This window comes from Azospirillum doebereinerae (genome assembly GCF_003989665.1).
Classification (GTDB): Bacteria; Pseudomonadota; Alphaproteobacteria; order Azospirillales; family Azospirillaceae; genus Azospirillum; species Azospirillum doebereinerae.
This window is the reverse complement of the sequence record NZ_RZIJ01000003.1, coordinates 228,082-284,755: the sequence shown is the minus strand read 5'-3', so window position 1 is coordinate 284,755 and position 56,674 is coordinate 228,082. Positions and strand designations below refer to the sequence as shown.

Annotated in this window: 48 protein-coding genes (2 of these 48 running past the window's edge); 26 read left to right on the top strand and 22 right to left on the bottom strand. The window is 68.8% G+C overall.

The genetic code is table 11. The annotated features are described in order from the left end of the window. The 7 genes from paaE to EJ913_RS06310 form a co-directional block, all read right to left on the bottom strand. On the bottom strand, window positions 1-723 hold the 5' portion of the coding sequence (gene paaE / locus EJ913_RS06340) for a 1,2-phenylacetyl-CoA epoxidase subunit PaaE (RefSeq protein ID WP_126995898.1). It extends 363 nt beyond the left edge of the window; only the first 723 of its 1,086 coding nucleotides appear in the window; it begins with the start codon at window positions 721-723; its stop codon lies beyond the left edge, outside the window. Window positions 724-877: 154 nt separating this feature from the next. After that, window positions 878-1,414 carry a 1,2-phenylacetyl-CoA epoxidase subunit PaaD gene (paaD, locus tag EJ913_RS06335; RefSeq protein WP_126995896.1) on the bottom strand — a complete coding sequence of 179 codons (537 nt, stop codon included), beginning with the start codon at window positions 1,412-1,414 and terminating at the stop codon, window positions 878-880. 7 nt (window positions 1,415-1,421) lie between these two features. Continuing rightward, a complete protein-coding gene (paaC, locus tag EJ913_RS06330; RefSeq protein ID WP_338019027.1) occupies window positions 1,422-2,219 on the bottom strand; it encodes a 1,2-phenylacetyl-CoA epoxidase subunit PaaC in 798 nt (265 codons plus the stop codon). Between the two features lie 16 nt (window positions 2,220-2,235). Then, the gene (paaB, locus tag EJ913_RS06325; RefSeq protein ID WP_126995894.1) at window positions 2,236-2,523 is read right to left on the bottom strand and encodes a 1,2-phenylacetyl-CoA epoxidase subunit PaaB; all 288 of its coding nucleotides are present in this window, start codon (window positions 2,521-2,523) and stop codon (window positions 2,236-2,238) included. 24 nt (window positions 2,524-2,547) lie between these two features. Next, window positions 2,548-3,561 (bottom strand): 1,2-phenylacetyl-CoA epoxidase subunit PaaA, encoded by a 1,014-nt coding sequence (gene paaA, locus EJ913_RS06320; protein WP_126995892.1) that lies wholly within the window; start codon window positions 3,559-3,561, stop codon window positions 2,548-2,550. Between the two features lie 309 nt (window positions 3,562-3,870). Further along, window positions 3,871-5,550, bottom strand: coding sequence for a sensor histidine kinase (locus EJ913_RS06315; RefSeq protein WP_126995890.1), 1,680 nt, complete (start codon window positions 5,548-5,550; stop codon window positions 3,871-3,873). A gap of 79 nt (window positions 5,551-5,629) precedes the next feature. Beyond that, the gene (locus EJ913_RS06310; RefSeq protein WP_126995995.1) at window positions 5,630-6,451 is read right to left on the bottom strand and encodes a Crp/Fnr family transcriptional regulator; all 822 of its coding nucleotides are present in this window, start codon (window positions 6,449-6,451) and stop codon (window positions 5,630-5,632) included. A 236-nt stretch (window positions 6,452-6,687) separates the two neighbouring features. Here EJ913_RS06310 and EJ913_RS06305 point away from each other — a divergent pair, with 236 nt between their 5' ends. Further along, window positions 6,688-6,918 carry a hypothetical protein gene (locus EJ913_RS06305; RefSeq protein WP_126995888.1) on the top strand — a complete coding sequence of 77 codons (231 nt, stop codon included), beginning with the start codon at window positions 6,688-6,690 and terminating at the stop codon, window positions 6,916-6,918. Between the two features lie 28 nt (window positions 6,919-6,946). Here the strand turns inward: EJ913_RS06305 and EJ913_RS06300 are convergent, their stop codons facing one another. From EJ913_RS06300 to EJ913_RS06285, 4 genes are all read right to left on the bottom strand, one after another. Continuing rightward, window positions 6,947-9,280, bottom strand: coding sequence for an ATP-binding protein (locus EJ913_RS06300; protein WP_126995886.1), 2,334 nt, complete (start codon window positions 9,278-9,280; stop codon window positions 6,947-6,949). 13 nt (window positions 9,281-9,293) lie between these two features. Next, window positions 9,294-10,502 (bottom strand): ABC transporter substrate-binding protein, encoded by a 1,209-nt coding sequence (locus EJ913_RS06295; protein WP_238519107.1) that lies wholly within the window; start codon window positions 10,500-10,502, stop codon window positions 9,294-9,296. 104 nt (window positions 10,503-10,606) lie between these two features. After that, window positions 10,607-11,449, bottom strand: a complete 843-nt coding sequence (locus EJ913_RS06290; RefSeq protein WP_126995884.1) for an alpha/beta fold hydrolase — start codon at window positions 11,447-11,449, stop codon at window positions 10,607-10,609. A 114-nt stretch (window positions 11,450-11,563) separates the two neighbouring features. Then, complete coding sequence (locus tag EJ913_RS06285; RefSeq protein WP_126995882.1) at window positions 11,564-11,989, bottom strand: OsmC family protein; 426 nt, start codon at window positions 11,987-11,989, stop codon at window positions 11,564-11,566. Between the two features lie 275 nt (window positions 11,990-12,264). Between EJ913_RS06285 and EJ913_RS06280 the strand changes: the two genes are divergently transcribed. Beyond that, window positions 12,265-12,840 carry an ANTAR domain-containing response regulator gene (locus EJ913_RS06280; protein ID WP_126995880.1) on the top strand — a complete coding sequence of 192 codons (576 nt, stop codon included), beginning with the start codon at window positions 12,265-12,267 and terminating at the stop codon, window positions 12,838-12,840. Between the two features lie 39 nt (window positions 12,841-12,879). On the opposite strand, the gene EJ913_RS06275 is transcribed toward EJ913_RS06280, so the two are convergent. Further along, the gene (locus tag EJ913_RS06275; RefSeq protein ID WP_126995878.1) at window positions 12,880-14,235 is read right to left on the bottom strand and encodes a sigma-54-dependent transcriptional regulator; all 1,356 of its coding nucleotides are present in this window, start codon (window positions 14,233-14,235) and stop codon (window positions 12,880-12,882) included. Then, entirely contained in the window at window positions 14,232-16,061 is a 1,830-nt protein-coding gene (locus EJ913_RS06270) for a sensor histidine kinase (protein ID WP_244939264.1), read from the bottom strand. The genes EJ913_RS06275 and EJ913_RS06270 overlap by 4 nt, the downstream gene beginning before the upstream one ends. 257 nt (window positions 16,062-16,318) lie before the next feature. On the opposite strand from EJ913_RS06270, the gene EJ913_RS06265 reads away from it, so the two are divergent. The 13 genes from EJ913_RS06265 (at window position 16,319) to pseG (ending at window position 36,563) form a co-directional block, all read left to right on the top strand. Next, entirely contained in the window at window positions 16,319-17,635 is a 1,317-nt protein-coding gene (locus tag EJ913_RS06265; RefSeq protein WP_126995875.1) for a dicarboxylate/amino acid:cation symporter, read from the top strand. Window positions 17,636-17,846: 211 nt separating this feature from the next. Then, window positions 17,847-20,159 (top strand): NADP-dependent malic enzyme, encoded by a 2,313-nt coding sequence (locus tag EJ913_RS06260; RefSeq protein WP_126995873.1) that lies wholly within the window; start codon window positions 17,847-17,849, stop codon window positions 20,157-20,159. Between the two features lie 87 nt (window positions 20,160-20,246). Next, entirely contained in the window at window positions 20,247-22,280 is a 2,034-nt protein-coding gene (locus tag EJ913_RS06255) for a tetratricopeptide repeat protein (RefSeq protein WP_126995871.1), read from the top strand. After that, a complete protein-coding gene (locus EJ913_RS32355) occupies window positions 22,277-27,019 on the top strand; it encodes a tetratricopeptide repeat protein (RefSeq protein ID WP_244939263.1) in 4,743 nt (1,580 codons plus the stop codon). Before EJ913_RS06255 ends, EJ913_RS32355 begins: the two co-directional genes overlap by 4 nt. A gap of 101 nt (window positions 27,020-27,120) precedes the next feature. Next, entirely contained in the window at window positions 27,121-27,828 is a 708-nt protein-coding gene (locus tag EJ913_RS06245) for a hypothetical protein (RefSeq protein WP_126995869.1), read from the top strand. A 114-nt stretch (window positions 27,829-27,942) separates the two neighbouring features. Then, complete coding sequence (locus EJ913_RS06240) at window positions 27,943-29,139, top strand: DegT/DnrJ/EryC1/StrS family aminotransferase (protein WP_244939262.1); 1,197 nt, start codon at window positions 27,943-27,945, stop codon at window positions 29,137-29,139. A gap of 19 nt (window positions 29,140-29,158) precedes the next feature. Next, window positions 29,159-30,103 carry an NAD-dependent epimerase/dehydratase family protein gene (locus tag EJ913_RS06235; RefSeq protein WP_126995867.1) on the top strand — a complete coding sequence of 315 codons (945 nt, stop codon included), beginning with the start codon at window positions 29,159-29,161 and terminating at the stop codon, window positions 30,101-30,103. 25 nt (window positions 30,104-30,128) lie between these two features. Then, window positions 30,129-31,682, top strand: coding sequence for a B12-binding domain-containing radical SAM protein (locus EJ913_RS06230; RefSeq protein ID WP_126995865.1), 1,554 nt, complete (start codon window positions 30,129-30,131; stop codon window positions 31,680-31,682). Next, window positions 31,672-32,397, top strand: a complete 726-nt coding sequence (locus EJ913_RS06225) for a nucleotidyltransferase family protein (RefSeq protein WP_126995863.1) — start codon at window positions 31,672-31,674, stop codon at window positions 32,395-32,397. The genes EJ913_RS06230 and EJ913_RS06225 overlap by 11 nt, the downstream gene beginning before the upstream one ends. After that, the gene (locus tag EJ913_RS06220; RefSeq protein ID WP_126995861.1) at window positions 32,394-33,407 is read left to right on the top strand and encodes a GHMP family kinase ATP-binding protein; all 1,014 of its coding nucleotides are present in this window, start codon (window positions 32,394-32,396) and stop codon (window positions 33,405-33,407) included. The genes EJ913_RS06225 and EJ913_RS06220 overlap by 4 nt, the downstream gene beginning before the upstream one ends. 38 nt (window positions 33,408-33,445) lie before the next feature. Then, window positions 33,446-34,378, top strand: a complete 933-nt coding sequence (locus EJ913_RS06215) for a thiamine pyrophosphate-dependent dehydrogenase E1 component subunit alpha (protein WP_126995859.1) — start codon at window positions 33,446-33,448, stop codon at window positions 34,376-34,378. After that, window positions 34,359-35,441, top strand: a complete 1,083-nt coding sequence (locus EJ913_RS06210) for an alpha-ketoacid dehydrogenase subunit beta (RefSeq protein WP_126995857.1) — start codon at window positions 34,359-34,361, stop codon at window positions 35,439-35,441. The genes EJ913_RS06215 and EJ913_RS06210 overlap by 20 nt, the downstream gene beginning before the upstream one ends. A 36-nt stretch (window positions 35,442-35,477) precedes the next feature. Further along, a complete protein-coding gene (gene pseG / locus EJ913_RS06205) occupies window positions 35,478-36,563 on the top strand; it encodes a UDP-2,4-diacetamido-2,4,6-trideoxy-beta-L-altropyranose hydrolase (RefSeq protein ID WP_126995855.1) in 1,086 nt (361 codons plus the stop codon). A 4-nt stretch (window positions 36,564-36,567) separates the two neighbouring features. Here the strand turns inward: pseG and EJ913_RS06200 are convergent, their stop codons facing one another. Then, window positions 36,568-37,077 carry an RT0821/Lpp0805 family surface protein gene (locus EJ913_RS06200; RefSeq protein WP_126995853.1) on the bottom strand — a complete coding sequence of 170 codons (510 nt, stop codon included), beginning with the start codon at window positions 37,075-37,077 and terminating at the stop codon, window positions 36,568-36,570. A 158-nt stretch (window positions 37,078-37,235) separates the two neighbouring features. Here EJ913_RS06200 and EJ913_RS06195 point away from each other — a divergent pair, with 158 nt between their 5' ends. From EJ913_RS06195 to EJ913_RS06185, 3 genes are all read left to right on the top strand, one after another. Beyond that, on the top strand, window positions 37,236-38,870 hold the full coding sequence (locus tag EJ913_RS06195) for an acyl-CoA synthetase (protein WP_126995851.1): 1,635 nt from the start codon (window positions 37,236-37,238) through the stop codon (window positions 38,868-38,870). Further along, on the top strand, window positions 38,867-39,604 hold the full coding sequence (locus EJ913_RS06190; RefSeq protein ID WP_126995849.1) for a sulfite exporter TauE/SafE family protein: 738 nt from the start codon (window positions 38,867-38,869) through the stop codon (window positions 39,602-39,604). Before EJ913_RS06195 ends, EJ913_RS06190 begins: the two co-directional genes overlap by 4 nt. A gap of 73 nt (window positions 39,605-39,677) precedes the next feature. Beyond that, window positions 39,678-40,382 carry an ABC transporter ATP-binding protein gene (locus EJ913_RS06185; protein ID WP_126995847.1) on the top strand — a complete coding sequence of 235 codons (705 nt, stop codon included), beginning with the start codon at window positions 39,678-39,680 and terminating at the stop codon, window positions 40,380-40,382. A gap of 76 nt (window positions 40,383-40,458) precedes the next feature. On the opposite strand, the gene EJ913_RS06180 is transcribed toward EJ913_RS06185, so the two are convergent. Together EJ913_RS06180 and EJ913_RS06175 are read right to left on the bottom strand one after the other, a co-directional pair. Further along, window positions 40,459-40,857, bottom strand: coding sequence for a carboxymuconolactone decarboxylase family protein (locus EJ913_RS06180; RefSeq protein WP_126995845.1), 399 nt, complete (start codon window positions 40,855-40,857; stop codon window positions 40,459-40,461). Window positions 40,858-40,981: 124 nt separating this feature from the next. After that, window positions 40,982-42,778, bottom strand: coding sequence for a glycosyltransferase (locus tag EJ913_RS06175; RefSeq protein WP_126995843.1), 1,797 nt, complete (start codon window positions 42,776-42,778; stop codon window positions 40,982-40,984). A gap of 259 nt (window positions 42,779-43,037) precedes the next feature. Between EJ913_RS06175 and EJ913_RS06170 the strand changes: the two genes are divergently transcribed. The 3 genes from EJ913_RS06170 to EJ913_RS06160 are packed head-to-tail and all read left to right on the top strand — an operon-like array spanning window position 43,038 to window position 45,617. Then, a complete protein-coding gene (locus EJ913_RS06170) occupies window positions 43,038-43,907 on the top strand; it encodes a branched-chain amino acid ABC transporter permease (protein ID WP_126995841.1) in 870 nt (289 codons plus the stop codon). Beyond that, window positions 43,904-44,890: a branched-chain amino acid ABC transporter permease gene (locus tag EJ913_RS06165; protein ID WP_126995839.1), complete on the top strand. Its 987-nt coding sequence runs from the start codon at window positions 43,904-43,906 to the stop codon at window positions 44,888-44,890. The genes EJ913_RS06170 and EJ913_RS06165 overlap by 4 nt, the downstream gene beginning before the upstream one ends. A 1-nt stretch (window position 44,891) precedes the next feature. Further along, window positions 44,892-45,617, top strand: a complete 726-nt coding sequence (locus tag EJ913_RS06160; protein WP_126995837.1) for an ABC transporter ATP-binding protein — start codon at window positions 44,892-44,894, stop codon at window positions 45,615-45,617. Window positions 45,618-45,635: 18 nt separating this feature from the next. On the opposite strand, the gene EJ913_RS06155 is transcribed toward EJ913_RS06160, so the two are convergent. The 4 genes from EJ913_RS06155 to EJ913_RS06140 all read right to left on the bottom strand — a co-directional run bounded on the left by EJ913_RS06155 (window position 45,636) and on the right by EJ913_RS06140 (window position 49,839). Then, window positions 45,636-46,403 (bottom strand): family 16 glycosylhydrolase, encoded by a 768-nt coding sequence (locus EJ913_RS06155; RefSeq protein WP_244939261.1) that lies wholly within the window; start codon window positions 46,401-46,403, stop codon window positions 45,636-45,638. Window positions 46,404-46,546: 143 nt separating this feature from the next. Continuing rightward, window positions 46,547-47,719, bottom strand: coding sequence for a rod shape-determining protein RodA (gene rodA / locus EJ913_RS06150; protein WP_126995833.1), 1,173 nt, complete (start codon window positions 47,717-47,719; stop codon window positions 46,547-46,549). Window positions 47,720-47,869: 150 nt separating this feature from the next. Beyond that, window positions 47,870-49,063, bottom strand: a complete 1,194-nt coding sequence (locus EJ913_RS06145) for a GGDEF domain-containing protein (protein ID WP_126995831.1) — start codon at window positions 49,061-49,063, stop codon at window positions 47,870-47,872. Between the two features lie 143 nt (window positions 49,064-49,206). Continuing rightward, window positions 49,207-49,839 (bottom strand): TetR/AcrR family transcriptional regulator, encoded by a 633-nt coding sequence (locus EJ913_RS06140; protein WP_238519092.1) that lies wholly within the window; start codon window positions 49,837-49,839, stop codon window positions 49,207-49,209. Between the two features lie 227 nt (window positions 49,840-50,066). On the opposite strand from EJ913_RS06140, the gene EJ913_RS06135 reads away from it, so the two are divergent. The 3 genes from EJ913_RS06135 to EJ913_RS06125 all read left to right on the top strand — a co-directional run bounded on the left by EJ913_RS06135 (window position 50,067) and on the right by EJ913_RS06125 (window position 53,527). Beyond that, window positions 50,067-51,176: an HlyD family secretion protein gene (locus EJ913_RS06135; protein WP_126995827.1), complete on the top strand. Its 1,110-nt coding sequence runs from the start codon at window positions 50,067-50,069 to the stop codon at window positions 51,174-51,176. 182 nt (window positions 51,177-51,358) lie between these two features. Then, entirely contained in the window at window positions 51,359-52,921 is a 1,563-nt protein-coding gene (locus tag EJ913_RS06130) for a DHA2 family efflux MFS transporter permease subunit (protein WP_185909696.1), read from the top strand. A 96-nt stretch (window positions 52,922-53,017) separates the two neighbouring features. Next, entirely contained in the window at window positions 53,018-53,527 is a 510-nt protein-coding gene (locus EJ913_RS06125) for a hypothetical protein (protein WP_126995825.1), read from the top strand. 45 nt (window positions 53,528-53,572) lie between these two features. Here EJ913_RS06125 and EJ913_RS06120 read toward each other — a convergent pair whose 3' ends face one another. Then, a complete protein-coding gene (locus EJ913_RS06120; protein WP_126995823.1) occupies window positions 53,573-54,805 on the bottom strand; it encodes an E22 family MetX-like putative esterase in 1,233 nt (410 codons plus the stop codon). 43 nt (window positions 54,806-54,848) lie between these two features. After that, complete coding sequence (locus EJ913_RS06115; protein ID WP_126995822.1) at window positions 54,849-55,169, bottom strand: heavy metal-binding domain-containing protein; 321 nt, start codon at window positions 55,167-55,169, stop codon at window positions 54,849-54,851. A gap of 200 nt (window positions 55,170-55,369) precedes the next feature. Between EJ913_RS06115 and EJ913_RS06110 the strand changes: the two genes are divergently transcribed. Both EJ913_RS06110 and EJ913_RS06105 read left to right on the top strand, forming a co-directional pair. Next, complete coding sequence (locus tag EJ913_RS06110) at window positions 55,370-56,008, top strand: helix-turn-helix domain-containing protein (protein ID WP_126995820.1); 639 nt, start codon at window positions 55,370-55,372, stop codon at window positions 56,006-56,008. A 265-nt stretch (window positions 56,009-56,273) separates the two neighbouring features. Beyond that, window positions 56,274-56,674, top strand: partial view of a YqaJ viral recombinase family protein gene (locus tag EJ913_RS06105; protein WP_126995818.1) — the 5' end (the start) only. 562 nt of this gene lie beyond the right edge of the window; 401 of the gene's 963 nt are visible here — the first part of the coding sequence; it begins with the start codon at window positions 56,274-56,276; its stop codon lies beyond the right edge, outside the window.

Here is a 56,674-nt window from a genome sequence, read left to right as displayed (position 1 = left end):
GATGCGGTCGGGCGGGGTGCCGGAAGACGCCAGCGCGTCGCGCACCTCCTCCACCATCGGCTGGGGGCCGCAGAGGAACACGGCGTCGAGCGTGCCGGGATCGAGGGGGCCGGCGCACAGCTCGCGCACCAGGTCGGCGCCGATCCGGCCGGACAGCAAGCCCGCCTCCTCCGGCTCGCGGCTCAGCACATGATGGATCGACAGACGGTCCATGTAGCGGTTCTTCAGGTCCTCCAGCTCCTCCCGGAAGATGATCAAGGAGACGCTGCGGTTGCCGTAGACCAGCAGGAAACGGCTCTGCGGTTCGCGGGCCAGCACGCTCTTCATGATCGATAGGACCGGCGTGATGCCGCTGCCGGCGGCGAAGGCGGCGTAGGTCTTCGCGGCGGCGGGATCGAGCGGCGTGTGGAACCGTCCCATCGGCGTCATCACGTCGATGACGGCTCCAGGCGCCAGCGATTGGTTGGCGTGGGTGGAGAACAGGCCGCCTTCCACCCGCTTCACCGCGACGCGCAGTTCGCCCTCGTCCACCCCGGAGCAGATGGAGTAGGAGCGGCGAACCTCCTCGCCGTCGATGGCGGTCCGGAGGGTCAGGTGCTGGCCTTGGACGAAGCGGTAGCGGTCGGCGAGGTCGGGCGGAACGTCGAAGAGGATCGACACGGTGTCGGCGGTTTCCCGGCGGCACTCGCGGATGGTCAGCGGGTGGAAGCTGGGGGCGCTCATGGGAGGGGGATCCTTGTGGAGATGACTTGCACCGCAGCCCCCTCCCCATCCCTCCCCCGCCTCGCGGGAGAGGGGGCCGGAGGCTTGCCGACGTTCGGCGGAGTTCCCTGTCCCGCCAAAGGCGGAGGGGGGTTAGGAAGGGGGCTGCGATCGTTCAATGGCATTTGAACACGTCGAACGGTTCGAGGCAGGCGTTGCAGCGGTGCAGCGCCTTGCAGGCGGTCGAACCGAAGCGGCTGATCTGCGACGTGTCGGCCGATCCGCAAAGCGGGCAGGCGACCGCCTCGTCGGGCGCCGTCAGGGCGCGCTTGCCGGAGCGGGGCGGCGGGACGATCCCGACCTCCGCCAGCCTCGCGCGGCCGCTGTCGCTGATCCAGTCGGTCGTCCAGGGCGGCGCGATCACCGCCGACACCCGCGCGTCGAGACCGGCGCGCGCGAGCGCCGTTTCCACCTCCAGCAGAATCACGCCCGTGGCCGGACAGCCGGAATAGGTCGGCGTCACCATCACCTCCAGCCGTCCCGAAGCCGCGCGCGCGACCGAGCGGACGATGCCCAGCTCGACCACGCTCAGCACCGGGATTTCCGGATCCATCACTCCGTCCAGCGCCGTCCAGGCGGCCTTCACCGTCGCGTCGGCCCCCGGTTCCGGTCCCCAGCACCCGACAACATCGGAAATGGCGGCATCCGGCATGGCGGCCTCACCACACCGCGTCGGGGTAGGCGCGCGGCAGGAACTGCATCTCCGCCAGCAGATAGCCCAGATGTTCGCTGTGCTCGCCGCGCCGGCCGCCCTTCTGCATCCAGCCGTCGGCCGGGCGTTCCAGCGTCGCCTCCGCCAGCACCGCCGCGACGCGGGCGTTCCAGGCGGCGCGCAGCTCGGCCGGGTCCGGCGCGATGCCGGCGGCGACCAAGCGGTCTTCGGCGGAGTCGCGCTCGAACATCTCGCCGGTGCAGGGCCACAGCCGCTCCAGCGCGTCGCGCATCCTGGTGTGGCTCACGTCGGTGCCGTCGCCGAGCCGGATCAGCCAGTCGCCGCTGTGGCGGACGTGGTAGCGCACTTCCTTCACCGCCTTGGCGGCGATCCCGGCAAGCCCCGCGTCGGTCGAGCCGGCAAGCCGGTCGTACAGCTCGACCGCCCAGGCATCGTGGAGGAACTGGCGGACGATGGTGTGGCCGAAATCGCGGTTGGGCTGTTCGGCCAGCAGATGGTTGCGGTAGTCGAGCACGTCGCGCCGGTAGGCGAGCCGGTCCTCGTCGCGCCCCTCGCCCTCCACCTCTCCGGCGTAGGCCAGCAGCAGGCGCGCGTGGCCGACGAGGTCGAGCGCCACGTTGGTCAGCGCGATGTCCTCCTCCAGTTCCGGCGCGTGGCCGCACCATTCCGACAGGCGGTGGCCCAGCACCAAGCTGGTGTCCCCCAGCCGCAGGGCGTAGCCGAACAGGGCCTGTCGGGTCTCCGGGTCCATCATCGGGTGGTCCTCCATCGGGCGTTGTTCCATCGGTAGGGCCTTCTGGCTAGATGTTTTTGACCTCGGGGGGGATGTCGTAGAAGGTCGGGTGGCGGTAGACCTTGTCGTCGGCCGGCTCGAACAGGCTGGCCTTGTCCGACGGGTCGGAGGCGGCGATGCTGGCCGCCGGGACCGCCCAGACACTGACGCCCTCGCCGCGCCGGGTGTAGACGTCGCGGGCGTTGTCCAGCGCCATGCGGGCGTCGGCGGCGTGCAGGCTGCCGACATGCTTGTGGCTGAGCCCGTTCTTCGGCCGGATGAAGATCTCGAACAGCGGCCAGTCCTTGCGGTCCATGCTCTCCTCCCCAATCTCTCGGTTTCAGCCGGCCTTCTTCAGGGCGCGCCGGCTGCGCTTGGCGGCGTGGGCGGCGGCGGCCTCGCGGACCCAGGCGCCGTCGTCCCAAGCCTTGCGGCGCGCCTCGATGCGCTCGCGGTTGCAGGGGCCGTTGCCCTTCAGGATTTCATTGAACTCGGTCCAGTCGATGGCGCCGAACGCGTAATGGCCGGTTTGGTCGTCGAAGCGCAGTTCCGGATCGGGGATGGTCAGGCCGAGGAACTCCGCCTGCGGGACGGTGGCGTCGACGAAGCGCTGGCGCAGCTCGTCGTTGGAGAAGCGCTTGATCTTCCACGCCATGTTCTGCGCCGAATGGGCCGACTGGTCGTCGGACGGCCCGAACATCATCAGGGACGGCCACCACCAGCGGTCCAGCGCGGCTTGCGCCATGCGCTTCTGTTCCGCCGTGCCGGTGGCGAGCGCCAGCATCAGCTCGTAGCCCTGGCGCTGGTGGAAGCTCTCCTCCCGGCACACCCGCACCATGGCGCGGGCATAGGGACCGTAGGAGCAGCGGCACAGCGGCACCTGGTTCATGATCGCCGCGCCGTCCACCAGCCAGCCGATGGCGCCGATGTCGGCCCAGCTCGGGGTCGGATAATTGAAGATGCTGGAGTATTTGGCCTTGCCCGACAGCAGTTGCCCGACCAGCTCGTCGCGCGACACGCCGAGCGTCTCGGCGGCGCTGTAGAGGTAGAGGCCGTGCCCGCCCTCGTCCTGCACCTTGGCGAGCAGGGCCACCTTGCGGCGCAGGCTGGGCGCGCGGGTGATCCAGTTGCCCTCCGGCAGCATGCCGACGATTTCCGAATGGGCGTGCTGGGAAATCTGGCGGACCAGCGTGCGGCGGTAGCCGTCCGGCATCCAGTCGCGCGGCTCGATCTTCTCCTCGGCGTCGATGCGCTCCTGGAAGTGGAGATCCTCGGCCGACACCAGCCGGGGCGAAGCCCCGGGAGAGGATTGAACGCCTCGCTCGGCCTTGCCGTCCAAGCCTTGCGTGTACATCGGCATCCTCCGAAATGGATTGTACGCACAACAAACCGTACGCTTAGAAATATGATACAGAACTTTCCTTGTAAAGAATGATTTTGTGTCATGTCGGAATCGCGCCGATCACCGGATCGATTGAGCACGCGTCGACGGACCGACCGGCCTTCGGCCGTCGGTTTCACGCCTCTCCCCAGGGGAGGAGAGGGGCAAGGTGGCGGCCATGCGCTTTCGCGGGAATGACCGTCGATAAGGGGAAAGGCCGTTTTTGAAGGATCCCGCGGGACGCCGGCTCCGCTTACGGACCCCTTGCCTGTCCGGCTCCGGTCAGGCCACGTCCTGGGGGCGGAAGGTCACGACGATGCGCGCGCCGGGGGCGGCGTTCTCGACGGCCAGGCTGGCGTTCAATTGGCGGGTCAACCCGTTCAACAGCTTCATGCCCAGACTGCCGTCCTTGCGCGGCAGCGCCCCGCCGGGCAGACCGGGGCCATGGTCGCGCACGCTCAGGCGGAGTTGTCCGCCTCCCTGCCCATCGTCGATCCGGACGAGGCCGACCTCCACCGTCCAGGCGTTGCCGTCCGAGGCGGTCGGCTGGCCGTGCTTGAGCGCGTTGGTGACCAACTCGTTGACCATCAACCCGACCGGCACGGCCTGATCGGTGGGCAACTCCACGCTTTCGTCGGCGGCGACGATGATCCGCCAGAAGCGCTGGCTCGCCAGCGCCGATTGCTCCAGGTCGGCGCAGAGCGAGTGCAGGTAGGTGGCGGCGGCCACGCGCCGCACGTCCTCGGTCTGGTAAAGCTGGTCGTGAACGCGGGCGATGGCCTGCAGGCGCGCCACCGTGTCGGCCAACTGCTGCCGCGCCTCCGGCCCGGTGACCGACTGCCCCTGCATCTGCACCAGCGCGCAGGCCAGTTGCAGACTGTTCTTCAGGCGGTGGTTAACCTCCTTCAGCAGCAGGTCGCGCTGGGCGACCATGTCGGACAGGGCCTTGGTCCGTTCATCGACGCGCTCCTCCAGGTCGGCGTTGGAGCGGCGCAGCCTGGTGGCGAGGGTGGCCAGGGTGCTGCGGTAGACGTCTTCCGTCGAAGCCCAGCGCAGCAGCATCCACGCGCTGGCCCCGAAGCCGAACAGCACCACCAGCCCCAGCGCCAGATAGGGATACACCCGCGCCAGCCAGCGCTCGCGGACTGCGTTCTCCGGCATCCGCGTTTCGACGAGGAGCGGGTAGGAGCCGACCCTGCTTTGGGCGGCGATGCCCACCGTGCCCGGCAACGGCCCTTCGGCCGCCAGCGGTTGCTGGTCATCCCGCATCCAGCGGATCGACAGCGGCTCGTTCCGGTGCGGTCTCAGCGGGTGGCGCACAAGCTCGATCGGGTTGAAGGACAGCGTCACGATGCCGGCGAAGCTCCCGTCGGGCCGGTTCAGCCGCCGGCTCAAAACGAGGATCGTCGAGCCGTCGAGTTTCGAAGTCATCGGTTCGCTGATCGCCAACCCGCGCGATTCACCGTCCGGCCCCGTCGCGTGGGCGATGAAATATGGACGGTCGGCGATGGAGAAGCCGGCCGGCAGTTCGTCCTCGGTGGAGGTCAACCGTTTTCCCTCGCCGTCCCACACCCCCAGCCGGATGGCGGCCGGCATGAAGCCGCGCAGCCGGCGCAGCTCCGCCGCCAGACGGACGGACTGGGCTGGGTCGTTCCACTCCGTCTGCTCGCCCAGCTGGCGAAGCCGATCGAGCATCAGGTCGGCCGCCTCGATGAAGCGGGCGGTGTGGTCGGCCGCCATGTCGGTCAGCGTTTCCGTTTCCGACAGGATCTCGCTCTCCGCGTCCCGGTGGGCGCGGTAGCCGGCGGCGAGCAGCAGAACGGCGACGGAGACGGCGATCAGGGTGGCGCCGACGCCCAGCCGCCGGGCCGTCCGGCGGATCCGCGCCGGGGGAGCGGCGGATTGGTCGCCTCGTGGCTGGTCGTCGTGTCGGCTGGGGGCCTGATCGGGCGAAGGGGGCAAGGCGGTCGTCTTTGCGGATCGGATGGAACGGGTTCGGGATGGAGCGGTGGCGGTCGGCCTCGGCACGCGGCCGGCACCGTCACATCTTCCGCCCTTCCACCTTGTCGTCGCCGGACCTAGCGCGCCGGTCGCCGGAGAAGGCCCGTTCCAGACGTTTCGGTGCCCGGATGAGATGCAGGTACAGTTCGTCGAACTGCCCGACCGAGGCGAGTTGGCGGACGTCGTTGACCGTGATGCGCTGGCCGTTCAGCTCGATCAGCCCGCTGTCCCGCAACCGCCGCAGGGTGCGGTTGATGTGGACGATGCTGAGACCCAGTGCGTCGGCCAGGATCTCCTGCGTCACCGGCAGGGTGAAATGCCCGTTCTCCACCAGATTGACGGTGCTGAGCCGGCGCAGAAGCTCCACGATCAGATGGGCCGTGCGTTCCAGCGCCGTCCGCCGCCCCAGGCTGAGCAGCCGTTCGGCGACGATGGCCTCCTCCCGCGCGCCCGACCAGGCCAGCGCCGCCGCCAGACGGGGAAAGGATTGGAACAGCTCGACGATCCGTTCCGGCGGAAAGCAGGCGACCTCGACCGCCGTAAGCGTCGTGACGCTGTGGTCGGCCGATTCGAACAACGTCGAATACATCCCGATGATGTCACCGGGAAGCACGAAGTTGACGACCTGTCGTCGCCCATCGGGGAGGGCCTTGTGACGGATGGCCCACCCTTCCCGCATTACGCGCACATCCCGGTACTTCTCTCCCTGCTGGAGAAGGTCGGTGCGCGCGGTCTGCCGGACGATATTCTTCTCTAAATCGGAAAGATAATCCTTCTCCTCATCCTTAAGGATAAGATAACTGCTAAGTTTGAGCCACAATGGAGTGACTTCCGGCACGTTTCTCGCCGAGGCGCGAGTCATGATCGTCTCTTTGCTTTCTTGGCCATAATATTTGTCGCTCAAACATCGGTCGCGCCTCTACCCGGTTTAAGGGCAGATATGCACGATTCAGCCTTTCCGCCTGTGGGGCTACAACATAGGTTAAAGGGCATAAGATTTTTCCCCGAACGGCTGGGACGCGTCTCATTTTTGTCTGTTGTTCAACAGGTTCGGGGCGAGGAGAGGCGTGTGCCGCGACGAAGCGACGGGGGCGAAGCATGACAGCGCAGGTGGAGGCGGCCGGGATAGCCGCACTCTCGATTTGTGAGTCGCTGATGATTACGCTGGTGGAGAAGGGAGTGCTTACCGCCCAGGAGGCGCGGGAAACACTGGAGGACGCCGCCGCGGCCCATCCCGACAGCGGGGTGGCCGGGCAGATCATCGAACAACTGATGGTTCAGGTGAACGCAGTGAGCCGCAACGGGGACAACCGGCCCGACAGCGGTTGACGGGCGGCGGCTGATGGGAACGGGCGGCTCAGCCGCCGATCAGAATCGGGCCGCGGCTGCGGTGCGCCGGTCGTTGGGCCGGCTCCGGTGTCGCGGCGGACGCCTCGCCCAGCAGAAGGGCGACGTCCTTGGCGGCGATGGGCTTGTGCAGGATGCGGTAACCGCTGGCTTCGGCGTCGACGATGCGTTCCGGGGCGGTGTCCCCGGTCAGCACGACGGAGAGCGGAAGGCGGTGTCCCGACGCCGCCATCGCCGTTTCCACCGCCCGGATCGCCTCCAGCCCGGTGGCGCCGGCCTCCAGCCGGTAATCGGCGATCACCAGATCGGGCGGATGGCCCGACTCGGCCAGAACCCGCAGGGCGGCGGGCGTGCCGTCGGCGGCGAGCACGCGCCAGCCGAAATTCTCGATCAGCAGCGTCAGGCCCTCGCGCACCAAGGGATCGTCGTCGACCACCAGCGCGGTTCCGATGGTGGGATCGGCGCTCTCCGGCGGCACGGAGTCCGCCACCGCTTCCGCCGGCAGCGGCAGGACGGTATCGCCGATCTCCAGTGTGAAGCAGGAGCCCTTGCCGGGCCAGGACGCGACATGCACCCGGTAGCCGAGCAGCCGGGCCAGCCGATCCACGATGGCCAGCCCCAGCCCCAACCCCTTGCCGCGATCCCGCGCGTGGTTGGAGACTTGGTAGAACTCGTGGAAGATGCGTTCCAGATGTTCCGCCGGGATGCCGATGCCGGTGTCGTAGACTTGGATGCGCACACCCTCCGGCCCGCGCCGGCAGCCCAGCAGGATGCGGCCGCTGTCGGTGTAGCGCAGCGCGTTCTCCACGAGGTTGCGGATGATCCGCTCCAGCAGGGCGGGGTCGGCGCACAGCGTCAGGCTGTTCGGCACGCTGCGGAAGCCGATGCCCTTCTCGGCGGCGCGCAGCCGGTATTCGGCGTCCAGCCGCTCGAAGATGGCGCCCAGCGACACGGCCTGCACGTTGGGCGACACGGTGCCGGCGTCGAGCTTCGACACGTCCAGGATGGCGTCCAGCAGGCGGCAGAGCGCGTCCATCGAGGTTTCGATGCTGCCGACCAGGGAGGCGGCCGGGTGGTCGCCCAGCTTGATCGCCAGCGCCGAGGTCAGCAGCACCAGCGACTGGACCGGCTGGCGCAGGTCGTGGCTCGCCGCCGCCAGGAAATGGGTCTTCGCCGCGTTGGCGCGTTCGGCCACCATCAGCGCCATGACGGCCTCCTGGCGGGCGCGCTCCGCCTCGTTGGTGGCGATCTCGGCCTGGTTGCGGGCGTGCTCGGCCCGTTCGGCCAGCGTGCGCTGGATGGTGATCTCCTCCGCCGCCCGCGTCTCCTTCTCATGCTGGATCGCCGCGACGTGGTCCAGCATGGCGTTGAAGCTGCGGGCCAGACCGCTGACCTCATCGTCGCCGCGCACGCGCGCGCGCTGCCCGGTGAAGCCGTCGCTGGCGATGGTGCCGGCGAGCCGCTCCAGCTCGCGCAGCGAGCGGGTCATATGGGTGCCCACCGCGCGACTGCCGAGATAGAGCGCCAGCAGCGAGGCCAGCGCGATGGCCCCGTAGGCCGGCAGCACCCAGGACTGGAAGGCGGCCGTCGGCGCCGCCGGCGCCTCCAGCCGCAGGGTCAGGCCGAGCGATCCCAGAAGCGCCGGCACGGCCAGGGGCACGTCCACCGTCATGCAGCCGTCATGGGGGGGATGCCCGGCCTCCCCGGCTGTGTGCAGTTCGGCCTCGGGATGCAGCACCAGCGCGTTCAGCGGAACCTTGTAGAACAGCGCCCCCTCCGGCGAGGCGGTGCGCGAGTAGATCAGCATCTGCGCGGCCAGCAGATACGCCGTGCCGTTCTCCCGCACCACGGTGGCGTCCGGCCGGCCGGCGGCGATGGTCCGGCCGAGCCACGCCATGTCGGCGGGCGTCACGCGGGCCAACTCCTCCCGCTGCCCGTTGTCGGCGATGGGGGTGCCTTCGAAGTCGGTGAAGATCAGGGAGACGGGCACGCTGGCGATGCGGCTGAAGCTGCGCAGGAAGGGCAGCAGATAGGTTTCCTTGCCGGCGGAATCGACCAGCGCGGTCGCCAGCACGTTGTTGTCCGCCAACTCCCGCACCGTTTCGACCAGGGTGGCGATCAACCCCTCGGTCTGGCGGGCGACCAGCGCGGCGTTGGCCTCGACGTTGCCGTGATGCTGGCGGATCAGGTGGCGGCTCGACACCAGATAGAGGCTGGCGCCGATCAGGACCGCCAGCAGAACCCCCAACATCAGCGACACGGCCGCGAAGCGGCGCGCCAGCCGGCCGGCGGTGAGGTGTCTCTGCAGGGAACGGAGGACGGAGACGCTGCCGGTCTGGGTCATCGGGCGCGCCCCATCACTCGATGGGGACGAGAACACCGTCTCGCGTGAAGCGGGCCATCAGAAGCTCCTTCTCGGACAGCGCCTCGTGGCGTTCCGGCGTGAAGGGGCGGGCGTAGGTCTTGACGAGACCGGGGTAGTTCTCGACCCGCTCCAGCGCGTCGCGCACGGCGACGCGGTCGGTGGTCCCGGCCAGATCGATGGCGCGGGCCAGGATGTGGGTCAGGTCGTAGGCGTGGACGAAGCCGACCGGCGCCTCGATCTCCTCGATGCGGGACAGGCCGAACAGGCGCTTGGTGGTCTCGAGCACAGGCGCGAGGCGGTCGGCGGGCGCGTTGAACAGGCTGACGGTCTGGATGACGCTGAAATCGACCTCGTGCAGGGCCGGGCCGGCCTGTCCGGTGAAATCGCCACCGGTGACGCCCCAATGGCTGAGGATCGGCAGGCGCTTCTCGGCAGGAAGGGCGGCGACCTCGCGGACCAGGACGGCGGCCTCGTCGTCGTTGGCGACCAGGACGATGGCCTGCGCGCCGGCCTTCGCCAGCGCCTGGTACTTGTCGATCAGCGTGCGGTCCCGCCAGTTGTACCACGCGGTCGCCACCGAGACCGGCGTCGGGTTGTCGGCGAAATAGCGGTTGGCCGCGTCCAGGTTGGAGCGGCCCCAGGCGGTGTTGGTCAGCAGCAGCCCGACGCGGGACAGTTCCCGGCTGCGGGCGTGTCCCAACAGGAAGGGCATCGCGAGACTGTCGCGCAGCGACAATCGGAAAATGTAGTTCGGCTGCATCCCGTTGTCGATGATGGCGTCGGCCGACGACCAGGGGGCGAGGAACAGGGTACGGGTCTCTTCCAGCACCGGCAGTTGCTCGATCACCACCGGGCTGAAGCGCCCGCCGAACACGGCGACCAGATCGGGGATCGTCGCCAGTTCCCGGATGTTCTTGATGCCGCGCGCCGAGATGGAGCGATGCTCGCGCGTCACCAGATCCAGCGCACGCCCACCCAGCACGCCGCCGGCCCGGTTGATTTCGTCGATGGCGGTGCGGATCCCGCGCTCGATGGACTCGGCCGAGGTGCTGTTGGTCAGCCCGAACTCACCGTCCAAACCGAGAACCACCGGCGGGCGAGCGATGGGCTCCCCGGCCGCGAAAGCCCCCCGCAGGGGAAGGACGAGGACCGCGAGAACCAGGGAGTACCGGGCGAACCGGGCGAAAATGGGCAACGGCATCGCTCAACGTCTGGTGGAGGCGGCGGGAAACATGCCTTTGGCGCAAGGCTGTTGCACTATGGGTGGACGGCGCGTGCAGGGTCAATCGGCCCTTTGGCAGAGGGTTAATCCAGATGGAGGGTATGGCGGGAGTGTGCTTCGCAGGGCAGGACGGCGGTGGCGATGGCGGCGGCCACCGCCTCGGCGATCGCGGCGAGCACACGGTCGGCTTGGTCGCGGTGAGGCGTGTGGCCGCAATCGTCGAGCACCAGCACGGAGACTGGTCCGCCGCTGCGCGCGGCGATGGAATCGTACTGCTCCGCCGTGGCGTATTCGTCGCCCACGCCCTGGATGACCAGCAGCGGGACGCGGATGTCCGGCAGCCGGTCCTCAATGTTCCAGAACCGGAAGGCCGGGGTCAGCCACGCGTCGCTCCAGCCCCAAAAGGCGTTGTCCACGTTGTCGCCGTGCAGGCGTTTCAGACGTTCCCGCAAAGGGCCGGTCCGGTAGAGGTCGGTGACGGCCTCGATCCCGGCGACGGTGACGTCCTCGACCAGAACGTGCGGGGCCTCGGCGACGGCCAATCGGATGCGTGGCGCCAGCGGGCCGGCGGCGGCCAGCAGGGCGATGGAGGCGCCATCGCTGTGCCCCACCAGCACCACGTCGGCCAGGCCGAAGGCGTCCAGCACCGCCGGCAGCACCCTCTCGGCCTCGTATTGCAGATAGGTGATGGGGCGGGGCAGGGGAGCCGGCGACGAGTTGCCGTAGCCGCGCCGGGAATAGACCAGCGCGGCGCAGCCGGTGGCCGCCGCGAGGCGGTCGGGCACGTCCTTCCAGATGGCGACGCAGCCAAGCCCCTCGTGCAGGAAGACCAGCGTCGGACGGTCCGGCTGGGTGGCCGGGATGCGGCGGTACTCCAACCGGGCGCCGTCGATGTCGATGAAGCCTTCGCTCTGGTCCGTCGCCATGCCGCGCCTCCCCTGCGCTGTCTTTTTGGCGCGACAGCGAGCGACGGGGCGCGCCGCCCGGTCGCGAGCGGCGCGCACTGTAGCATTCCCCAACGGGTCCGCCGCAAGAGGGCGTCAGAGCAGCTTGGCGGTCAGGCTGATCTCGGTGCCGGCCAGGGCCTTGGACACCGGGCAATTGGCCTTGGCCCCGTCGGCCTGCTGGGCGAAGGCGGCGGCGTCGATGCCGGGCACCTCGGCCTCGCAGTCCAACTCGATGCGGGAGATGGCGAAGCCGGCGCCGGCCTTCTCCAGATGGACCTTGGCGGTGGTGTGGACGCGGGTCGGCGGGTGGCCGGCCTGCGACAGCGCGGCCGACAGCGCCATGGAGAAGCAGCCGGCGTGGGCGGCGGCGATCAGTTCCTCCGGGTTGGTGCCGGTGCCGTTCTCGAAGCGGGAGGGGAAGGAGTAGGCGCCCTCGAACGCGCCGCTGCCGAGCCGCATCGTGCCGCTGCCCGATTTCAGGTCGCCACGCCACTCGGCGTCGGATTGCCGCATCGCCATGATCGTCGTCTCCTTGTTCTATTGTGGGCGGTTTTGAACCGGACGTTAGCTGGGGTGTTTTTTCCATCCTGCAAAGGCATAGTCCGTCCGGCGAGGCGGGCCGCCGCTTTTCGAAGCAGATTGCCCGGCAGGAAGACCTCTGCCAAAAACATGGGCAGATGCTGGGGATGGTGTTGGGCGGACGGCGTCACCGTCGCGACGGGGCCGATCCGGATGGTCCTGGCTCGCATCTTGCTTGAACGGGACGATGGCGGCGGTCGGAAGGGACGGCGACGGTGCGGGTTCTGGTGGTCGACGACGACGGCGAACGCGCCGCGGTGGTTGAGGCGAGCCTGCGCGAGGCCGGGGCGGAGATCGCCGCCGTCCTTGGCATCGACGCCGACCTGCGCGCCGCCATCCAGGCGCACCGCCCGGACGTGATCATCGTCGATCTGGCGTCGCCCTACCGGGATTACCTGGAGGATCTGATGTCGATCAACCAGGAGACCCCACGCCCCATCGCCCTGCTGGTGGGGGAGGAGGACCGTCCGCTGATGGCCCGCGCCGTCAAGGCCGGTGTCAGCATCTACGCGGTGGACGGGCTGAGCGCCAAGCTGGTGCGGTCGATCATGGAGACCGTCTCGGGCCATTTCCACCGCTTCCAGAAGGTCAACGAGGAGCTTGAGAAGTCCAGGGCGGCCTTGAACGACCGCAAGACGATCGAGCGGGCCAAGGGGCTGCTGATGGCCCACCGCGACCTCAGCGAGGAGCAGGCCTACAAAACCCTGCGCAAGATGGCGATGGATCAGAACAAGCGGCTGGTCGAGGTCGCCGAGGCGGTGCTGAGCTTTGCGGAATTGCTGAAACGCTAAACGGGGACGTCCGGCCACGCTCGCCCCGCCCAATCCTTCTCAATCGATGAAGTCCTCGCGGCTCAGCCCGTAGCGCTTGAGCTTGTCGTAGAAGGTCTTGCGCGGGATGTTCAGCGCCTCGATGGCGGCCTTCACGCTGCCCTTGTGGCGGGCCAGCTCGCTCTGGATCAGTCCTTTTTCGAACAGATCCACCTGCTCGGCCAACGACAACGCGGAGGACGGCTTCTGCGTCTCCGGCGGGGCGGCGGCCTCCTCCAGCCCCAGCACGAAGCGGTCGGCGGCGTTGCGCAGCTCGCGCACGTTGCCGGGCCAGTCCTGGCCGACCAGACGCTGCATCTGAGCGGGCGAGGGGACGCGGGGGTCCCGATTGTAGCGCGAGGCGGCCTGGACAATGAAGTGCTGGAACAGCAGAGGCACGTCGTCGCGCCGCTCACGCAGGGGAGGAATGGTCACCACGACCACGTTCAGTCGATAATAGAGATCCTCCCGGAACTTGCCGGCGGCGGCGGCCTGCTTCAGATCCACCTTGGTCGCGGCCACCACGCGGAGGTCGACCGGGATCAGCTCGTTCGAGCCCAGCGGCTCGACCATCCGCTCCTGGATGACGCGCAGCAGCTTGACCTGGAGCGACAACGGCATGCTCTCGATCTCGTCGAGGAACAGGGTGCCGCCGCTGGCGTGCTCGATCCGACCGACGCGGCGCTTGGCGGCGCCGGTGAAGGCTCCGGCCTCGTGACCGAACAGCTCGCTCTCGAAGATCGCCTCGGGCATGGCGCCGCAGTTCAGCGCGACGAAGGGGTGCTTGCGCCGGGCGCTGGCGGCGTGGAGCGCGCGGGCCACCATCTCCTTGCCGGTTCCGGTCTCGCCGAAGACCAGCACGTCGGCGTTGGTGTCGGCCACCGACGCGATGGTCGCGCGCAGCCGCTCGATGCCGGGCGTGCGGCCGACGATGCCCGGCGCGGCCTCGCCGCCGGACAGCGCCGCGCGCAGGCGGCGGTTCTCCAGCACCAGCCGGCGCTTCTCCACGGCGCGCCGCGCGACCTCGGTCAGCCGGTCGGAGGGAAAGGGCTTTTCCAGGAAGTCGTAGGCGCCGTCGCGCATCGCCTGCACCGCCATCGGCACGTCGCCATGCCCGGTGATCAGGATGACCGGCAGGTCGGGGTCGATGGCCCGCACCCGCGCCATCAGCGCCAGCCCGTCCATCTGCGGCATCCGCACGTCGGTCACGAGGCAGCCCGGCCAGTCGCGCCCGACATGGCGCAGCGCGCGCTCCGCCCCATCGCAGGCCACCACGTCGAAGCCGGCGAGCTCCAGCGCCTGCTGCCCGGCCAGCCGGACGGCGCGCTCGTCGTCCACGAACAGGACGCTGCCGGTGCTGGTCTCGTTGATGCTCATGACGGCTGTTCCGTGGTCTTGAGGCGCAAGGTGAAGACGGCGCCGCTGGCCGGGGGGGTGTCCGACCCGTCCGGGGCGTCGGGCTGGCGGTTGGCGGCGGTCAGGTTGCCGCCGAAATCCTCGACGATGCCGTGGCTGATCGATAGCCCCAGCCCCAGCCCCTCGCCCGCCTCCTTGGTGGTGAAGAAGGGCACGAACAGGCGGGGCAGGTCGCTTTCTCGGATGCCGGTTCCGCTGTCGGCGATGCTGAGCAGCGCGGCGCCGTCCGCCGCCGTCAGGACGATGCGCAGCCGGCGCACCGGCGCGTCGCGCATGGCGTCGGCGGCGTTGCCGATCAGGTTGACCAGCACCTGCTGGAGCCGCACGTCCTCGCCCACCACCCAGACGGCCGGCTCGGGCAGATCGGTCTCGACCGCCACCTCGTCCCGCCGCAGCCGGGCCTCCAGCAGCGACAGCGCCTGGGCGACGGCGCCATTGGCCGACACCGGCCCCAGCGTGCCCGAGGCGCGCCGGGCGAAGCCCTTCAACTGGCGGGTGATCGCGGCCATGCGGTCGGTCAGCTCGGCGATCTCGCCGAGGTTGGTGCGGACCGACTCCATCCGCCCGCGCTCCAGCAGCACCACCGCGTTGTCGGCGTAGCTGCGCATGGCGGCCAGCGGCTGGTTGATTTCGTGCGCGATGCCCGCCGACATCTGGCCCAGCGCCGCCAGCTTGGCCGCCTGGGTCAGCTCGTTCTCGGTCTCGCGCAGTTCCGCCGTCGCCTCGGCGACGCGGCGCTCCAACTCGGCCCGCGCCTCGTCCTGGAGCGCCAGCCGCTCGGTCATCGCGACCCGGCGCAGCGCCAGCGCGTAGGCGGCGACGGCACCCAGCGCCACGGCGGCGGCGGCCAGCAGCCCGGCGATCTGGGCACGCGCCGTCACCGGCTCCAGCCCGGTCAGGCTGTGCAGCGTCCAGTCGCCGCCGGGCACGGCGACCGAGGACAGCAGATAGCGCCGCTCCGTCCCGTTCCCCGCGACGGCGATGCGGTCGGAGGCGCCACCGAAGGCCCAGGGCAGCACGTCCAGCCCCTCGTCCGGCACGGGCGGCGGGGTGAGCGGCAGGCGGCGGGGCAGGGCGCGGTAGCGCCACTCCTCGACGTTGGTGACGAACACCATGCCGTCGCGGTCGGTCACCAGCAGCTTCTCCTGGCCGGGCGCCCAGGCGCGTTCCAGCCGCTCGAACCCGACCTTCAGGACCACCGCCCCCAGTGTGCGGTTTTCCGCCATCACCCGGTGGGCCGTGTAGTAGCCCGGAATGAAGGAGGTGGTGCCGAGCGCGAAATGGTGCCCCTCGCCCCGCTCGATCGCCATGCGGAAGTAGGGACGGTAGGCGAAGTTCTGCCCCACGAAGGTGGCCGGCGCGTTCCAGTTGCTGGCGGTCAGCGTCAGCCCGCTGGAGTCCATGATGTAGAAGGCCGAGGCGCCAAGCGCCTGCGCGATGCCTTCCAGCTTGCGGTTCATGCGGTCGACGCGCTCGGGCGTCGGGTCGGAGAGCAGGGCGGCGACCTCGGCATCCTGCGCCAGCGCCAGCGGGATGGCGGCGTGGCGTTCCAGCTCGGCCCGCAGGTTGGCGTCGTAGAGGGCGAGCTGGGCGTGGGCGCGGGCGCGCAGATCGGTCTCCGCGTCCGCTGCGGCCCAGCCGGCGGCCAGCGCCGCCGCCAGCGGCACGCCGATCAGCAGAACCGCCAGCAGCAGCCGGCGCGGCTTTTCCAGCGCGCGCGCCGCCAGCCGTTCGGCCAATCCCTTGGCCGGTCCCCCGGTCGAATCTGTCTCCGCCGCGCCGGACATCCTAATCAAGTCCAACAAACACCATGCTGCGCCGCAACATTGCTGCGGCTTCTTCGGGAGTGTGTGGATTTTCGCACATCGCAACCTGGCTTGTCGTGCGGATTCTCGCCCTCCCCGATCCGTCAAATCCTTGATGTTGCTGGATTCAGCAATTGGCCCACCGCTTGCTTTCAGGAGCAACCAGATTTAGGGGCCGTCCGCACAGTCGGTTCAAAGAACGGATGCCCCGCCAAGGAACGCCACGAGGAGAACCGAGAATGAGCGCGACCACCGCCACCGCCCATCACGGGCCGGTCAAGAAGCCCTTCTACACCAACCTGACCTTCCAGGTTCTGACCGCCATCACCCTGGGCATCCTGCTCGGCCACTTCTACCCGCAGCTCGCTGTGGAGATGAAGCCGCTGGGCGACGTCTTCATCAAGATGGTCAAGATGGTCATCGGGCCGATCGTCTTCCTGACGGTCGTCACCGGCATCTCCTCGATCGGCAACCTGAAGAAGGTCGGCAAGGTCGGCGGCAAGGCCCTGCTGTACTTCGAGATCGTTACGACCTTCGCGCTCGGCATCGGGCTGCTGGTCGTCAACCTGGTGCGTCCGGGCGCCGGCATGAACATCGTGCCCGGCCAGTTGAAGGCCGATTCCGTGCAGAAATACGCCACCACGGCGAAGGAGCACGGCTTCATGGACTTCGTCGTCGGCATCGTGCCCGACAACGTCGTCGGCGCCTTCGTCCAGGGCGACATGCTGCAGATCCTGTTCTTCGCCGTGGTCTTCGGCGTGGCGCTGTCGGCGATGGGCCAGAAGGGCAAGCTGGTCGAGGACATCTTCGACAAGGTCGGCCACGCGCTGTTCGGCGTCATCGGCATCCTGATGCGCGTCGCCCCGGTCGGCGCCTTCGGCGCCATGTCCTTCACCATCGGCAAATACGGCATCTCGTCGCTGACCGCGCTGGGCCAGCTGATGGCGTCGGTCTACATCACCATGGCCATCTTCGTCTTCGTCGTGCTGGGCAGCATCGCCAAGGCCTACGGCTTCAGCATCTGGAGCTTCATCCGCTACATCCGTCAGGAACTCCTGATCGTGCTCGGCACCTCCTCGTCGGAGTCGGTGCTGCCGCGCATGATGGAGAAGATGCAGAAGTTCGGCTGTTCCAAGCACGTCGTCGGTCTGGTCATCCCGACCGGCTACTCGTTCAACCTCGACGGCACCTCGATCTACCTGTCGATGGCGGCGATCTTCATCGCCCAGGCCTTCAACGTCGACCTGACGATCTGGCAGCAGCTCTACATCCTGGTCATCCTGATGCTGACCTCGAAGGGTGCGGCGGCGGTGACCGGCGGCGGCTTCGTGACGCTGGCCGCCACCCTGTCGGCCACCGGCGTGCTGCCCATCGAGGGGCTGGCGCTGCTGCTCGGCGTCGACCGCTTCATGTCGGAAGCCCGCGCCCTGACCAATCTGGTCGGCAACGGCGTCGCCACCGTCGTCGTCGCCAAGATGGAAGGCGAGTTCGACGAGAGCAAGGCGGTCGCCGAGTACCAGCAGCATTTCAAGGAGCCGGCGCTGGCCCGCATCTGACGCCAACGCGGCAACCGCCCGGATTTGGAAAAACCAAAAGTGATCCGGGCGGGCCTCATCGTGTTCCGGTAAGATAAGGGGGACGGTTCGAACAGGTTCGAATCGTCCCCTTTCCCTTTGGAACAGGGTATGTCTTCGGCTATAACCAACCACCCGTTCAAAGCCGGTTCAGTCAATTAACCGGGATCACGTTAATCGGAGGAAGAGGCCCATGTCCGGCGATTTCGACGCGATGGCGCTTGAGTATCACCGCAACCCCCGCCCCGGTAAGCTGGCGGTCGTCGCGACCAAGCCCATGGCCAACCAGCGCGATCTCGCGCTCGCCTATTCGCCGGGCGTGGCCGTCGCCAGCACCGCCATCGCCAACGACCCCGCCCTGGCGGCGGAGCTGACGGCGCGCGCCAACCTCGTCGCCGTGGTCACCAACGGCACCGCCGTGCTGGGGCTGGGCAACATCGGCCCGCTCGCCGCCAAGCCGGTGATGGAGGGCAAGGCCGTCCTCTTCAAGAAGTTCGCCGGCATCGACTGTTTCGACATCGAGCTGAACGAGCTGGACGTGGACGCGCTGGTCGACACCATCGTCCGGCTGGAGCCGACCTTCGGCGCCATCAACCTGGAGGACATCGCCGCCCCCGCCTGCTTCGAGATCGAACGGCGCTGCCGCGAGCGGATGAAGATCCCGGTCTTCCATGACGACCAGCACGGCACCGCCATCGTGGTGGGCGCCGCCGTGCTGAACGGTCTGGCCCAGGTCGGCAAGGACATTTCCAAGGTCAAGGTGGTCTCCACCGGCGGCGGGGCGGCGGGCATCGCCTGCCTGGATCTGATGGTCAGCCTCGGCATCCGCCGCGAGAACGTCTGGCTGGTCGACATCGCCGGCGTGGTCCACAAGGGCCGCAACGAGCAGATGAACGAATACAAGGACGCCTACGCGCAAGAGACCGACGCCCGCACGCTGTCCGACGTGATCGGCGGCGCCGACATCTTCCTCGGCCTGTCCGGCGCCAAGGTGCTGAAGCCGGAGCTGCTGGCCAAGATGGCCGACAAGCCGCTGATCCTGGCGCTCGCCAACCCCGAGCCGGAGATCATGCCCGATCTCGCCCGCGAAGCGCGCCCCGACGCCATCATCGCCACCGGCCGGTCGGATTTCCCGAACCAGGTCAACAATGTGCTGTGCTTCCCCTTCATCTTCCGCGGCGCGCTGGACGTCGGCGCGACGACGGTGAACGAGGCGATGAAGATCGCCGCGACCCACGCGGTCGCCGACCTCGCCCGCGCCGAACCGTCGGACGTGGTGGCGGCGGCCTATGTCGGCGAGACGCTGCGTTTCGGCCCGGAATACATCCTGCCCAAGCCCTTCGACCCGCGCCTGATCGTCGAGGTGTCGTCGGCGGTGGCCAAGGCGGCGATGGAGTCGGGCGTCGCCACCCGACCGATCGCCGATTTCCGCGCCTACCGCGATCAGTTGAACCAGTACGTCATCCGCTCCGGCCTGTTCATGAAGCCGGTCATCACCAAGGCCAAGACCGCGCCCAAGCGCGTCGTCTACGCCGAGGGCGAGGACGCGCGCGTCGTCCGTTGCGCCCAGGTGGTGGTGGACGACGGCATCGCCCAGCCGATCCTGCTCGGCCGCCGCGAGGTGATCGAGCGCGTCATCGCCGAGATGGGCCTGCGCCTGAAGATCGGTCGCGACGTGGAGGTCATCGAGACCGCGCGGGACCTGCGCACCCACAACTACGCCGAGGCTTACCGCAAGCTGATGGGCCGGCGCGGCGTGGCGCCCAGCCACGCGGCCAACGTCGTGCGCACCCAGCCGACCGTGTTCGGCGCGCTGATGGTCCGCCGGGGCGAGGCCGACGCGATGGTCTGCGGCACGTCGGGCCGCTTCAACGAGCATTTCGGCCACATCGCCGGGCTGATCGGCCTGCGCGAGGGCGTGACGGTCGCGGCGACGATGAACGCGCTGATCTCGCAGAAGGGCGTCCACTTCATCACCGACACTTACGTCAACCCCGACCCGACCGCCGAGCAGGTGGCCGAGATCGCCCGGCTGGCGGCCGACGAGGTCAAGCGCTTCGGCATCGAACCGAAGGTGGCGTTGCTCTCGCACTCCAACTTCGGCAGCGCCGACACGCCGTCGGCCCGCAAGATGCGTCGCGCCTACGAACTGGTCTCGGCCCAGATGCCCGAGTTGGAGATCGACGGCGAGATGCACGCCGACGCCGCGCTGGCCGAGGCCATCCGCAAGGAGGTCCTGCCCGACAGCCGCTTGAAGGGCGAGGCCAACATGCTGGTCATGCCGACGCTGGACGCCGCGAACATCGCCTTCAACATGATGAAGATCCTGGGCGAGGCGCAGAACGTCGGCCCGATCCTGCTGGGGGTGGAGCGCCCGGTCCACATCGTGACGCCGTCGGTGACCACGCGCGGTCTGGTGAACATGACCGCCGTGGCGGTGGTGGACGCCCAGCTCGCCGATCCGGTCAACGCCGCCCCGCGCCCGCCGGTCGCCGACGAGGCGTAAGCAGCGGGCGTCGCCGTCCCCGGCGCTGTTCCCGGTCCTGAATCGTGCTATTCCCTGAAGCCGGAACGGGCAGAGGGGACGGCCGGCATGAACCGGAACCAGCGCAGGGGTGGCAGCGCCAAGGGCAGCGCCGCCACCGCCGTTGCCGCCGATGCGGTGGCGGTCGGCCTGCTGGGGCAGGCCGTGCCGTTGCATCAGGCTGGGCGCTTGGCCGAGGCGGAAGCGATCTACCGGCAGGCGTTGGCCGCCCGGCCGCGCCAGCCCGACGCGCTGCACCTGCTGGGCATGATCGCCTGCCAGACCGGGCGCTTCGCCCAGGCCGCCGATCTGATCGGGCAGGCGGTCGGCGTCAACCGGACCGTGCCCGACTACCACGCCAATCTGGCCTTCGCGCTCCAGGCGCTCGGGCGCTCGGTGGAGGCCGAACGCTCGGCCCGGACCGCGCTGCGCCTGCGCGCCGCCTTTCCCGAGGCCGCGAACACGCTGGGCAACGCGCTGAACGCGCAGGGGAAGTTCGCCGAGGCGGCCGACGCCTATCGCGACGCCCTGCGGGCGCGCCCCGATTACGCGGAGGCGCAGGGCAACCTTGGTGCCGTCCTGCGCAGCCTGGGCCGGTCGGCAGAGGCCGAACCTCTGCTGCGCCAAGCCCTGGCCCGCAACCCGCATCTCGTCGAAGCCCGCGTGGCGCTCGGCCTCGCTTTGCTCGATCTGGAGCGTGCGGAGGAGGGGGAGGCGACCCTGCGGGCGGCGCTGCACCAGCGCCCGGACCACGCCGGTGCCTTGCTGATCCTGGCCGGCGCGGTCCAGCGCCGGGGCGCCGATGCCGTGCCCGTCTACAGGCGTTCCCTTGCCGTCGAGCCGGCCGACGCGGAAGCTTGGAACGGCCAAGGGCTTGCTCTTCAGAAGGCCGACCGGATCGACGGGGCCGCCGAGGCCTACGCCCGTACGGTCCGGCTTTCCCCGTCGATGACCGAGGCGTTGACCAACCTCGGCAACATCCGCCGCCTGCAAGGCCGTAGCGCCGAGGCGGCGGCGCTGCAACGGCAAGCGCTCGGCCAGCGGCCCGATTACGCGGCGGCGCACGCCAATCTCGGGCAGGCGTTGCAGGATTTGGGCGACGACCGGGGGGCCGAGGACAGCTTCACCCGCGCGTTGGAATTCGATCCCACGGAGTCCGTCGCGCGCTTCAACCGCGCCATTCTGCGGCTGCGCCAAGGGCGGCTGGCGGAGGGATGGGCCGACTACGCCGACCGTTTCGCCTCCGGTCGGCTGGGGCGCCCGCGCCGCCTGCCGATTCCGGAATGGACGGGCGAAGACCTCGCAAACCGGCGCATCCTGCTGTGGGCCGAACAAGGGCTGGGCGACGAGCTGATGTTCGGATCGGTCCTGCCCGATGTGATCGCGCGGGCCGGGGAGGTGGTCGTGGAATGCGACGCCCGGCTGGTTCCACTGTTTCAGCGGTCCTTCCCATCGGCGCTTGTCCGCCCGCCGACGCGGGAGCCGGGCGACGCGGATTGCCACGCGCCGTTCGGGTCGCTGCCCCGGTTGCTGCGGGACCACCTTGGCGATTTCCCGACACGGTCCGGCTGGCTGCGTCCCGATCCGGCCAAGGCCCTGCTGTGGCGGGAGCGTTTGGCGGCGCTTGGCCCCGGCCTCACCGTTGGCATCGCCTGGACGAGCCGGCGGATCACCACCGAGCGGAAGGCCGCCTACACCACGCTCGATCAATGGATGCCCATTTTGCGCCTGCCCGGCCTGCGGCTGGTCAGCCTGCAATACGACGGGCGTCTTGAGGAGATCGCCGCCACCGAGAAGCGGTTCGGCGTGCGCATCCACCGTTGGGACGATCTGGACCAGACCAACGATCTGGAATCCACCGCCGCGCTGGTGACCGGTCTCGATCTGGCGGTTACGGTGGCGTCCTCGGCTGGCGAGCTGGCTGGCGCGCTCGGCGTCCCGGTCTGGCGAATCGGGTGGCCCGGCTGGTCGCATCTCGGCGTGGCGACCCGCCCCTGGTTTCCCAGCATGACCTGCGTTCATCCTCCGGACGGTGGCACACTTGACGATGCCATTCATCAAATATATCTAAGGTTTATCAGGTTGAGCGGAGGTGTTTTGTGAGCGCTGGGGCGTGGTTTGCCGAGGCGCTTGGCCGCCACCAGTCCGGCGACTTGAACGCGGCCGAACCGCTCTACCGCCGGGTTCTCGGCGTCGTCCCGGACCACGCCGACGCCCTGCACCTGTTGGGCGTGCTCCAGCACCAGCAAGGGAGGAACGACGAGGCCCTGGACCTGATCGAGCGCTCCATCGGGATCGACGCCTCCGTCGCCGATGTCCACGGCAATCTGGGCCTCGTGTTGCAAGCGCTTGGCCGGCTGGACGAGGCGGTCGCCGCGCAGGAGCGGGCCATCGCCCTCAACCCCGGCCATGCGGGCGCGCATTTCAATCTCGGGCTGGCGCTGGTCGCCCTTGGACGACGGGAGCCTGCAGCGGTTCATTACGCCGAGGCCGCCCGGCTGTCTCCGGCGTTGGCCGACGCGCATCTCAACCTCGGCGCCGTTCTCCAGGATCTTGGACGGGCGGAGGACGCTTTGGCGGCGCATGGTCGGGCGGCGGCCCTGCTGCCGGACGACCCACGCCCCTGGACCAACCTCGCGGTCACCCTCCGCCATCTCGGACGCTTCGAGGAGGCGGCCGAAGCGGTCGGCCAAGCGATGGGGCGTGGCGGCAACAAGGATGCGGAAGCGGCCACGCTGGCGGCTCTCGCGTCCAACCTTCACACCGCCGGACGGTTGGAGGAGGCCGCCGACCTCTATGCGGACGCCGTAGGCATCGACGCCAAGAATCCTATTGTCCTCAATAATTTCGGACTCGTTCTTAAAGCGTTGTCTCGGTTGAATGACGCTGCCTCCTGTTTCGACGCGGCCATCGCCCTGCGACCCGGCTTCGCGGAAGCCCTCGACAACCTCGGTACGTTGCGCGCCGAGCAGGGGCGCGTCGCAGAGGCCGAAACCCTCCATCGCAGCGCGTTGCGCCACCGTCCCGATCTTGCCGGCGCCTGGAACAATCTGGGCAACGCGCGCAAATCCCTGGTGCGGACTAGGGCTGCCTTGCCGGCGTGGCGCATCGCCCTCGCCCTCGATCCGGGCCGGGCCGAGGTCTACTCGAACCTTGGCAACGGCCTTCGCGAAGGCGAAGACTTCGTCGCGTCGGAGATCTGCCACGGCCGCGCCGTCCGTCTGACTCCGGACGAAGCCATATCGCGCAACAACCACGGCCACGACCTGCAGGGTCGCCAGGATTTTGCCGGGGCGGCTGCGCGCTTTCACAGGGCGCTGGCGCTGGAGCCGGCCTATGCGGAGGCGTGGAGCAACCTCGGGCTGGCCCGGCAGCGGCTGGGCGACCCATCGGCCGAACGCTGCTACGACCGTGCGCTGCGGCTGCGGCCCGACCTGCCGCTGGCCCATTTCAACAAGGGGCTTCTGCGGCTCGAAGCGGGCGATACGGCGGCAGGCTGGCCCGGCTACGCGTGGCGCTTCGCGGCAGGGCAGGTCGGCGCCGGACGGCAGCCCCGCGCCCCGGCGTGGCGCGGCGAGGAATTGACCGGACGCCGTCTGATGGTTTGGGGGGAGCAGGGAGTCGGGGACACCATCCTGTTTTCCTCTCTGTGCGCGGAGATCGCGGTCCGGACCCGCTCCACCGTGATGGAGGTCGACCGGCGTCTGGTGCCGCTGTTCGCCCGCTCCTTTCCCGGCCTGACCGTGCGCGCCGAGGCTATCGACGCGCAGGGGCGGGAGTTGATGGCGATCCCCGATTATGACCGCCACGTGCCCATGGGGTCGCTGCCCCGAATCCTGCGCGGCAGCCTGCCGGCGTTCCCGGAGCGGCGCTTCTGGCTTGTGCCCGATCCCGCACAGGTTGCCGGCTGGCGTGAACGGCTGGCTTCCCTGGGGCCGGGCTTGACGGTTGGAATCGGCTGGCGCAGTCAAGTCCTGACGGTGGAGCGCAGCACCGCCTATGTTGGCTTGAACCAGTGGGGACCGCTGTTCGCGGTGCCCGGCGTGACCTGGGTGGTTCTCCAATACGGCGATTGCGAAAGCGAGATCGCCGAGGCGGAGCGGCGCTTCGGCGTGCGTCTGCACCGCTGGGACGATCTGGACCGCAAGGACGACTTCGACGGTGTCGCGGCGTTGATCGCGAACCTCGACCTCGTGATCTCGCCGGCCATGTCGGTGGGGGAATTGGCCGGCGCACTCGGCACGCCGGTCTGGCGTTTCGGGACGCGGGACTGGACCCAGCTCGGCAGCGGGGTGCGTCCATGGTTCCCGGCGATGCGCCTGTTCCAGCCCCATCCGGGCGAGGCTTTGCCGGACACGCTGGGCCGGATGGCCGCAGGGTTGCGCGCGCTCGGTCCGGCCGTTGCGCCTCTCGCTCCGCCACCCGTCGCCCCCCCCGATCGACAGGCTCTTGCGGTGCTTTTCGGCGAGGGCTTGCGGCATCACCAGAATGGCCGGCTCGACGAGGCGGAACTGGCGTACCGTCGCATCCTCGCCGCCGACGCCGATCACGCCGACGCCTTGCACCTGCTGGGCGTCGCCGCCCACCAGCGTGACCGCAACGAGGAGGCGGCGGCGTCGATCGGACGGGCCATCGCCCGGCGGGGCGATGTCGCCGAGTATCACGGCAACCATGGCTCCGTTCTCCAGGCTCTCGGCCGGTTGCCGGAAGCGGTGGCCGCCTACGAAACCGCCCTGCGGCTGCGACCGGTCCATCCCGACGCGCTGAACAATCTGGGAAGCGCCTTCCAGGCGCTGGGCCGTCTGCCGGAGGCCGAGGCGCGCTACCGCGCGGCCCTGGCCCAACGGCCGGGGTTTGGACCGGCGCTGGCCAATCTCGGCACCGTCCTGCACGCGATGGGACGGCGGGCCGAGGCGCACGCCTGTCTTGCCGAGGCGGTCGCCCGCGACGGCCTTGCGCTGGATGCGCGGCTTGGACTGGGGGCGTTGCTGAACGACCTGGGCCGCGCGGCCGAGGCGGAGGAGCAGTACCGCGCCGCCCTGGCCCTGGACGCCGCCGACCCCGACGCGCAGGCCGGTCTGGGCGCCGCCCTGTTCCAGCGTGGACGCCACGCGGAGGCCGCCGAGTGGCTGGAACGCGCAGCGGCCGCCGGCGTCCGCCGGGCCGCGACGCTGGACCTGCTGGGAGCCTCCCACCGCCTGACCGGCCGTCCGGAATCGGCGGAGCGCTGGCACGGCCAAGCGCTTGCGGCCGATCCGCTGCGGGCGGCGACGCGCACCAATTTCGGCTTGGCGCTCGGCGCGCAGGCCCGCTGGACGGAGGCCGCCGCCCGGCATCGCCAAGCCCTTGCCCTGTCGCCGGCCTTTCCCGAGGCGCTGAACAACCTGGGCGTCGTGCTGCAAGGACTGGACGGGGAGCGCGCCGTGCTCTGCCACCGCCGCGCCGTCCGGCTGCGGCCGGCATCGGCGGAAAGCTGGGGCAATCTGGCGGCGGCGTTGCTGACCCTGAAGCGTCATGCCGAGGCAGCGGCCGCTTCAACCAAGGCGTTGACCCTGGCCCCCGCTTTGGCAGGCGCGCTGACCACCGAGGGTGCCGCGCTCAAAGGGCTGGGACGCTTCGCCGAGGCCGTCCGCGACCACCGGCGGGCCCTGCGGGTGACGCCGTTACACGCCAAGGCGTGGTCGAATCTTGGCACGGCGTTCGCCGGGCTTTCGCGTTGGGACGAGGGGCTGGCGGCGCAGCGCCGCGCGCTGGCCCTCGCCCCGGCCTTGGCCGAGGCGCATCTCAACCTGGGCCATGCGGAGCAGGTGCTCGGCCGCTTCGACGCCGCGCGGCGTCACGCCGAACGGACGCTCCGCCTGGCGCCCGGCCGCTCCGACGCGCGGATGAACCGGGCGTTGCTGCGGCTGGCGGCCGGCGATCTCACCGGCGGCTGGCGGGACTACGCCGCCCGCTTCGCGTCGGGCGAGTCGGTGGCGCGGCGCTTCCCGGTGCTGGAATGGCACGGGGAGGACCTGTCGCGCGAGACCATCCTGGTCTGGGGTGAGCAGGGGCTGGGCGACGAACTCCTGTTCGGCACCGCGCTGCCCGATCTGGTCGCCCGCGCCGGCCGCGTGATCGTCGAATGCGACGCCCGGCTGGTCCGCCTTTTCGCTCGCGCCCTGCCCGGCGCCGTGGTGCGGCCCCCGACCGGCGACCCGCGCGATTGCGACCGGCACGCCGCGATGGGAAGCGTCGCGGCCCTCCTGCGTCCAGGCTTGGACGCCTTTCCGCCCCGCGTCGCCTTCCTCGCTCCCGACCCGGCGGAGGCGATGCGCTGGCGCGACAGGCTGGGCGCTCTGGGGGCGGGGTTGAAGGTGGGTATCTGCTGGCGGAGCAGCCGGATCACGGCGGACCGGGCGGGGGCCTACACCCGACTCGATCAGTGGGAACCGCTGTTCGCTCTGCCCGGACTCCGGTTCGTGAACCTGCAATACGACGAGTGCGCCGCCGAAATCGAAGACGCCCATGCCCGTTTCGGCATCGTCCTCCACACATGGCCGGATCTGGATCTGAGGAACGACCTCGATGCGGTGGCGGCGTTGATGGCGGGGCTGGACCTCGTCGTCACGGCGCCGACCTCGGTCGGGGAACTGGCCGCGGCGGTCGGCACGCCGGTTTGGCGCCTGAGCGGGGCGGGCGACTGGTCGCGGCTGGGGACCGGTGCGCGCCCCTGGTTTCCGGCCATGGCCACGCTGGCGCGTGCGGGAGGCGACCATGGCGAGACGCTGGCGCTCGCCGCGCGCCGGCTACGCGCGATGATGACGCCTCCTGCGCCGGAATCGGCCGGACCGCAAAATTAATTGTCAATTAAGGATGCAGGCCGTACCGTGAAGCTCGAATGGTACCGGAACGCGATGATCGGTGCCCGGTGCTTTTGACGGGACGAGGGGAGGGGGCGGCCATGTCGGACGGTTTATCTGGCGTCGGTCAGATGGTGTCGGACCTCAACAAGTCCCTCAACGCCGCCATCGCCAACGTCAAGGCCCAGCAGGAAGCCGCAACGGCGTCCGCGTCCTCCGACGTCAAGAGCTATGAGAAGACGGTCCGGAAATCCTCGGCCGACAGCCGCATGTTCGCCACCGACATCGGGGTTCTGTCCAAGAACGTGTCGCGGCTGAACGTGGTCAGCACCCTGAACGCCAACGATCCCGTCGATTTCTACAAGTTCCGCGTCACCACCAAGGGTGAGGCGACGATGGGGCAGGTCGGCGACGAGGGGGTCCAGCTTCAGGTCATGAGCAAGACCGGGCAGGTCGTGGCCGACAGCAACAAGAGCGCCGGCAAGGCTTACGATTCCTTCCGCAGCCTTCAGCGCGGCGAGTTGACGCTCGACCGGGGCGATTACACCCTGCGCGTCAGCCGCGAAAAGGGTGAGTCGGCCAAGGATCCGAAGAACTACGCGGTCCAGTTCAGCATGGGCAACACCTACTCCCAGGATTACGACACCATTGCCAAGGCTCCGAAGAAGGGCGACAGCCCCTTCCAGATGACGGAGGCTCAGCAGCAAATGTTGGACGGGCTGAACCAAGCGATCAGCAGCATGAACTCCATTCCGACCGGCCAGACCGGCACGCAGAAACTGATGGGCAGTTTCAGCCTGTTCGTCTGACCCGTTCTTTCGGGCGGTTGCGCGTCTTTCCCGTCGCCGTTAAATCCTTGTTAAGCGGATTCGTTCCAAATCGGGAATGATCGTTTCCGTGCGCGCCATGACGGCCGGCGGTCGATGGCAGAGGCAACCGAGGTCTTGCGGATGTTCTACGAGCTGGCGGCATCCACCTGGGGGCCTGAGGAGATCGCGGCGATCGAGCGTGTGGTGGCGTCGGGCCGCTTCACGATGGGCGAGCAGGTGGCAGCGTTCGAACGGGAGTTCGCCGATTACTTCGGCGTCCGCCACGGGATCATGGTCAATTCTGGCTCGTCGGCCAACCTCGTCGCGGTCGCCGCCCTGGCCTACAAGGCGGAGCGCCCGCTCCAGCGCGGCGACGAGGTGATCGTTCCGGCGATCTCCTGGGCCACGACCTACCATCCGCTCCAGCAATACGGCCTGAAGCTGCGCTTCGTCGACGTCGAGCTGGACACGCTGAACATCGACACCGCCAAGCTGGAGCAGGCGCTGACGCCACGCACGCGGGCCATCGTTCCGGTGTCGATCCTCGGCAACCCGGCGGCGCTCGACGTAATCCGCGCCTTCGCCGACGCCCATAGCCTCTACGTGCTGGAGGACAACTGCGAGTCGATGGACGCCGAGCTGAACGGCAAGAAGGCCGGCACCTTCGGCGACCTCAACACCTTCAGCTTCTTCTTCTCGCACCACATCTCGACCATGGAAGGCGGGATGGTGCTGACCGACGATCTGGAACTGGCCCATCTCTGCCGGGCCATGCGCGCCCATGGCTGGACCCGCGACCTGCCCGCCGACACGCCGCTGTACCGGCGCGGTTCCTCCGACCATTTCGAGGCCTACCGCTTCATCCTGCCCGGCTACAACGTCCGCCCGCTGGAGCTGGAAGGCGCCATCGGCCGCGAGCAGTTGAAGAAGCTGCCGGCCCTGACCGCCGCCCGCCGCAAGAACATGGCGCTGTTCCAGGAGCTGTTCGCCGGGGACGAGCGCTTCATCATCCAGCGCGAGAACGGCGCCTCGTCCTGCTTCAGCTTCACCATCGTCCTCAACCCGGTCCGCAACCCCGACCGGGAGAAGGTCTTCGCCGCGCTGAAGGAGGCCGACATCGGCTTCCGCATCATCACCGGCGGCTGCTTCCTGCGCCACGACGTGCTGAAATACTACGATTACGACACGGTCGGCGAGATCAAGAACGCCTACACGGCGCATGACCTCGGCTTCTTCGTCGGCAACCACCCCTTCGACCTGACCCCGCAGATCGAGCGGCTGCGCGCCGTGCTCGACCGCGTGTGTTCCTGACCCGATCCCGAGAAGACCCATGGCCGACAGCAAGACCATCCTCGTCACCGGCGGCGCCGGCTATCTCGGGTCCATCCTGGTCCCGGCCCTGCTTGACGCCGGGCACACGGTCACGGTGCTGGACAGCTTCCTGTTCCGGCAGGCGCCGCTGGCCCATGTCTGCGCCCACCCGAACTTCGACATCGTGCGCGGCGACGCCCGCAGCGAAGAGATGCTGCGGCCGCTGATCAAAAACGCCGACGTGGTGATCCCGCTGGCCGCCCTGGTCGGCGCGCCGCTGTGCGACGCCGACACGCTGGCGGCGGCCAGCACCAACCGGGACGCCGTGCTGACGCTGGTGCGGCTGCTGTCGAAGGACCAGCGGATCATGATGCCGGTCACCAACTCCGGCTACGGCATCGGCGAGAAGGGCAAGTTCTGCACGGAGGACACGCCGCTCCGTCCGATCTCCCTCTACGGGCGGACCAAGGTGGAGGCCGAGGCGGCGGTGCTGGAGCGCGGCAACGCCATCTCCTTCCGGCTGGCGACGGTGTTTGGCATGGCGCCGCGCATGCGGATCGACCTGCTGGTCAACGACTTCGTCCACCGCGCCGTCCACGACCGCGCCATCGTGCTGTTCGAGCCGCATTTCAAGCGCAACTACATCCACATCCGCGACGTCGCCCGCGCCTTCCTGCACGGTCTGGACCGCTTCGAGACGATGCGGGACCGGCCCTACAACGTCGGCCTGTCGGACGCCAACCTGTCGAAGTGGGAGCTGTGCGAGGTCATCGTCCGGCATCTTCCCAAATTCGTCTTCATGGAAGCGCCGATCGGCGAGGATCCGGACAAGCGCGACTACATCGTGTCGAACGAACGGATCGAGGCCACCGGCTACGCGCCGGCCTTCTCGCTCGACGACGGCATCCGGGAGCTGATCAAGGGCTACCGCATGCTGCGCAACGGCCGCTACGGCAATGTCTGAATTGGGAAAGGAACCTTCCATTTCCATGACCGCTCCCGCCGCCGGCCGCGTCGACCTCGTGCTCGTTCATCCGGGCGGGCGCAAACTGGTGTACCAGACCCTGGCCGACGACCTGACGGCGGTGGAGCCGCCGCTGTGGTGCCGGTTGCTTGCCGCTTATTGCCGCGCGCGGGGGCATAGCGTCGTCGTCATCGACAGCGAGGCCGACGAGCTTGATCCGCCTGCCGTGGCAGCGCGGGTGGCGGCGTTCGATCCCCGGCTGGTGGCGCTGGTGGTCTACGGCCATCAGCCCTCGGCCTCGACGCAGTCGATGCCGGCAGCGGGCGCCATTGCCCGGACCGTCAAGACACTTTCGCCCGATTGCCCGATCATTTTGATCGGCGGTCATGTCGCGGCCTTGCCCGAACGCACCCTGCGGGAAGAGGCGGTCGATTTCGCCGCGACCGGCGAGGGGCCGGTGACGCTGGATGCGCTGCTGCAAACGCTGAAATCCGACCGGCCGTTCGATGCGGCCGAGGTGCCGGGCATCGCCCATTGGCACGCTGCCGAGGATGGTTCGCAGGAAATCCGGCGCAGTTTTCCGGCGCCGCTGGTCGAGGATCTCGATCTCGACCTGGGCGGCGACGCCTGGGATCTGTTGCCGATGGAGAAGTACCGCGCGCACAACTGGCAGTGCTTCGGGGCGATGGACACGCGCATGCCCTACGCGTCGATCTACACGACGCTGGGCTGCCCGTACAAATGCAGCTTCTGCTGCATCAACGCGCCCTTCGGCAAGAACGGCTACCGGTTCCGCAGCCCGGAAGCCGTGCTGGCCGAGATCGACCTGCTGATCGGGCGCTACGGCGTGCGCACCTTCAAGATCGTCGACGAGATGTTCGTCCTGAACGAGCGCCACGTCACCGCGATCTGCGAGGGGCTGATCCCGCGCAACGCGGCGCTGGGAGGCACGTTGAACATCTGGGCCTACGCGCGGGTGGACACGGTCAAGCCGGGGATGCTGGAGATGCTGCGCCGCGCCGGGATCCGCTGGCTGGCGCTGGGCATCGAATCGGGCAGCAAGCATGTCCGTGACGGGGCGAAGAAGGCGCTGCGCTCGGAGGATATCGTCGGCATCGTCCGCGCGATCCAGCAGGCCGGGATCAACGTCATCGGCAACTACATCTTCGGCCTGCCGGACGACGATCTCGACTCCATGCGCGAGACGCTGGACCTCGCCAAGGAGTTGAACTGCGAATTCGCCAACTTCTATTCGGCGATGGCCTATCCCGGCTCGCCGTTCTACGATCAGGCGGTGGAGAAGGGGTGGGACCTGCCGGACGGGTGGAGCGGCTATTCCCAGCACAGCCACGATTGCAAGCCGCTGGCGACGCAGAAACTCTCGGCCGCCGAGGTTCTGGATTTCCGGGATCGCGCGTTCATCGAATATTTCACCAACCCGCGCTACCTCAAGCTGGTCGATCAGCGGTTCGGCGGCGAGACGAGCCGGCACATTCGCGCGATGACCCGGCACACGCTTCGTCGTAAGCTGCTGGAGACGGACGGGGGCTTGCAGGAAAGGACGGTCGGTGCGGTCTGAGGACACTCTTGCCAACATAGACGTCGCGGTTCTGGCCGGCGGACTGGGCACCCGGATCCGGGGGGTCCTGGGCGACACGCCGAAGGTTCTGGCACCCGTCGCGGGACGGGCCTTTCTGGGGCATCTGCTGGATTATCTGTCCAACCATGGCTCGCGGCGGGTCGTGCTGTGCCTGGGGCATCTGGCCGACCGGGTGACCGCGTGGCTGGCGCGCGGCGATTCAGCCGGGGCCATGGACGTCGTCTGCCAGATCGAGCCGGAGCCGCTCGGCACCGCCGGGGCGCTGGGCTACGTCCGCAAGGAACTGCGGTCCGGCACCATCCTGGTGATGAACGGCGACACCTTCCTGGACGCGGATCTGCGCGCTTTCGTGGCCTCGCACCGCCTGTCGGGGGCGGAGGCGTCGGTGCTGTGCGTCACGGTGGAGGACGCCGCCCGCTATGGCCGGGTGGAGGTCGGGGCGGACAGCCGCATCCACCGCTTCGTCGAGAAGGCTCCGGGCACCGGCACCATCAACGCTGGCGTCTATCTGTTCTCCGCCGCCTTCCTCGACCGGGTGATCGCGCAGGGCGCGGTCTCGTTGGAGCGCGACGTGCTGGAAAAGGCGCCGCCGGGAACGCTGCACGCTCATGTGGCCAAGGCCCGCTTCATCGACATCGGCACGCCGGAAAGCCTGGCCGCCGCCGGGGGCGTGATCGGCGGGAGAGACGCGTGATCATCAGCCGCACCCCTTTCCGCGTCTCGCTGTTCGGGGGCGGCACCGATCTTCCGAAATGGTACCGGCGTCATGGCGGTTCGGTGATCGGCGGGGCCATCGACAAATACTGCTACATCAGCCTGCGCACCCTGCCGCCCTTCTTCGAGCACAAGCACCGCATCGTCTACTCCCACATCGAGCATGTGCGCGAGATCGCGGAGATCCGCCACCCTTCCGTCCGCGCCTGCCTCGCCGAGATGAACATCGAGAGCGGGCTGGAGATCCATCACGACGGCGATCTGCCGGCGCGGTCCGGGCTGGGGTCCAGTTCCTCCTTCACGGTCGGGCTGCTGAACGCGCTGCACGCCTATCGCGGCCGCATGGCGAGCAAGCAGGATCTGGCCGAGGAGGCCATCCGCATCGAGCAGGAGGTGATCGGCGAGAATGTCGGGTCGCAGGACCAGATGTGGGCGGCCTTCGGTGGGCTGAACCGCATCGATTTCCAGCCCGACGGCAGCGTCGACGTCATCCCGCTGATCGTCGAGCGCGAACGGCGCGACGCCTTGCAGAATCATTTCGTGCTGTATTTCACCGGCCTCTCGCGGTTCGCCTCGGACATCGAGGGCGAAAAGATCGCCAACCTCGACAAGCGCGAGGAGCAGTTGCACGGCCTGCGCGCGATGGTGGAGGAGGCGGCCTCCCTGCTGGGCAACCCACGCGGCGATCTGGCCGATCTGGGCCGAATGCTGCACGAGGGTTGGATGCTGAAGCGCGAATTGTCGCCGAACGTCTCGAACCCCACCATCGACGCGCTGTACCGGACGGCGCTGGAGGCCGGCGCGCTCGGCGGAAAGCTGCTGGGGGCGGGGGGCGGCGGCTTCCTGCTGCTGTTCGTTCCGCCGGAACGGCAGGCCACGGTGCGCGAGCGGCTGAAGGGCCTGACCGCCGTGGCCTTCCGTTTCGACACCGGCGGCAGCAAGATCGTCGTCTACGAACCCAACGATTTCGAACGCCGCCGCCGCGCCTGAGAGGGAAAGCCTTGCCCGAAACGCCTGAACATTCCGCCGTGGCCGAGCGCCTGTACCGCACCCTGCGCCTGATCCGCGTTGTCGAGGAGGAGGTGGCGCGCGTCTACCCGACCGACGTGATCAAGAGCCCGGTCCACCTGTCCATCGGGCAGGAGTTCATCGCGGCCGGCGTCTGCGACGCGCTGGAACCGCGCGACCATGTGTCGATCACCTATCGCGGGCACGCCGCCTACATCGCCAAGGGCGGCGACCTGAACGCCATGATCGCCGAGATGTACGGCAAGAAGGCCGGCTGCTGCCAGGGGCGCGGCGGGTCGATGCATCTGGTGGATTCGCGGGCCGGGGTCATCGGCGCCTCGGCGGTGGTCGGCACCTCGATCCCGGTGGCGACCGGCTTCGCCTTGGCCGCCAAGCGGCAAAGGACCGGCGGGGTGGTCGTTTGTTTCATCGGCGACGGCGCGACCGAGGAGGGCTGCTTCGCCGAAAGCCTGAACTTCGCCGCCCTGCACAAGCTGCCGATCCTGTTCGTCTGCGAGAACAACGGCTACGCCATCCACGAGCCGCTGGCCAAGCGCTGGGCGACCGACCGGCTGTGCGACCGGGTGGCGACCTACGGCATCCCGACCCGGCGGATCGAGGACGGCGACACCGTCACCGTGCGCGACGCGGCGCTGGAGGCGGTGGCGGCGATGCGCGACGGCGGCGGCCCTGCCTTCCTGGAAATTCTCTGCTACCGCTGGCGCGAGCATGTCGGTCCGAACGAGGATTTCGACCAGGGCTACCGTTCCGCCGACGAGAAGACCCCATGGGCCGCGCGTGACGAGGTCGCCCGTCTGGCGGCGCTGCTGCCGCCGGACCACGTCGCCGCCATCGAGTCCGAGATCGCGGCGACGGTTGCCGCCGCCTTTGCGTTCGCCGAAGCCAGCCCCTTCCCGGTGCCCGAGGATCTTTATGACCACGTCTACGCCTGAGTCCGCGTCCGGAAGCCGGCTGCTGCGCTACGTCGACGCCCTGCGCGAGGCCTTCGCGCAGGAGATGGAGCGCGACGAGAGCGTCTTCGTGTTCGGGCTGGACGTGGACGACCACAAATCCATCCAGGGCTCGACGGCCGGGCTGTTGAAGCAATTCGGACCGGAGCGGGTGTTCACGACGCCGCTGTCCGAAGACGCGATGACCGGCGTCGCCATCGGGGCGGCGATGGCCGGGATGCGGCCGGTCCATGTCCACATCCGCATGGATTTCCTGCTGCTCTGCATGAACCAGCTGGTCAACATCGCGGCCAAGGCGCGCTACATGTACGGCGGGACGGTCAAGGTGCCGCTGGTCGTGCGCTCGATGGTCGGCAAGTCCTGGGGGCAGGGCGCCCAGCATTCCCAGGGGCTGCACTCGATGTTCATGCACGTGCCGGGGCTGAAGGTGGTGGCGCCCAGCAACGCGCACGACGCCAAGGGCTGTATGATCGCCGCCATCCGCGACGACAACCCGGTGATCGTCATGGAACACCGGCTGCTCTATCCGACCGAGGCCTACGTCCCGGAAACCCCCTACGCGGTGTTGCCGGGCAAGGCGCGCGTGGTGGCGCCGGGCGGGGACGTGACGCTGGTCGGCATCTCCAACATGGTGGTGGAGTGCCTGCGCGCGCGCGAGTTGCTGAGCGAAATCGGGATTTCGGCCGAGGTGATCGACCCGATCTGGCTGTCGCCGCTGGACATCGACACCATCGTGGAGTCGGCGCGGCGGACGCGGCGGCTGGTGGTCGCCGACAACGGCTGGACCGCCTGCGGCGCCGGGGCGGAGATCGTCGCGGCGGTGCTGGAGCGCCTCGGGCCGGAGGGCGGGATCGCGGTCAAGCGCATCGGCTTCGCGCCCACCACCTGCCCGCCCTCGCCGACGTTGGAGGCGGCCTTCTACCCCAACCCCGGCACGGTGGCCGCCGCCGTCCACGCGCTGGTCCGGCCGAGGGACGTGGCCTGGACTCCCGATCCGGAACGGACCAAACTCGCGCATCAGGTGCAGTTCCGCGGTCCTTTCTGACGCGGTCCCGGCGGCCCTTCCGGACTTGAAAACCCCATGGCCATCATCCTCGCCCGCGCCGACGCATCACCCGCCATCGGGACCGGGCACGTCATGCGTTGCCTCGCGGTGGCCGAGGCGTTGCGCGACGACGGGCACGAGGTCGTGTTCGCGGCGGTGGAATCGACCCCGGCCATCGACCGGCGGCTGGACTCCGAGGGCTTCCGGCGCATCGCCATCGCCGGGCCGGTGGGCGAGGCGGCGGATCTCGCGGCCACACGCTCCGCCCTGCGGCGCGAGCATTGCGCGGCGGTGATGCTGGACGGCTACCGCTTTGGCGAGGCCTACCGGGCCGGCGTGCAGGCGGCGGGGCTGCGGGTGCTGGCCTGGGACGATCTGGGGGACGGGACCCCGCTGCACGCCGACGCCGTCGTCAACGCCGCCCCCCAGGCGCACCGGCTGCCCTACGACCGGATGGCGCCGGGGGCGCTGTTGCTGCTCGGCCCCGGCTACGCGCCGCTGCGGCGGGAGGTGCGGCTGGCGGCGCGTGCGGGCCGCGCCGGGATCGCGGAGCGTCCGGTCCTGCTGCTGACCTTCGGCGGCTCGGATCCGCTGGGGTTGACCGGGCCGGTGCTGGCGGCGCTGGAGGCGGTCCGGCCGGAGGGGTGCCGCTTGGTCGCGGTGGTCGGCGGCAGCAACCCGCGCGCGGCGGAACTCGCCGCCCTGGGCGACACGTTCGGGTCCGGCGTCGCGGTGCATGTGGATTGCCCGCGCATGGGGGCTGTGATGGCGGAGGCGGGGCTGGCGGTGTCGGCCGGCGGCGGCACCATGGGCGAACTGGCGGCCCTGGCCGTGCCGACGCTTCTGGTGGTCACCGCCGACAACCAAGCCGCCGCCAGCGCCGAGGCGGCGACGCTCGGCTGGTGCGAGGCGGTGGACGCGCGGGCGGGCGACGCGGTTCCCGCCATCGTCACGGCGGCCCTGGCCTTGTGGAAGGACGGGAAGCGGCGGGAGCGGATGGCGGGCGCGGCGGCGGCGCTGCCGCTGGACGGGGAGGGCGCCGGCCGCATCGCCCGCGCCTTGATGACCGCCCGTCTCCATCACGCCCACCCGCAAGCCTATCGGCAAGCGCCGCAGGGCTGAACGGTCAGCTCGCCATGCGCCACGTTCCGTCGCGCTGCTGGCAGGCGGTGCCGAAGCCCTGCTGGGTGCGTCCCTGGACCACGATGGTGGTCTGGTACTCGCGGCACAGCTCGCCGGACGGGCTGGTGCCGTCGCGGACCGGGGTGTAGCTGCCGTAATTGCCGCTTTCCGGGTTGTTCCAGCGGATCGTGCTGCCGGTCGGCGCCGCGTAGGCGTTGTTGGCCGCCTGCAAGGCGTAGGTCTGGTCGGCGCGGTCGAGCGAGGCGCCCGCCGCGTTGCCCAGCGCCGCGCCCAGCAGCGTGCCGATGCCGACCGCGACCAGCTTGCCGCTGCCGCCGCCGAAGCGCGAGCCGGCCAGACCGCCGGCCACGCCGCCCAGCACGGTGCCGGCGGTCTGCTTGTTGGCGCTGATGCCGCCGTAGGAATCGCCGTAGCCCGGCTGGGCGCAGCCGGCGAGCGGGGCCGCGAGCAGGCTGGCGGACAGGGCGGCGGCGAGGAAGGGGCTGGCTTTCATGGTCGGTTCCTGATTGGTTCGGCAGGTCGGTTCCAAAACCATCAACATGGCAGCCCCGCGAAGTATTCCATCCCCGTGACGCGATCCCTCCGTTGCCCCTATGATTGGCGGAACGGACCGGCAAGCCGGCGGACAAGAATATGCGGGAGGAAAGCGGCATGCTGCCCAAGGCGGACAGTTACGAGGCGGTGCGCGACCAGTTCGTCTGGCGCGTGCCGGAGCGCTACAACATCGGCGTCAATGTCTGCGACAAATGGGCCGAATCGGACCCGGAGCGTCTGGCTCTGATCCACAAGCGGCGCGACGGCGGGGTGGAGGAATACCGCTTCGCCGACATCCGCACCCTGTCCAACCGCTTCGCCAACGTGCTGGCCGCCCACGGCGTGGCGCGTGGCGACCGGGTCGGCATCCTACTGCCACAGGCGCCGGAAACCGCCGTCTCGCACGTCGCCGTCTACAAGATGGGAGGCATCGCCGTGCCGCTCTTCTCCCTGTTCGGGGTGGAGGCGCTGGAGTACCGGCTCGCCAACTGCGGCGCGCGGGCGGTGGTCACCGACGCGGTGGGCGCCGCCAAGCTGGCGCAAATCCGCGACCGGCTGCCCGAGCTGCGCGCGGTCTTCCGCATTGATGGAATTGGCGGTGCGGAAGGCGGCGCCTGCCTGGACTGGCACGCGTTGACCGACGCGGCTTCGGACGCCTTCACGCCGGTGGACACGGCGGCGGACGACCCGGCGGTGATCATCTACACCTCCGGCACCACCGGCCAGCCGAAGGGCGCGCTCCATGCGCACCGCGTGCTGCTGGGCCATCTGCCGGGGGTGGAAATCTCGCACGACCTGTTCCCGCAACCGGGCGACCGCATCTGGACCCCGGCGGACTGGGCATGGATCGGCGGGCTGCTCGACGTGCTGCTGCCGGCGTGGCACCACGGCGTGACGGTGGTCTCGCACCGCTTCGAGAAGTTCGACCCCGAACAGGCCTTCCGCCTGCTGGCCGATTTCCAGGTGCGCAACGCCTTCCTGCCGCCGACCGCGCTGAAGATGATGCGGGCGGTCGCCGATCCGCGCGCGCGCCACGCCTATGCGATGCGTTCGGTCGCCAGCGGCGGCGAGACGCTGGGCACCGAGCTGCTGGACTGGGGGCGCCAGACCTTCGGCGTCACCATCAACGAGTTCTACGGCCAGACCGAATGCAACATGATCGTGTCGTCGGCGGCGACGCTGATGCCGCCCAAGCCCGGCATCATGGGCCGCCCGGCGCCCGGCCATGACGTGGCGGTGATCGACGGCGCCGGCAACCGGCTGCCGCCCGGCGAACTTGGGCTGATCGCGGTGCGCCGGCCCGATCCGGTGATGTTCCTGGGCTATTGGAACAACCCGGCGGCGACGGCGGGCAAGTTCATTGGGGAGTGGCTCGTCACCGGCGACCAGGGGGAGTTGGACGCCGACGGCTACATCCGCTTCGTCGGGCGCGACGACGACGTCATCACCTCGGCCGGCTACCGCATCGGCCCCGGCGAGATCGAGGATTGCCTGATCGGGCATCCCGCCGTGCGGATGGCCGCCGTGGTCGGCGTGCCCGATCCCCTGCGCACCGAGATCGTCAAGGCCTTCGTCGTGCTTCAGGACGGGGTGACGGCCGACGACGCGCTGGTCGCCGCGATCCAGGAGCATGTGAAGACCCGGCTGGCCGCGCATGAATACCCGCGCGCCATCGAGTTCCTCGACCAGCTTCCCATGACCACCACCGGCAAGATCATCCGCCGCGAACTGCGTGACCGTTCCCCGTCATGACCGAGCTGTTGCTGCTGGCCGCCGCCTTCCTCGCCGGGGCCATGAACGCCGTGGCCGGCGGGGGGAGCTTCCTCACCCTGCCGGCGCTGATCTACGCCGGGGTTCCGCCGGTCGCCGCCAACGCGACGGGCACCGTGGCCCTGTTGCCCGGCTACGCCAGCGGGGTCTACGGCTACCGCCAGGATCTGGCGCCGGTCGGCGATCTCGGCCTGCCGCTGCTGGCCTCGGTCAGCCTCGTCGGTGGGCTGGCGGGAGCAGGGCTGCTGCTGGTGACGCCCGACGCGGTGTTCCGCGACATCGTGCCGTGGCTGCTGCTGGCGGCGACCGGGCTGTTCGCCTTCGGCGGGGTTCTGGCCGCGCGGCTGCGCGCGGTCGGCCTGCACGGTCGGGGCGCCCTGTTGGCCACGCTGTTCGTGGTGTCGGTCTATGGCGGCTATTTCAACGGGGGCCTGGGCATCCTGCTGCTGGCTCAGTTGAGCCTGTTCGGGATGACCGACCTCAACGCGATGAACGGGCTGAAGAACCTGTTCTCCGCCGTGCTGACCGCCATCGCGGTGGCGGCCTACGCGGCGGGTGGGGCGGTGGATTGGCCGAAGGCGCTGCTGATGGTGCTGGCGGCGGTGGCCGGCGGCTATGCCGGGGCGCGGGTCGGACGGAAAATTCCGTCGCCGGTCCTGCGCGGCGGCATCATCGCCGTCGGCCTGACCATGAGCGCACTGTTTTTCCTGAAATGAAACTCTTGAAGCGGAACGGGGGGACCGCGCTATAGAGTGCGCTGCCCTTCCAACCGACCCCGTGCGCCCCGCCATGCTGATCGTTTCCGACCTCGACCTGTTCTACGGCGACGCCCAGGCGCTCGACGGCGTCTCGCTGGCGGTGGCGGAGGGCGCCACCACGGCCATCGTCGGCGCCAACGGGGCTGGCAAGACCTCGCTGATCCGCACCATCGCCGGCATCCAGAAGCCGGCGCGCGGCACCATCCGCTTCAAGGGTCGCGAGATCGCCGGCCTGCCCAGCCACGTGGTTTGCGACCTCGGCGTCGGGCAGGTGGCGGAAGGGCGCCAGATCTTCCCGACTCTCAGCATCCGCGAGAACCTGGAGATGGGCGCCGTCATTCCACGCGCGCGCGCCACCGCCAAGCAGACCTTCGAGCGGGTGTTGGACATGTTCCCCCGCCTGCGTGAACGGCTGGACCAAGCGGCCGGCACGCTGTCGGGCGGCGAGCAGCAGATGCTGGCCATCGGCCGCTGCCTGATGGGCAAGCCCGACCTGATCATGTTCGACGAGCCGTCGCTCGGCCTGTCGCCGGCCCTGGTGCAGGAGCTGTTCCGCATCATCCGGGCTCTGGCGGCGGACGGGATGACCATCATCCTGGTCGAGCAGAACGTCGCGGCCTCGCTGAAGATCGCCCAGCGCGCCTATGTGTTGGAGAACGGCCGCGTCGTGCTGTCGGGGACCGGCGAGGCGCTGCTCGCCGATCCGGCGGTGAAGCAGGCGTATCTGGGGCTCTGATTCCCTCCGGAACGGCGGGAGCGGCGACACCGGCAAGGGAAAGCCGCCTTCCGGCGGCTTTCCGGGAGGGGGGTGTTCACGCCGCCCGCTTGTGCTCCTGGGCGCGCACGAAATCGCAGGCCTGTTCGACCTCCTGCTTGAACGTGTCGTAATCGATGGCGAGGCCGTTCAGATAGGCGCTCCACCCGGCCGAGGATTTCGCGTAATGGACCGCCGCCTCGATTTCGGCGTCAGTGGCGCCGAACAGCTTGGCGATGGCGGTGTGGTAGAACACGCAGTAGCGGCATCGGGTGACGGCGGCGATCCCAAGGCCGATCAGCTCTCGGTACTTCACCGGCACCGGTCCTTCGTCCAGTTGGACGGCCCGGAACAGGCGCCATTCCGCCTCCACCGTGTTGTCGGGCAGCTCCTTGAAGAAGCTGGGGACCAGACCGAAGATCCCTTCGATCTCCTGATAAACCTGTTGGCGATCCATATGCCCCTCCCGCGCGGAAAGGCATGACCCCGCCGCGATGCGGCTGGGTCATGTCGGAACCGTCAGTATGCGCCCACCGTCAAAACGCAGGGCTGCGCAGAAGCACAGTGATCGTTTTCGCCCCTCATACCCGCTGCTGCGCTTCCAGCGCGTAGGCCAGCAGCCGTTCGGCTGAACGCGCACGGTCGCCCGTTTGGGCGAAGCGGGCCTTGGCTTCGTCGGACTGCCGCGCACGGAAGGCGGCGTCCCCCGCAAGCGTCGCCGCCCGCTCGATGAAGGCGGCCTCGTCGGCGACGGTGAAGGCCGCTCCCGCCACCCCGGCCACGTCGCCGCCGCCGAAGGTCACCACCGGCAGGCCCTCGGCCAGCGCGAAGGCGGCGCTGCCGCCGCCGCCCTGACGTTGCGGGTTCAGATAGGCGGTCACCACCCGGTAGAAGGCGCGGATGTCGTCGACATGACCGAGCGAGTCGACTCGCCCGGCGTTGCGCAGGGCCTTGAGCCGTTCCGGCAGCGTCTCCGTCGCGCCCGCGAAGGCGACGTGGGCCGAGGGCAGGCGGTCGAGCAGCGCGTCGATCCGTGCCAGGAACTCCGGCCCGGCCTCCTGATCCAGCCGGTTGCCGACCACGGCGAAGACCGGCCCTTCGTCGTCCAGCCCGAAATCGCCGCGCAGCAGCGGTGCGCCGCCCTCCGGCAGGGTCCAGCCGAAGGAGAAGGGGCGGAAACGCTCCCGCGCGTCGTCGGGCCAGCCGGCGGCGCTGTCCTCCGGGCCGTAGCCGAGCAGCAGGCGCGCCAGCGACGGCGGCAGGCCCGACGAGGTCGGCAGGCAGACGACCGGCCGCGTCCGCGCGAACAGGTCGGCGACGACGTTGGAGGCGCCGAAGGACAGGATCACGTCGGGGTCGAAGCCCTCGACCGCGTCGACGATGGCGTGCAGCTTCTCCTCGTCGAAATGCTTCTGCGGGAAGGACAGCATGCGCACCCGCGCGCCGAAGGCGCCGATGGTCTGTTCGCCGTCGTACTCCTCGGTGACGTTGTAGCTGTATTCGGGGACGAAGCCGTTCTCACCCGCGATCGCCATGGCGTTCGGGTTGACGATGACGACCTCGCAGCCGTGGTCGTTCTGAAGGCGGCGGGCGTAGTCGAAGGCGTCCACTGTCGGCTGGTGCCCTTGCCCCAGCATCTGGTTGGTGACGAGCGCGACTTTCCTGACGGCATCGCGTGGCTGGGCGCGGCGCAGGCGCACCGCGATCCCGTAGCGGCGCGACGTCTCCTCCACCAGCAGCCGGTAGAAGCGGCGGTACTCCCCGCCCGTGAAACCGCCGATGTCGCCGGAGCGCGCCTCGCCCTGGAACAGGCGCATCGCCATGCCCCAATAGGCGTAGTGCAGCGACGGCACCGAGAAGCGCAGCGGCTCGTCCAGAACCGCCTGCACCAGCCGCCGGTAATGCGCGATGTCGCCGTCCAGCAGGAACAGCAGGGAGTGGCGGCGCATCACGTCGCCCATGCTGTAATGGGCGTCGACCTCGGCCGCCGCCGCCTTGCGGGTGTCGTCGTCGTAGCGGCGGATCAGGTTCGCCAGCGCGCCGACGTTGCCCCAGCTTTCGCCCTGGTTGGTCAGAAGGGTCAGCGCACGGGCGAAGCTCAGCGCGGCCTCGCGCGTCCGGCCGCAGGCGTGCAGGGCGTGGCCCAGATTGGCCTGGAACAGGGCCGAGCCGCCGTCGCCCGCCACCGCTTGGCCGATCATCTCCGCCGCGTCCTGCGACCGGCCGGATTGCAGCGCGATCACGCCCAGCAGATGCAGGGCGTCGGGATGGCCGGGGGAGGCGTTCAGCACGTCGCGGTACAGGCGCTCCGCCTCGTCGGTGCGGCCGGCGCGGTGATGCTCGGTCGCGACGGCCAACGTCTGTTCGATCATGTCCATGGTAAGCGTTCCTGCTGCCGGGTCGGCGGACCCTTGGTGATTCGGACCCTGTGATTTTCGCGTGTGTGTGGTTCAATGTTTACCCTGTTTCACGCGGCGTGCGGACTGTTTTCCGCAAGAGCGCCGTTTCGGCCCTGCGCGGAAGCCCGCTTTTGCGAAACGGCCCGGTTTGATCTGGGTTGCGGTCGATCTTCTCTTGCCTGCCATCGGCTGGGCTGGTAACCCGCTGGGCTTCACTCTTTCGGGTTGCCGCCGCTCCATGCCCATCGACTATTACCTCAACATCGCCGCCTCCGGCCTGTTGACCGGCCTCGTATACGGGCTGGCGGCGCTGGGGCTGTCGGTCATTTTCGGCGTGGTCCGCGTCGTCAACTTCGCCCATGGCGAGATGATGGTTGCCGGCATGTACGGCGCCGTCCTGCTTGCCGGTTTTCTGGGACTCGATCCGCTGCTGTCGGCGCCCATCGTCGCGGCGGTGCTGTTCGTCTGCGGCTGGCTGCTGCAGCGGGGCGTCGTCAACAAGTTCGTCGAGCGGCCCGAGCACATGCAGTTCATCCTGCTGCTGGGCATCGCGAGCATCCTGGTCAACGGCATGCTGATGCTGTTCGGGCCGGACGCGCGCAACGTCTCCGTCCCCTACAGCTTCGACACGGTGGAGATCGGGCCGATGCTGCTGGACGCGGTGCGGCTGCGCGCCGGGGCGGCGGCCATCGTCGTCGCGGCGGCGCTGTTCGCCTTCTTCCGGTTCAGCCGCACCGGCAAGGCGATCCGCGCCTGCGCCGACAACCCGCTGGGCGCCCGCGTCGTCGGCCTGAACATCGACGGGCTCTACGCGCTGACCTTCGGCATCGGCGCCGCCGTGGTCGGGGTGGCCGGCGCGCTGATGAGCCTGCTGGTCGACGCCCGGCCGCAGTTGGCCCCGGAATACACGCTGCTCAGCTTCATCATCGTCATCATCGGGGGGCTGGGCAGCCTGCCCGGCGCGCTGCTCGGCGGCATGCTGATCGGCGTGTCGGAGGCGCTGGCCGGCTTCCTTCTGATGCCCTCGCTCAAGTCCCTGTTCAGTTACGGGGTGCTGATCGTGGTGTTGCTGCTGCGCCCGCAAGGGCTGTTGGGGAAGCGGTCATGACCGGTCGGGGAATCGTTCTTCTGGTGCTGGCCGGGCTGCTGCTGGCCGTGGCGCCTCTGGTCGGCGACCGCTACGTCGTGTCGGTGCTGACCACCGTGCTGTGGTTCGCCTATGTCGGGCAGGCCTGGAACGTGATGATGGGCTTTTCCGGCCTGCTGTCGCTGGGCCACGCGCTGTATGTGGGGCTGGGCGCCTATGTCAGCGCCGCGCTGTTCGTGCATTACGGGATCGGGCCGTGGGCCGGGATGCTGCTGGCCATGCTGGTGTCCGTGGCCGTCGGCACCTTCATCGGCTTTCTGGGCTTCCGCTTCGGCGTGAAGGGGGTGCATTTCTCCCTGCTGACCATCGCGTTTGCCGAGGTGGCGCGGATCGGCTTCGACCACATCCAGTGGCTGGGCGGCTCGGGCGGCCTGTTCCTGCCGGTCGAGGCCGGGGTGAGCGACCCGCTGAACCTGCGCGGCTCGCCGACGCTGTTCTATTACGTGATCCTGGCGCTGGTGCTGGGCGCGCTTGCCCTGTCGCGGGTGCTGCTGCACAGCCGGCTCGGCTACCAGTGGCTGGCCGTGCGCGAGGACCCGGAGGCGGCCGAGGCGGTCGGCGTCGACCTGTTCCGCGCCCGCATGACCGCCGTGGCGGTGTCCTCGGCGCTGACCGCGTTGGGCGGGGTGTTCCAGGCCTTCTACTTCAACAACCTGTTCCCGGAGCAGGTGTTCTCCATGGGCCGCTCCATCGAGATCATCCTGCCGGCCATCGTCGGCGGCATCGGCACGCTGATCGGCCCGATCCTGGGCGCCTTCATCCTGACTCCGCTGGGCGAGGGGCTGACCTTCCTGATCGAGGCCGGCGGGCTGGATCTGCCGGGCCTGAAGCAGCTGTTCTACGGTGTGGCCCTGGTGACGATCGTGGTGTTCCGGCCGGAAGGCGTCTGGCCTTGGCTGGCGCGCCGCCTGCGCCTGGTCCGCCAGCCGGGGGAGGAGGCCTGAGATGACCGCGCTTCTCACCGTCTCCGGCTTGTCCAAGCGCTTTCGCGGCTTGAAGGCGGTCTCCAACGTCTCCTTCTCGGTGCCGGAAGGGCGCATCCTGGCGCTGATCGGCCCCAACGGCGCCGGCAAGACCACCACCTTCAACCTGATCGCCGGGGTCTTCCCGGCGGACGAAGGGACGGTCACACTCAAGGGAACCCGCCTGGGTGGGCTGAAGCCCAACCAGATCTGCGCCGCCGGGATCGGCCGCACCTTCCAGATCGTCAAGCCCTTCGGGGCACTGACGGTGGAGGAGAACGTCGTGGTCGGCGCGCTCGCCCGCGAACGTTCGGTGGCGGTGGCCCGCGCCCAGGCCCGCGCGGTGCTGGAACGGCTGGAACTGGCCGATCAAGCGGCGCGCCCGGCGCGCAGCCTGACGCTGCCCGACCGCAAGCGGCTGGAGGTCGCCCGCGCGCTCGCCACGCGGCCGACGCTGCTGCTGCTGGACGAGGTGCTGGCCGGCCTGCGCCCGACCGAGGTCGATCGCATGGTCGAGGTCCTGCGCGACCTGAACCGGCGCGAGGGGCTGACGATCCTGATGATCGAGCACGTGATGCGGGCGGTGATGGCGCTGTCCGACCAGGTCGTCGTGCTCGACCATGGCGAGAAGATCGCCGACGGCACCCCGGCGGAGGTTGTCGCCGACCCCCGCGTGGTGGAGTCCTACCTGGGCGCCGAGGAAGCCTGACCGGTCTTTTCAGGCCGGTCAGTTGTTGAGGGTCGCGGCGTCCTCGCGGAAGCGGACCCAGGCGACCTCGGCGGTCAGCGGCTTTCCGGGGTATTGGAAGCGGTGAAGCCACGGGGTGTCGCCGCTGCCGTTCCAGAACTGCAGGTAGAGCCGGCCCGGATTCTGCGGCAACTCGCCCGGCTTGCCCTTCGCGGTGTGGACCGAGCGGCCGTCCACCGTCCAGGTGATGCGGTCGGGCTTCCACTCGAAGCCGTAGGTGTGGAACTCCTTGGCGGCGTCGAAGCCCAGATCCACCACCACGTCGCGGTGGCCGACGCCATTGGCGACGTAGCTGATTTCCAGCTTGGTCGTGTCCTTGCCGGCGATGCCCATGGTGATTTCGTCCCAGGGATCGCCGAAGGGCGGGCCGGTGTAGTGCGACAGCGAGGTGATCACCCCCTCCGCCTTCACCGCCTTCAGGTTCGCCGTGTAGCTCCCCAGGCCGTAGAAGCGGTGGCTGCGGTACTCGGCGCAGGACAGCGCCTCGCGGCCCTTGGGCTGGTTGGTCACCGACAAGGCGAGCTTGCCGTTCTTGATGGCCAGATTGTCGTCGTTCCAGGCGCAGCCCATGTAGCCGCCGTTGCTCCAGCCGTCCGACTTCTGCCAGCGGCTGCTGTCGAACCCGGCGAAATGCTCTTCGAAGCTGCCGCCCTGGCGGGTGAAGGCCGACTCCGCCAGCGCGGACGTGCCGCCGAGCGCCACCGCCATCCCGACGCCCATCGCCAACGCCTGTCCAAGCATCCGCATGTCCACCTCCCTCGACGGAGAACGCGCACCCACCATCGGGGGGCCGCCTTCCCAAATATCGTGGGTAGGGGGTGGTGCGGCAACGGCGCGTCCGGGTTGTGGAGTCGCTGCGGCAGGCTTAACCGGATCGGGTGGTGGGTACCTCAGACGTCGGTGACGCCGCTTTTGGGAATGCGGATCTCGCGGTGGACGGACATGCTGAGCAACAGCCCGACGCCGATCATCAGCGTCAGCATGGCCGATCCGCCATAGGAGACCAGCGGCAGCGGGATGCCGACCACCGGAATCAGCCCCATCACCATCGACACGTTGACGAAGACGTAGAGGAAGAACTGCGCCGTCATGCCGACCGCGACCAGCCGGGCGAACTGGCTGCGGCAGCTGAGCGCGATCACCACGCCGTAGATCAGCAGCAGCAGGTAGAGCGCCAGCAGGGCCAAGGCGCCGGCCATGCCGAACTCCTCCGCCAGCACGACGAAGATGAAGTCGGTGTGCTTTTCCGGGAGGAACATCAGCTGGCTCTGCGAGCCGGACATGAAGCCCTTGCCGAACAGCCCGCCCGATCCCAGCGCGATCTTGGACTGGAGGATGTTGTAGCCGGCCCCCAGCGGGTCGGTCTCGGGGTCGAGGAAGGTGTAGACGCGCTGCTTCTGGTAGTCGTGCAGGAACTCCCAGGCGACGGGGACGGCGCCGACGCCGCCGCCGATCACCAACAGGAATTTCCAGATGCGCACGCCCGCCGCGAAGAACACCGCCCCGCTGCCCATGATCAGCAGCAGCGAGGTGCCGAGATTCGGCTGCATCAGCACGAAGGCGACGGGCGTGAAGACCAGCAGCAGCGGTGGGATCAGCAGCAGCGGCCGGCCGATCTGGTCCAGCGTGATGCCGTGGAAATAGCGGGCCAGCGCCAGGGTCAGCGCCGGCTTCATCAACTCCGACGGTTGGAGCTGGAAGAATCCCAGGTCGATCCAGCGCTGCGCGCCCATGCCGATGCGGCCCATCAGCTCCACCGCGATCAGCAGGCACAGCACCAGGAAGAAGATGACGTAGGCCGACTTCATCAGGTGCCGCACGTCGATCATCGCGATGCCCAGCATCAGGACGAAGCCGGGGATGGCGCGGACCAGCTGCGGCTGCGCCCAGGGCTTCCAGTGGCCACCGGCGGCGGAGTAGAGCAGGGCGACGCCGACCGAGGTGATCGTCGCGACCAGCAGCACGAGCCCCCAGTTGATGAGCCGGAACTTCGTGCCGAGGGTGAGCTGGGAGCGCTGGGGCTCCAGCCCGCCGGAACCGAGAGAGGACAGGACCGCGACCATATGCCGAATTCGTCAATGAGGCCCGGCATCGCCGGCCGGGCGGGTGCGGCGGATAATGCGGCAACGGGCGGGACGGGTAAAGCCGGGCGCGGGTGGAGCGCCCTTTTTCTCACTGGCCCCCTTTTTCTTAACGGCGGATGAATCCAGGCGTCAGACGACCATCGGCAGCGGCTCGGCCGCTCCGGCAAAGCGCACCTGGTTTCGCCCGCCGTTCTTCGCGGCGTAGAGCGCCGCGTCGGACAACGCGATCAGATCGGTGAAGCTCTGGTGCCCCGTGCCGAGGCTGACGCCGCCGACGCTGCACGTCACCGCCAGCCCGTGTTCGGCGCCCAACGGTGCCACATCGCGCTCGATCGCGGTGCGCAGCCGCTCGGCGATCTGTTCGCCGGTTGCCTCGTCCGTTTCCGGCAGCAGGATGGCGAACTCCTCGCCGCCCAGCCGGCCGGCCGCGTCCTCCCGCCGGATCTGCGTGCCGCAGGTTGCCGCCACTGCCTGGATCACCCGGTCGCCGAAGGGATGGCCGGCGCGGTCGTTGATCGTCTTGAAGCGGTCGATGTCGATGGTGAGAACGGTCAGCGGGCGGCCGTGCCGGCGGGCGCGCTGGAACTCGTTTTCGCCGATCTCCAGGAAGCGCCGGCGGTTGAGCAGGCCGGTCAACCCGTCGGTGTGCGCCAGAATGGTCAATTCCTTGTTGAAGGCGTCACCCGCCATCAGAATGAAGGTGATGCTTCCGACCACGGTGCCGAGGAAGCTCATGAGCAGGACGGCCCGCTCCGCGCCGTCGTTGATCATCTGGTCGACCGGACTGGCCGGCTGGCTTGCCGCCGCCCAGATGCGCAGGGCGAAGGCCAGCCCCATCAGGAACAGCAGCACGCCCGACATATAGTGCGCGATGCCGCGCCCCTCGTAGAACAGCAGAAGCTCCGCCGCGACCAGTCCCAGCAGCAGCACCGCCGCGACGCTCGACACCAAACGGACATTGGACAGATCGGCGGGATCCACGAACAGCACCAGGGCGCAGAACGCGGCGACGACCGCGCCGCAGCCCGACACCATGCCTTTTGGAACCGGCTTCTGCTGCAAATGGCGGACGCAGACGTAATTCAGCGACAGTCCGGCGATGACGATCCCGTTCGCCGCTGGAACCGTGATCTCGGGGAGCGTGGCGCCGCGCGACGCAGCGATCAGAAAGCCAGCCGCGACCAGCAGCTTGCCATAGGCGTAGGAGCGGAGGCCACGCCGGATGTGGTTCGGATAGGACACCGACGCCAGCAGCACCGATCCGCCGACGGTGAAGCCGATGATGGCGATCATCTGCGCGATGAAGGTGGTGTCCAGATTCATCCGCTCTGCCGCTGTGGCTGATTACTCCCGTATGATCAGACGCTATCTGATGCAATCCAGCAAAACAAGCAAGCGTAACCCTGGCCAAAGGTCAGAGATCCGGTAGGGCCGTCCGGACAATGACGGCAAAGTCGGGGGCGGATTTACGGCGCCGCGGGCGGTGCGTAGCCTTTGACGAACAGGGCGACGGCGCTGTCGATGAAGCGTTCCATCTTCTCGCGGTTCGGCCGGTCTTCCAGGCACAGCAGGAAGCGCATGTGGAGATTGGCCTTCACCAATCCGAAGAACTGATGCGTCGCCATCTCGACGTCGGGGATCGCCAGTTCGCCCTTGCGGACGGCCTCGGCCAGGAAGCCGCTGACCTGGGTGAAGGTTATCGCCGGCCCGGATTCGTGAAAGGCGCGGGCCAGTTCGGGGAAGCGGTGCGCCTCGCCCAGGATCACCCGGTACATCGCCAGCGCCTTGGGCGAGGTGACGAACAGGGCGAATTTCAGCCCGATCATCCGCAGCCCCTCGGCCACCGGCAGCTGGCGGGCCTCCTCCAGCACGTTGGCCAGCGCCGAGCTGGCGCATTCGCAGGCGATCATCGCCCGGAACAACTCGTCCTTGCTGCCGAAATGCGCGTAGAGCGTCGCCTTGGAGACGTTGGCCTTCTTGGACACGGCGTCCATGCTGACCGCGCCGTAACCGTTCTCCAGGAACAGGGCGCCGGCGGCCTCCAGAATCTGGGCCGGCTTGGAACCCGCTTCCGGGGTGGGGGCAACCAGTGTGGACATGCGCGCCTCGTCTGAAACTGTGCTTTCTGCAACCATGCTCTTCGGTCCCGCCGCGTTCCGCATCGGACGACCATCCTGTTGTGGAAACTAAACCGTTCAGTTCGGCCTTGACAACAGATAGGTCATCACTCATCTTCCGACAAGACTAAACTGAACGGTTCAGTTTCTCCAGGCGGCAAGGCCGCCGGACGGGCGCGGGCCGTAACGGGTTGCAGGGGTTAGAGACAATGGCATCGAACGTCCGCAAGATCGTCCTGTCGGCTGTCGCGGTCGCGGCCCTGACGGGCGGGGGCTACGCCGGCTACGGCTGGTGGACCAACGGCCGGTTCATGGAATCGACCGACAACGCCTATGTGCAGAGCGACATCACCGTTGTCAGCCCCAAGGTCTCGGCCTATGTGCGCGAGGTTCGCGTGGCGGAGAACCAGCAGGTGCGCTCGGGCGACGTCCTGGTCGTGCTCGACGACCGCGACTTCCGCGTCAAGGTGGCGGAGGCCGAGGCCGCCGTGAACACGCAACGGGCCGGGCTCGGCACGCTCGACAGCAAGCTGGAACTCCAGCGCGCGATCATCGACCAGGCCGCCGCCTCGCTGGCGAGCGCCGACGCCGAGCAACGCCGCGCCCAGCAGGACTACGACCGCAACCGCTCGCTCGCCAACGACAGCTGGACCAGCCGCCAGAAGCTGGAGACCGCCGACGCCGACCTGCGCAAGGCGGTGGCGCAGGTCGCCAAGTCCCGCGCGGCGCTCGCCGCCGAGAACGACCAGGTCGGCGTGCTGCGCGCCACCCGGATTGAGACCGAGGCGCGTCTGGCCGAGTCCGAGGCGTCGCTCGACTCCGCCCGCAACGATCTGGCCGGCACGGTGATCCGCGCGGCGGTCGACGGCGTCATCGGCAACCGGGGAGTCCAGGTCGGCCAATACGCCCGGCCGGGCGTGCAACTGCTGGCGCTGGTGCCGCTGCCCGACGTCTACGTCGTCGCGAACTTCAAGGAAACCCAGATCGACCGCATGCGGCCGGGTCAGACCGTAAGCATCGAGGTCGACGCCTTCCCCGGCCGCAAGCTGGAGGGCCGGGTCGAAAGCTTCGCGCCGGCCTCGGGCTCCAAGTTCTCGCTGCTGCCGCCGGAGAACGCGACCGGCAACTTCACCAAGATCGTGCAGCGCGTGCCGGTGCGCATCGCCCTGCCGCACGACGGCGCGCTCGCCGGCCTGCTGCGCCCCGGCCTGTCGGTGGTGGCCGAGGTGGACACGCGCGGTTCCGACCATCAGCCGCACGTCGCCGATGGCGGCGTGTTCGGCGCGCTGAGCGTCAAGCAGGCGGTCGCGGCGAAGTAATCGATAAGCCCCTTTCCCCTCGTGGGAGAGGGGTTGGGGTGAGGGGGCGCAAATTTTCCCTCCGTCGCCTTCGGCGAATGCCCCTCATCCCAACCCGCGAACTCATTGGACGCCTTTGGCGTCCTCAGAGCCTCGCCCCACAAGGGGCGAAGGGCTTCCTTCTCCGACCAGGGACGACACCCATGGCAGCTCCGGGACCCGGCGGGCACGCGATGCGTCCGCTGACCGCGCGCGACCGCATCGGCTTTTTCGCCATGGTGGTCGGCATGTTCATGGCGATCCTGGACATCCAGATCGTCTCCAGCTCCCTGTCGGAGATCCAGGCGGGTCTGGCGGCCAGCGCCGACGAGATCTCGTGGGTGCAGACCTCCTACCTGATCGCCGAGGTGGTGATGATCCCGTTGTCGGGCATCCTCTCGCGCATCCTGTCGACCCGCGTCCTGTTCACCACGGCGGCGGCCGGCTTCACCCTGACCAGCGTCGCCTGCGCCTTTTCCGGCGGCATCGAGACGATGATCGTCTGGCGGGCGCTTCAGGGCTTCATCGGCGGGGCGATGATCCCGACCGTCTTCGCCACCAGCTTCGCCATCTTTCCGCCGGAGAAGCGGGCCGGCGTCTCGGTCATGATCGGCCTCGTCGCCACCATGGCGCCGACCATCGGCCCGACGCTCGGCGGATGGCTGACCCAGAGCCTGTCCTGGCATTGGCTGTTTCTGGCCAACGTCCTGCCCGGCATCATCGTCACCTCGCTGGTCTGGTTCCTGGTCGACGTCGACCGGCCGAACCCGGAGCTGCGCAAGGGCTTCGACTTCCTCGGGCTCGGGCTGATGGCCGCCTTCCTCGGCAGCCTCGAATACGTGGTCGAGGAAGGGCCGCGCAACGACTGGCTGGCCGACGAGACGGTGGCGGTCTTGGCCGTGGTCGCGGTGGTCGGCGGGGTCGGCTTCTTCTGGCGGGTGCTGAGCTACAAGAATCCGATCGTCGAGTTGCGAGCCTTCGCCGACCGCAACTTCGCCATCGGGTCGCTCTACAGCTTCATCATCGGCGTCGGCCTCTACGGCTCGGTCTATCTCCAGCCGCTGTTCCTGGCGCGGGTGCGGGGCTTCAACAGCCTGCAGATCGGCACGATCATGTTCGTGACCGGCGCCTTCCAGTTCCTGTCGGCGCCCATCGCCGGGGCCTTGTCGAAGAAGCTCGACCTGCGGGTCATGCTGGGCATCGGTTTGGTGCTGTTCGGCACCGGTGTCTGGCTGAACAGCCACCTGACCGCCGACACCGGATTCTGGGAGCTGTTCCTGCCGCAGGCGGTGCGCGGGCTGTCGCTGATGCTGTGCTTCATCCCGATCAACAGCATCGCGCTCGGCACCCTGCCGCCCGACAAGCTGAAGAACGGGTCGGGCCTGTACAATCTTATGCGCAACCTGGGAGGTGCCATCGGCTTGGCGGTGATCAACACCGTGCTGATCGAGCGCGGCGCCCTGCACACCAACCGCCTTGGCGACAACCTGAACCTCGCCCGGCCGGAGGTGCAGCAGATGCTGGACGGGCTGACGGCGAGCTTCGACGGGCTGGTGTCCGATCCGGCTGCCGCGGCGATGGCGAAGCTGGTCGGGCTGGTGCAGCGTGAATCGATGATCCTGACCTTCAACGACTGCCTGCTGCTGATGTCGGGCGTGTTCTTCGCGGCGCTGCTGTTCATGCCGCTGGTGCGGCGGCCGGGCGGCATGGTGAAGGCCGATCACTGAGGCCGGCCTTTAGGAAGGGCGACGGCGGGATAGGCCGCACCGTTCCGGTTGTGCTATAAGCGCCCGCATCCTCCGCCCACCCGCACCCGGTCCGTTATGAGCAAGCGTCAGTACACCAGAGCCGAGGTCAAGGAACTGCTTGGGGCGCTGGAGCGCCAGTGCCGGGAGGCCTCCAAGCTTGCCCAACTGGCGGAGCACGAGGCCAGCAAGCACAGCTTCGGCGCCTACCGCGACTTCCGCGACAAGGTGGGCGAGTTCCAGGCGCTGGTCATCCTGATCGAGCAGCGGCTGCGCAATCTGGTCGACAACCGCTCCGACGACCTGCGCGACCAGTTCGAGCGGCTGGACACGGTGATGCTGGCGCTTCTGGTGCGCGCCAGCATGCGCTTCTTCTTCGTGCTGTCGGCCAACCCGATCCTGCCGATGGGCGCCCGCGAGATCTTCGTGGCGGAGCTGCGCAGCCTGCACGACGCCAACGAGAAGCTGCACCGCCCCGGCTACATCGGCAAGCTCGGCCCCGAACTGGAGCGCGAGCTGGAAACCGCCTCCCTGATCCTGGAAGAGATCATCGACAAGGCGCCGAGCCTGCTGAATTTCCGGGGGTAGGGCAGGAGAAGCCGGCGGGGCTGCCGGCCCCGCCTTTGTCGGTCCTTATTTCGCCAGGAAGGCCGCGATGGTGTCGCCGGCCTTCGCCATGTTCGCCACGCCGTCGAGATGGCCCAGCGTCGAGGTGATCGCCTCGGTGTACTCCACCGCGTTGCCCTGCTTCTCCAGCCGGTCCTTCAGCGGGCGCATGTTGCGGTCGGGCGGGAAGACCAGATCGTCGGCGGACGGGATCAACAGCACCGGCGCCTTGATCTTCGCCAAGCCGTCCTCCAGCGAGCCGCCGTTGCCGGTCACGAAGGTCTGGTTGGCCTTCACCAGATAGAGGAAGTGGTTGGCGTCGCTGACCGCCGCGCGGGCGGCGGCGGATTTCTCCAGCCACGCCTCGATGGCGTATTGGTTGCCCATGGCGGCGCGGGGATCCTTGCCGTCCTCCGCCCATTTGCGGCCGAAGGCGGCGTCGGCCCATTTCCAGTGGCGGGCGTGCAGGGTGACCAGCTTCAGCGCCTCGGTCAGCCCGGCCCTGGGCTCGGCCTTGCCGTAGTAGTCGCCGTTGTTCCAGTTGGGGTCGAGCTTGATCGGCGCCGCCCACAGGTTCAGCCAGCCGATCAGGAAGGGGTCGGCCTCCGGCCCGCCGATGGCGGCGATCACCCGCTTGACGCTGTCGGGATAGGCCGCCGCCCATTCCAGCGCCTGAAGCGACCCCATCGAGCCGCCCATCACCGCCTGCAACGACTTGACGCCCAGGCTGTCGAGCAGCGCCTTCTGCACGTTGACGAAATCGCGGATCGTGACGATGGGGAAGCTCATGCCGTAGGGCGCGCCGGTGTCCGGGTTGACGCTGGCCGGGCCGGTGGTGACGACGGCGGGGTCCTTGGGCGACAGGTTCACCAGCGTGTCGGAGCTGACGATGAAGTATTTGTCGGTGTCCAGCGGCTTGCCCGGACCGACGATGGCGTCCCAATAGCCCGGCGCGGCGTCCTCGGCCTTGTATTTCCCGGCAGCGTGGCTGTTGCCGCTGAAGAAATGGGTGATGAGGATGACGTTGTCCTTGGCCTCGTTCAGCTTGCCGTAGCTTTCCCAGCCGACGCGGACGTTCTTGATCGTCCCGCCGCCGGTGGTGGTGTAGGACGGCATCTCGAACACCTTCTTCTCGACGATGCCGTCGAGGGCCAAGGCCGGCGTGCCGCCGAACACCCCGCCAAACAGCCCGGTCGCCAGGGCGATCCCGCCGAGGCGCCGGCCCCAGCGGCCGGCGGCGCCGGTTTCAAGACAACGCATGAATCATCCTCCCGTTCGATTTTGCTCTTGTTTGTGCCACGCGTCAGGACAGGCGCACGGCGGTGCCGTTCACCGACACCATCAGCATGCCGTTCTCCTTGCCGAGAACCTCGTAATCGATGTCGACGCCGACGATGGCGTCGGCGCCCAGCGCCTGGGCCGCCGCCGTCATGTCGGCGAAGGCGGCGTCGCGGGCTTCGCGCAGCGCGGCCTGATAGCCGCCGGCCCTCCCGCCGACGATGTCGCGGATCGAGGAGAACAGGTCGCGGAAGACGTTCACACCCATGATCGCCTCGCCGGCGACCATGCCGAGATATTGGGTGGCCGGGCGGCCTTCCACCGTGTCGGTGCTGGTGATGATCATGCGGGGTCCTCCTTGAGGGGAACGGCTTCTGAGGCGTTGCGTCGGGAACGCTGCGCGGTACAGATGGCGGTCCCCACGGCCGAGTCCAAGGCGGCACTGCAAAATCGCACGGGCTTTGAGTCCAAAGGGCAAGGGCGACGCCGCACCCCTGCGCGTCCGCTGTCCGTTCCGTTCCAGGGGAAGCTTTCGGGGATGCGATCATGGACGAGACGCGGCGCGCCATCCTGCGCTGGATGACCGGGGTGATGGAGGCGCGGGGCTGGAGCGCCGGGGCCTGGGCGCGCGAGGCCGGCGTCACCGCGACCAACCTGACGCGCTTCCTGCGCGATCCGGTGATGGGCAGCCTACCCAGCGCCGACACGCTGGCCCGCCTCGCGCGGATCGCCGGGTCGGAGCCGCGCTTCCTCGACGAGCGCGCCTACCCGCCGGTGGCGCGGGTGCCGGTGCTGACGGTGGAGCAGGCCCACGCCTTCCTCGACCTCGGCCGCCGGGCCGGCGAACTGTTTCTCGCCACGGCCTTGCGCGCGGGCAGCCAGTCCATCGTCCTGGACGCCATCGCCTCGCCCCGCGCCTTCGCGCTGCGCATCGTCTCGAAAAGTCTGAACGCCGCCGGCGTTCTGCCGCAGGACTGCGTCGTTCTGGAACCGCTCGACGTGTTGCCGCCGCGTTCGGGCGACGTGGTGGTGACGGTCGGGGACGGGACGGTGTGCGGTTACCGGTTCTTTCCGCCGCAGCTTCTGCCGGTGTCCACCGACCCCGATTGCCAGCCGACGCCCATCGACCGTGCCCATGTAGCCGGTGTAGCGGTTCAGGTCGTCCGCGCCCTCAAGTTCTTGTAGGTCCAAGAATCAAGACCTCACAATGAATCAATATGTGGGCGCTCTTACCCCGTTCTGTTTTGTTCTCATAGTATCGGTGTCACGGGCTTAAAGAAAAATGCCGGACAAAAGTCTTGGTGAAGCGTATGGCTAAGCTGTAGGTTCTGCTTTTGTTCTTGAAAACTGCGTGTTCGCATCTCATATTCAGGGTCCGGCGGAGACGGCCCGCTGGGCAGGCTGCAAAGGCGCAGCACCGGAACAATCGGCTGAACGGACGGCGGTGGGCATGGCGATCACGGATGCGCAGCGGGCCTTGCGGGCGGGGCGGATCGGGTCTTCGGACGCGACCCGCGTCATGGCCGGCGACTGGCTGGCTCTGTGGCGGGAGAAGACCGGGCGGGTGGAACGCGACAACCTCGACCTCGTCGCCGCCGTGCAGATCGGCATCGCCACCGAGCACCTGCACCCCCGCTTCGTCGAGCACGCGACCGGTCTGGCCTGCGTCGCGGCGCCCGACAGCTTCTTCCACGCCGAGCACAACTGGATGGTCGCGCATCCGGACTTCCTGGCGCGCAGCGCGGCGGACGGGGAGTTGGACACCGTCGTCGAGGCCAAGTTCAACAGCGGCTTCCAGACCGACACCGACCTCGCCCGCCGCTATCACTGGCAGCTCCAGCACCAGCTGGC

Coding starts and splice junctions, on each gene's coding strand:
- paaD (WP_126995896.1), bottom strand. CDS start 1,414: ATGCCGGATGCCGCCATTTCCGATGTTGTCGGGTGCTGGGGACCGGAA.
- paaC (WP_338019027.1), bottom strand. CDS start 2,219: ATGGAACAACGCCCGATGGAGGACCACCCGATGATGGACCCGGAGACC.
- paaB (WP_126995894.1), bottom strand. CDS start 2,523: ATGGACCGCAAGGACTGGCCGCTGTTCGAGATCTTCATCCGGCCGAAG.
- paaA (WP_126995892.1), bottom strand. CDS start 3,561: ATGTACACGCAAGGCTTGGACGGCAAGGCCGAGCGAGGCGTTCAATCC.
- EJ913_RS06310 (WP_126995995.1), bottom strand. CDS start 6,451: ATGACTCGCGCCTCGGCGAGAAACGTGCCGGAAGTCACTCCATTGTGG.
- EJ913_RS06305 (WP_126995888.1), top strand. CDS start 6,688: ATGACAGCGCAGGTGGAGGCGGCCGGGATAGCCGCACTCTCGATTTGT.
- EJ913_RS06300 (WP_126995886.1), bottom strand. CDS start 9,280: ATGACCCAGACCGGCAGCGTCTCCGTCCTCCGTTCCCTGCAGAGACAC.
- EJ913_RS06295 (WP_238519107.1), bottom strand. CDS start 10,502: ATGCCGTTGCCCATTTTCGCCCGGTTCGCCCGGTACTCCCTGGTTCTC.
- EJ913_RS06290 (WP_126995884.1), bottom strand. CDS start 11,449: ATGGCGACGGACCAGAGCGAAGGCTTCATCGACATCGACGGCGCCCGG.
- EJ913_RS06285 (WP_126995882.1), bottom strand. CDS start 11,989: ATGGCGATGCGGCAATCCGACGCCGAGTGGCGTGGCGACCTGAAATCG.
- EJ913_RS06275 (WP_126995878.1), bottom strand. CDS start 14,235: ATGAGCATCAACGAGACCAGCACCGGCAGCGTCCTGTTCGTGGACGAC.
- EJ913_RS06270 (WP_244939264.1), bottom strand. CDS start 16,061: ATGTCCGGCGCGGCGGAGACAGATTCGACCGGGGGACCGGCCAAGGGA.
- EJ913_RS06265 (WP_126995875.1), top strand. CDS start 16,319: ATGAGCGCGACCACCGCCACCGCCCATCACGGGCCGGTCAAGAAGCCC.
- EJ913_RS06260 (WP_126995873.1), top strand. CDS start 17,847: ATGTCCGGCGATTTCGACGCGATGGCGCTTGAGTATCACCGCAACCCC.
- EJ913_RS06255 (WP_126995871.1), top strand. CDS start 20,247: ATGAACCGGAACCAGCGCAGGGGTGGCAGCGCCAAGGGCAGCGCCGCC.
- EJ913_RS06245 (WP_126995869.1), top strand. CDS start 27,121: ATGTCGGACGGTTTATCTGGCGTCGGTCAGATGGTGTCGGACCTCAAC.
- EJ913_RS06240 (WP_244939262.1), top strand. CDS start 27,943: ATGGCAGAGGCAACCGAGGTCTTGCGGATGTTCTACGAGCTGGCGGCA.
- EJ913_RS06235 (WP_126995867.1), top strand. CDS start 29,159: ATGGCCGACAGCAAGACCATCCTCGTCACCGGCGGCGCCGGCTATCTC.
- EJ913_RS06230 (WP_126995865.1), top strand. CDS start 30,129: ATGACCGCTCCCGCCGCCGGCCGCGTCGACCTCGTGCTCGTTCATCCG.
- EJ913_RS06210 (WP_126995857.1), top strand. CDS start 34,359: ATGACCACGTCTACGCCTGAGTCCGCGTCCGGAAGCCGGCTGCTGCGC.
- pseG (WP_126995855.1), top strand. CDS start 35,478: ATGGCCATCATCCTCGCCCGCGCCGACGCATCACCCGCCATCGGGACC.
- EJ913_RS06200 (WP_126995853.1), bottom strand. CDS start 37,077: ATGAAAGCCAGCCCCTTCCTCGCCGCCGCCCTGTCCGCCAGCCTGCTC.
- EJ913_RS06195 (WP_126995851.1), top strand. CDS start 37,236: ATGCTGCCCAAGGCGGACAGTTACGAGGCGGTGCGCGACCAGTTCGTC.
- EJ913_RS06190 (WP_126995849.1), top strand. CDS start 38,867: ATGACCGAGCTGTTGCTGCTGGCCGCCGCCTTCCTCGCCGGGGCCATG.
- EJ913_RS06185 (WP_126995847.1), top strand. CDS start 39,678: ATGCTGATCGTTTCCGACCTCGACCTGTTCTACGGCGACGCCCAGGCG.
- EJ913_RS06180 (WP_126995845.1), bottom strand. CDS start 40,857: ATGGATCGCCAACAGGTTTATCAGGAGATCGAAGGGATCTTCGGTCTG.
- EJ913_RS06175 (WP_126995843.1), bottom strand. CDS start 42,778: ATGGACATGATCGAACAGACGTTGGCCGTCGCGACCGAGCATCACCGC.
- EJ913_RS06170 (WP_126995841.1), top strand. CDS start 43,038: ATGCCCATCGACTATTACCTCAACATCGCCGCCTCCGGCCTGTTGACC.
- EJ913_RS06165 (WP_126995839.1), top strand. CDS start 43,904: ATGACCGGTCGGGGAATCGTTCTTCTGGTGCTGGCCGGGCTGCTGCTG.
- EJ913_RS06160 (WP_126995837.1), top strand. CDS start 44,892: ATGACCGCGCTTCTCACCGTCTCCGGCTTGTCCAAGCGCTTTCGCGGC.
- EJ913_RS06155 (WP_244939261.1), bottom strand. CDS start 46,403: ATGCGGATGCTTGGACAGGCGTTGGCGATGGGCGTCGGGATGGCGGTG.
- rodA (WP_126995833.1), bottom strand. CDS start 47,719: ATGGTCGCGGTCCTGTCCTCTCTCGGTTCCGGCGGGCTGGAGCCCCAG.
- EJ913_RS06145 (WP_126995831.1), bottom strand. CDS start 49,063: ATGAATCTGGACACCACCTTCATCGCGCAGATGATCGCCATCATCGGC.
- EJ913_RS06140 (WP_238519092.1), bottom strand. CDS start 49,839: ATGTCCACACTGGTTGCCCCCACCCCGGAAGCGGGTTCCAAGCCGGCC.
- EJ913_RS06135 (WP_126995827.1), top strand. CDS start 50,067: ATGGCATCGAACGTCCGCAAGATCGTCCTGTCGGCTGTCGCGGTCGCG.
- EJ913_RS06130 (WP_185909696.1), top strand. CDS start 51,359: ATGGCAGCTCCGGGACCCGGCGGGCACGCGATGCGTCCGCTGACCGCG.
- EJ913_RS06125 (WP_126995825.1), top strand. CDS start 53,018: ATGAGCAAGCGTCAGTACACCAGAGCCGAGGTCAAGGAACTGCTTGGG.
- EJ913_RS06120 (WP_126995823.1), bottom strand. CDS start 54,805: ATGCGTTGTCTTGAAACCGGCGCCGCCGGCCGCTGGGGCCGGCGCCTC.
- EJ913_RS06115 (WP_126995822.1), bottom strand. CDS start 55,169: ATGATCATCACCAGCACCGACACGGTGGAAGGCCGCCCGGCCACCCAA.
- EJ913_RS06110 (WP_126995820.1), top strand. CDS start 55,370: ATGGACGAGACGCGGCGCGCCATCCTGCGCTGGATGACCGGGGTGATG.